Source organism: Pseudoroseicyclus aestuarii, assembly GCF_003217255.1.
Taxonomy (GTDB): domain Bacteria; phylum Pseudomonadota; class Alphaproteobacteria; order Rhodobacterales; family Rhodobacteraceae; genus Pseudoroseicyclus; species Pseudoroseicyclus aestuarii.
The window spans coordinates 890,724-947,046 of the sequence record NZ_QJTE01000001.1; the positions used below are offsets into that span (position 1 = coordinate 890,724).

A 56,323-nucleotide genomic window follows, 5' to 3' on the forward strand; every position below is an offset into this window, starting at 1 on the left:
CCCGAGAGGATCGGATCGTAGAACAGGAGCTGCCCAAGTTGCGCGGCACCCTCGTCGAGGGGCGGCCATGCGCTCTCGTCCAGCGGCTGCGGCAGAGCCTCGCGCAAGGAGTCCGGCATCGCCGGGCGGGCGGTCTGCCCCGCCGCGAGCGCCGTCACCGCCGAGACGGCAAGACCGGCCACCAGTATCCGTTGCATCCTCGCCTCCCTCATCCCCAAGAGAGGTTATCGCCCGCGGGCGCGGCGGCGTCCAGAGTGCCCGGGGATCAGGCCGTGGTGCCGAGCCGGGCCTGCCGCGCCTCGCGCAGGCGCGCGAAATCGTCGCCCGCGTGGTAGGACGACCGCGTGAGCGGCGTCGCCGAGACCATCAGGAAGCCCTTGCCACGCGCCGCGCGCTCGTAATCGGCGAATTCCTCGGGCGTCACGAAGCGGTCGACGGCATGGTGCTTGGGCGTCGGCTGAAGGTACTGGCCCACGGTCAGGAAATCGATGTCCGCGGCGCGCATGTCGTCCATCACCTGGTGGACGGCCTGCTTTTCCTCGCCCAGCCCGACCATGATCCCGGACTTGGTGAACATTGCCGGGTCCATCTCCTTCACCCGCTGCAGAAGCCGCAGGGAGTGAAAGTAGCGCGCGCCGGGGCGGACGCCGGGATAGAGGCCGGGCACCGTCTCGAGGTTGTGGTTGAAGACGTCCGGCTGCGCCTCGACCACGACCTCGAGGCTGCCGGGCTTGGCGCGCAGGAAGTCGGGCGTCAGGATCTCGATCGTGGTGCCGGGGCTGCGGCGGCGGATGGCGCGGATCGTCTGGGCGAAATGCTCGGCGCCGCCATCCTCGACATCGTCGCGGTCGACGGAGGTGATGACGACGTGGTTCAGCCCCAGCTTGGCCACGGCATCCGCGACGCGCCCGGGCTCGAACACGTCGAGCGCGTCTGGGCGGCCGGTGGCGACGTTGCAGAAGGTGCAGCCGCGGGTGCAGATCTCGCCCATGATCATCATGGTGGCGTGGCCCTGGGACCAGCATTCACCGACGTTGGGACAGCCTGCCTCTTCGCAGACCGTGACAAGCCGATGCTCGCGGATGGTCTCGCGGGTCTGGCGGTAGCCTTCGGAGGTCGGCGCCTTGACCCGGATCCAGTCCGGTTTCTTCGGCTGCGGCGCGCTGTCGGGGCGCGCGGCCTTTTCGGGATGGCGGCCGGCGGGGATCTTGAGATCGCGCATGATGCCCTCGGAATATCGTTTCATATCGAACTTAAGGGCGCAGAGCCGCGAAGTCCATCGCCCGGGGGCGGGATGCGGCCATGCATGTCAGGGGAGCTGCGCCCGCGCCTGCGCCACCAGCCCCTCGCCCGCCTGCCGCAGGACGGCACCGATCGCCTTGGACCAGCCATCATCGCTGCTGCCCCGCCGCCGGACGAGGGCGAGCTGGCGCGCGGGCTCCGGCGCGGCGAACCGCATGAGGGCGAGGTCCGGCGCCGCCGCCGTCTCGGCCCGGAGCGCCAGTTCGGGCAGCAGCGTCAGGCCGAAGCCTTCGGAGACCAGCCCCACCAGCGTCGCCAGCGAGGAAGCGCCGAGATCGACCTGCCGCCGCGCCGGAAGACCGCAGACCTCGAGCGCCTGATCGGCGAGGCAATGCCCCTCGTCCAGCAGCAGAAGCTGGTCGGGCGAGACCTCGGCGGGCCGCAGCCGGTCGGGCGCCTCGGCAAAGGGCGCAAGGCGGGCGCGCGATCCGGCGAGGACGAACCGGTCCTCGAAGAGCGGCTCGGCGCTCAGGTCCGGATCGCCCAGCGGCAGCGCGCAGAGCACCGCGTCGAGGCGGCCCTGCCGCAGCCCGTCCAGCAGGTCGCCCGTCTGCGCCTCGCGCACCCGGATATCGAGCGAGAGATCCCGCGCCCTCAGCTGCGTCAGCGCCAGCGGCAGCAGGTAGGGTGCGACGGTCGGGATCACGCCCAGCCGCAGCCGCCCCGACAGGCCCCCTGCCCGCTGCGCCGCCTGCGCCAGATCGCCGACCTCGGTCAGGATGCGGCGGGCGCGGGTCAGCACCTCCTGCCCCGGCCGGGTCAGCTGGATGCCGCGCGGCAGCCGGTCGACCAGCCGCACGCCGAGCTGGCCCTCCAGCTCCTTGATCTGCTGGCTGAGGGCGGGCTGGGTGACATGCACCGTCTCGGCGGCGCGGCCGAAGCCGCCGGCATCCGCCAGCGCCACGAAGTAGCGCAACTGTTTCAATGATGGGCTCATGGCGCCATGATAAGCAAACCTTATGGCAGAGGCCAGCCATTCCGATTGGTCATCGGCGGCGGGGGACGCGATAACGCCGCGCAAGAGACAGCCATCCAGGAGCCATCCATGTCCGACAGACCCCGCCTGACGACATCCTCCGGCGCGCCCATCGCCAGCAACCAGAACTCCAAGACCGTGGGCCGCGACGGCCCGGTCCTGCTCGAGGACTACCAGCTGATCGAGAAGCTGGCCCACCAGAACCGCGAGCGCATCCCCGAGCGGATCGTGCACGCCAAGGGCTGGGGCGCCTACGGCACCCTGCGCGTGACCGAGGACGTCAGCAAGTACACCCGCGCCAAGGTCCTGCAGCCGGGCACCGAGACGCCGCTGCTCGCCCGCTTCTCGACCGTGGCCGGCGAACAGGGTGCGGCGGATGCCGAACGCGACGTTCGCGGCTTCTCGCTGAAGTTCTACACCGAGGAGGGCAACTGGGACCTCGTCGGCAACAACACCCCCGTCTTCTTCGTCGCCGATCCGCTGAAGTTCCCGGACTTCATCCACACGCAGAAGCGTCACCCCAAGACCAACATGCGCTCGGCCACCGCGATGTGGGACTTCTGGTCGCTCTGCCCCGAAAGCCTGCACCAGGTCACCATCCTGATGTCGGATCGCGGGTTGCCGCAGACGCCGATGCACATGAACGGCTACGGCTCCCACACCTTCAGCCTGTGGAACGACGCGGGCGAGCGCTACTGGGTGAAGTTCCACTTCAAGACCCGCCAGGGCCACAAGCACTTCACCAACGACGAGGCCGTCGAGGTCATCGGCAAGAGCCGCGAGACCTATCAGGAGGCGCTTTTCGGCACGATCGAGGCCGGCGGCACCCCCGCCTGGGATATGTTCATCCAGGTGATGCCCGAGATGGAGGCCAAGGACTTCCAGGCCAAGACCGGCTGGTCCGCCTTCGACCTGACCAAGGTCTGGCCGCATGACATGTACCCGCTGATCAAGGTCGGCGAGTTCGAGCTGAACCGCAATGCCGAGAACTACTTCTCGGAGATCGAGCAATCGGCCTTCAACCCGTCCAACGTCGTGCCGGGCATCGGCTTCTCGCCCGACAAGATGCTGCAGGGGCGCCTGTTCAGCTACCCGGACGCGCACCGCTACCGGATCGGCACGCATTACGACAGCCTGCCGGTGAACAAGCCCAAGTCCGAGGTGAACCACTACCACCGCGACGGCACCATGCCCTTCGGCCTGAAGACCAACCCCGACGCCTACTACGAGCCCAACAGCTTCGGCGGGCCGGTCGAGGATCCCAGCGTCGCCGAGCCGCCGCACCGCTACGAGGGCGAGGTCGACCGCTACGAGTATCGCTCCGAGGCCGATCACTTCAGCCAGCCGCGGGCGCTGTTCCAGATGTTCGACGAGGGCGAGAAGAGCCGCCTCTTCGGCAATATCGCGACCGCGATGACCGGCGTGCCCGAGTTCATCGTCGAGCGTCAGCTGGCGCTCTTCGACCAGGTGGACCCGGCCTATGGCGCCGGCGTGCGTGAGGCGCTGACCCACGCCAAGACCGAGAATGCCGGCGTCGACACCAGCCACGCCGCCGAGTGATCCGGCCGGCATGACCAGATCAGGGGGCGTCCGTGCGGCGCCCCCTTTTTCGTGCCCGGCCCCGGCCGCAATTGCCTGACGGGGCCGCTTCGCGCATAAGGCGCGGCCATGGCCCCCGATCTCCTCATTCTCGACTGCGACGGCGTCCTGATCGATTCAGAGGTGCTCTCGGCGCAGGTCCTGCTTGCGCTGCTGGCCGAGCGGGGGCTGACCCTCGATGCCGAGCATGTCCGCAGGCATTTCCTTGGCCGCAGCTTCCCCACCGTCGCCGCCCATATCCGCGAGGCCTTCGGCCTCGACCTGCCCGACAGCTTCGAAGCCGACTATCGTGCCCGGCTGCTCGCGCGCTTCGATGCCGAGCTGCGCCCGATGCCGTATGTGCTCGAGGTGCTGCCCCGGCTGCGCGTGCCCTGGTGCGTCGCCACCTCCTCTTCGCCGCAGCGCACGGCGCGCGCGCTTCAGGTGGCCGGGCTCGACGCCCTGCACCCGCGCGTCTTCACCGCCTCTGAGGTGGCGCGGGGCAAGCCGGCGCCGGATCTCTTCGAGCATGCCGCCCGGGTCATGGGCGCGGCGCCCGCAGGCTGCCTCGTGGTCGAGGACAGCGCCCCGGGGCTGGCCGCCGCACGCGCCGCGGGCATGGCGGCGGTGCATTTCACCGGGGGCGCGCATCTGCAAGGCGCCCGGTTTGACACGCCGCCGGGGGTGCTGTCATTGGACGACTGGCGCGACTTACCTGCGCTGATCGAGGGGGAAACCGGGTGACCGTCGGACGTTTCACGCCAGAGACCACGCGGCTCGACGATGCGGCCCGCGCCGGCTGGCTGTACTACGTCGCCGGCAACACCCAGGACGAGATCGCGCGCAAGCTGGGCGTCTCGCGCCAGTCGGCGCAGCGGCTGGTCAGCCTCGCGGTCTCCGAGCGGCTGGTGAAGGTGCGGCTCGATCATCCGATCGGGCGCTGCATGGACTTGGCCGGTCAGCTGAGCGAGCGCTTCGGCCTGCAGCTGGCCGAGGTCGTCCCCTCCGATCCCGACGCGCCAGAGCTGCTGAGCGGCGTCGCCATCGCTGCCGCGGTCGAGATCGAGCGCCTGCTGAAATCGCCCGAGGAGAAGATCGTCGCCCTTGGCACCGGCCGCGCCCTGCGCGCCGTGGTCGAGCAGCTGCCGCAGATGGACTGCCCGCAGCACCGCATCGTCAGCCGGCTGGGCAACATGATGCTGGACGGATCGGCCACGCCCTACAACGCGGTCATCCGCATGGCCGAACGGGTCGGCGCGCGGCACTACCCCTACCCGCTGCCGGTCGTCGCCCACGACCAGGACGAGCTGCGCGGCATGCTCGAGCAGGAGCCGGTGCGCAATACCATGGCGCTCTGCGCCCGCGCCGACCTCACGCTGGTCGGCATCGGGCAGATGGACGACAGCGCGCCGCTGCATGTCGACGGCTTCCTGACCCGGGCCGAGCTGGAGGCCGTGGCCGCCGCCGGCGCGGCGGGCGAGATCACCAGCTGGATCTTCGACGACCAGGGTCGAATCATCGACTGCGACTTCAATCGCCGCGTCGCCAGCGCGCCGCTGGAGCAGGCGGGCGATCAGCTGGTCATCGGCGTCGCCGTCGGCCCCTCGAAACTGCCCAGCCTGCGCGCGGCGCTGCGCGGGCGGCTGATCAACGGCGTCGTCACCAACGAGGCGACCGCCGAAGGCCTGCTGCAGCAGCGCTGACGCCTTTCGGGTGCACAGGGCGCCCACCCCCCGATTCTCACACCGCCCAAGGGCCCGGCACAAGCCGGAGCCCCCTGCCTTTTGTATGATCGGCATTGACAGCAGCGCATAGCTGGATGAGTATTTGCCCAGTCGCTAGGCAATTGCCCTAGCTTGTCTAAGGGAGGACACCGATGACTTCGATGACCCGTGCTCTGCTCGGCGCCACCGCACTTTGCGCTATTGGCGCGACGGCCGCCTCGGCCCAGACCCTCACGATCGCGACCGTGAACAACGGCGACATGATCCGCATGCAGGGGCTGACCGACGATTTCACCAGCGAGCATCCTGACATCCAGCTTGAGTGGGTGACGCTGGAAGAGAACGTGCTGCGCCAGCGCGTGACCACCGACATCGCCACCAACGGCGGCCAGTACGACGTGATCACCATCGGCAACTACGAAGTGCCGATCTGGGCCAACCAGCAGTGGCTGGCCCCGCTCGAGGACATGCCCGAGGATTACGACGCGGACGACCTGCTGCCCGCCATCGCCGGCGGCCTGTCCGTCGACGGCACGCTCTATGCCGCGCCCTTCTACGGCGAATCGGCGATGGTCATGTACCGCACCGATCTGGCCGAAGAGGCTGGCATCGACATGCCGGACCAGCCCACCTGGACCGACGTGATGGCCGCCGCCGAGGCCTTCAACGATCCCGACAACGGCACCTACGGCATCTGCCTGCGCGGCAAGGCCGGCTGGGGCGAGAACATGGCCTTCATCACCGCCATGTCGAACTCCTACGGCGCGCGCTGGTTCGACATGGACTGGCAGCCGCAATTCGACAGCCCCGAGTGGACCGCCACCCTGTCGGACTACCTCAACATGATGGAGAACTACGGTCCTCCGGGCGCCGCGAACAACGGCTTCAACGAGAACCTGGCGCTGTTCCAGCAGGGCCGCTGCGGCATCTGGATCGACGCCACCGTCGCCGCCTCCTTCGTGACCGACCCCGATGAATCGACCGTCGCGGACAACGTCGGCTTCGCCCAGTTCCCGAACAAGGACGGCGTCGACAACCACGGCAACTGGCTGTGGTCCTGGAACCTGGCGATCCCCTCTAGCTCCGGCAACGTCGAAGCGGCCAAGCAGTTCGTCGCCTGGGCGACCTCCAAGGGCTACACCGATCTCGTCGCCGCTGAAGAGGGCTGGCGTGCCGCGCCTCCGGGCACCCGCACCTCGCTCTATGAGAACGCGGAATACCAGGACGCTGCGCCCTTCGCCGCGATGACGCTGGAATCGATCGACGCGGTCGACACCAACGCGCCCTCCGTGCAGGAAATCCCCTACACCGGCGCCCAGTTCGTCTCGATCCCCGAGTTCCAGGGCATCGGCACGGCGGTTGGCCAGGCCTTCTCGGCCGCGCTTGCCGGGCAGATGGATGCGGAAGCCGCGCTGAGCCAGGCGCAGCAGATCACGACGCAGGAAATGACGGCCTCGGGCTACATCGAGTAACCCAAGCCGCAGCGGCGGGGCCGGATCTCCGGCCCCGCCACCCCCAACGCCCCCACCCGACAGCGACCGGCCCAGCCCGCCTGCCCGCCATGCGGAGCCGCGCCAGTCCCCCCGTGTGACCGAGGACCAGAATGGCCACCCAGCATTCCCGATCCGCCGCGCGCGTCATGATCTCTCCGGCCGTGCTGCTGCTGCTGGCCTGGATGCTGATCCCGCTCGGCATGACGCTCTATTTCTCGTTCCAGCGCTACAACCTGCTGATGCCCGGTGCGCATCCCTGGGTCGGGCTGATGAACTACAAGCTGTTCATCCAGAACCCCGCCTTCTGGACCGCGCTGATCAATACCCTGCTGCTGGTCGGCGGCGTGCTGATCGCGACCGTGGTGCTGGGGGTCCTGCTGGCGATCCTTCTCGATCAGCCGATGTGGGGACAGGGCATCGTGCGCATCCTCGTGATTGCGCCCTTCTTCGTGATGCCCACCGTCTCCGCGCTGGTCTGGAAGAACCTCTTCATGAACCCGGTCAACGGGCTATTCGCCTGGCTCCTGCCAAAGCTCGGCATGGCGCCCTATGACTTCCTGACGCAGGCGCCCCTCGCCTCGATCACCTTCATCGTCTCCTGGCAGTGGCTGCCCTTCGCCACGCTGATCCTGCTGACCGCCATCCAGTCGCTCGATAGCGAGCAGATGGAAGCGGCCGAGATGGACGGCGCCAGCGCCCTGTCGCGCTTCTGGTACATCACCCTGCCGCACCTGAGCCGGGCGATCACCGTCGTGGTGCTGATCCAGACGATCTTCCTGCTCTCGGTCTTCGCCGAGATCCTCGTGACCACGAACGGCGGTCCGGGCAATGCCTCGACCAACCTGACCTACCTCGTCTACGCCCGCTCCTTGCTGAACTTCGACGTCGGCGGCGGCTCTGCCGGGGGCGTGATCGCCATCATCCTCGCCAATATCGTCGCCATCTTCCTGATGCGCGCGATCGGCAAGAACCTGGACGCATAACCATGGCCAGAGCCGTCACACCGCAGCGCAAGGCGATCAACACCATCGCCGCCTGGATCATCGGTCTGCTGATCTTCTTCCCGATCCTGTGGACCATCCTCACCAGCTTCAAGACGGAGGCGGCAGCCGTCGCCTTCCCGCCGCAGTTCCTGAACTTCGACTGGACCTTCGAGAACTACACCACGGTGCAGGAGCGCTCGAGCTACTTCCGGCACTTCTGGAACTCGGTCGTGATCTCGCTGGGCTCCACCGTCATCGGGCTGATCATCGCCGTCCCCGCGGCCTGGGCCATGGCCTTCGTGCCGGGCAAGCAGACCAAGAACGTCCTGATGTGGATGCTCTCGACCAAGATGCTGCCGCCCGTCGGCGTGCTGATCCCGATCTACCTGCTGTTCCGGCAGTTCGGCCTGCTCGACACGCGCACCGGTCTGGTGATCGTGCTGACGCTGATGAACCTGCCGATCATCGTCTGGATGCTCTATACCTACTTCCGCGAGATCCCGGTCGATATCCTCGAGGCGGCGCGGATGGACGGGGCCTCCCTGCGCAAGGAGATCATCTACATCCTCACGCCGATGGCGGTGCCGGGCATCGCCTCGACCCTGCTGCTGAACGTCATCCTCTCCTGGAACGAGGCTTTCTGGACGCTGAACCTGACGGCCGCGAAGGCGGCGCCGCTCACGGCCTTCATCGCCAGCTACTCCTCCCCCGAGGGGCTGTTTTACGCAAAACTCTCTGCCGCCTCGACCATGGCGATCGCGCCCATCCTGATCCTCGGCTGGTTCAGCCAGAAGCAGCTGGTGCGCGGTCTGACCTTCGGCGCGGTGAAATAAGGACGGATCGATGGGACGCATCACACTCGACAAGGTCACCAAACGCTTCGGCGATGCCGAGGTCATCCCGCCGCTGGACCTGACCATCGAAGACGGCGAGTTCGTCGTCTTCGTCGGCCCCTCGGGCTGCGGCAAGTCCACGCTGCTGCGGCTGATCGCCGGGCTTGAGGATGTCTCGGGCGGGGAAATCCGCATCGACGGCACCGCCGCGACCGAGCTGCCGCCCGCCAAGCGCGGCCTCGCCATGGTCTTCCAGTCCTACGCGCTTTACCCGCACATGTCGGTGCGCAAGAACATCGCCTTCCCGATGAAGATGGCCGGCATGCCGAAGGAAGAGCAGGAGCGACGGATCGACAATGCCGCGAAGGTTCTGAACCTGACCGACTACCTCGACCGCCGGCCCGGCCAGCTGTCGGGCGGGCAGCGCCAGCGCGTCGCCATCGGCCGCGCCATCGTGCGCGAGCCGGCCGCCTTCCTCTTCGACGAGCCGCTGTCGAACCTCGACGCCGCGCTGCGCGTCGGCATGCGCCTCGAGATCTCGGAGCTGCACAACCGGCTCGAGACGACGATGATCTACGTCACCCACGACCAGGTCGAAGCCATGACCATGGCCGACAAGATCGTCGTGCTGCGCGCCGGCAAGATCGAGCAGGTCGGCACGCCGCTCGAGCTTTACCGCACCCCGCGCAACAAGTTCGTCGCCGGCTTCATCGGCAGCCCGACGATGAACCTGATCGAGGGGCCCGAGGCGCAGGCGATGGACGCGCATACCATCGGCATCCGCCCCGAGCATCTCGACGTCTCCTCCACCGACGGGCGCTGGCGCGGCACCGTCGGCGTGGCCGAGCACCTTGGTTCGGACACCTTCTTCCACGTCCACGACACCGGGCTGGCCGAGATGATCACCGTCCGCGCCGATGGCGAGGTCCAGCTGCGTCACGGCGACACCGTCTACCTGACGCCGCAGGACGGCAAGCTGCACCGCTTTGACGAGCAGGGCCTGCGCATCGCCTGATCCCTTCCCGCCGGGGCGATCTATCCCGCTCCGGCGACACTCATGAGAAAAGAGGCCGCCATGGCTACACCGCTCAACCAGACCGCGCTGGAGTCCCTGCCGCGCGACGTGACCACCCCTGCCTACGACCGCGACGCGCTGAGCGCGGGCATCGTCCATGTCGGCGTCGGCAACTTCCACCGTGCGCATATGGCGGTCTACCTCGACCGCCTCTTCGGCCAGGGCGAAAGCCACGACTGGGCCATTCTCGGCGCCGGCGTGCGGCAGGGCGACGCGAAGATGCGCGAGGCGCTCAAGGCGCAGGACTGGCTGACCACGGTGGTGGAGCTTGACCCCGCCGGCCTTTCGGCCCGCGTCACCGGCAGCATGATCGATTTCGCCGAAGTCGACCCGGCGCAAACGATCGCGCGCATGACCGATCCCGCGATCCGCATCGTCTCTCTCACCGTGACCGAGGGCGGCTATTTCGTGGATGCCGTCACCGACGGCTTCAACGCCGAGCACCCCGAGATCAAGGCCGATGCCGCCAGCCTGCGCGCGCCCAAGACCGTCTTCGGCATCATCCTCGAGGCGCTGCGCCAGCGGCGCGAGGCGGGCACGCCGCCCTTTACGGTGATGACCTGCGACAACCTTCCGCACAACGGCAAGGTCTGCCGCCGCACCACGGTCGAGCTGGCGCGCCTGTCGGACCCGGATTTCGCCGATTGGGTCGACGGCAATGTCGCCTTCCCGAACTCCATGGTCGATTGCATCACGCCCGCCACCTCCGACCGCGAGCGGCAGATGGTGGCAGAGCGCTTCGGCATCACCGATGCCGTCCCCGTCGCCTGCGAGCCCTTCCGCCAGTGGGTGCTCGAGGACGACTTCCCGCAGGGCCGTCCGGCGCTGGAGAAGGTCGGCGTCGAATTCGTCGAGGATGTCGCCCCCTTCGAGCTGATGAAGCTGCGCATCCTGAACGGCGGCCATGCTGCCATCGCCTACCCCTCTGCGCTGATGGGTCATCACTACGTGCATGACGCCATGGCCGATCCGCGCGTGGCCAGCTGGCTTGAGGCGCTGGAGCTGCGCGAGATCATGCCCACCCTCGCCCCGATTCCCGGCACCGACTACGAGGAGTATCGCCAGACCGTGGCGACCCGCTTCGCCAACCCCGAGGTCGGCGATACCATCCCGCGGCTCTGCCTCGACGGGTCGAACCGGCAACCCAAGTTCATCCTGCCGACGATCCGCGACGCGCTGGCGCAGGACCGTCCGATCGAGGGCCTCGCCCTCGAGGTCGCGCTCTGGTGCCGCTACTGCGCGGGCACGGACGAGGCTGGCAACGCCATCCCGCCGAACGACGACAACCATGCCGAGCTCAAGGATCTGGCCCTGAAGGCCAAGGAGGATCCCGCCGCTTTCCTGTCCAATCGGATGGTTTTCGGCGCATTGGGTCAGGAGCTGCAATTCCTCCGCGCCTTCTCTGACCAATTGCACATGTTGTGGAACGACGGTGTCGCGGCTACTCTGGATAGGTATCTCGCGCAGGGCTAAGCTCGCCGGATCACCCCAGGGCGCGGGCCGCGAGAGCGGGCCGCGCCCTCATGCTGTCCGGGGGGCTGCACCTGCCGGAACAACCGCGTGAGGGTCCCCGCCTGCCCCCTTTTTCCCGCGCCCCGGGCCGGGTACCACGGGCCTTGGGGCGCAGACGAGGACCAGACATGAACAGACGACAGATCCTTCTCTCCGCCCTCGGCCTGCCGCTGCTGGCCCGGACCGCCGCCGCGCAGGATGCCGCCGGACTGGCGCCTGCCCTGATGCCGCAAGAGGTCACGGTCGATCCCGCCGTGCTGCCGGGGCAGATTTTCGTCATTCCGGACGACTTCCACCTCTACCACATCCTCACCCCCGGCCGGGCGATGCGCTACGGCGTTGCCGTCGGCGCCGAGGGGCGCGACTTCAAGGGTGAGGCGATCATCGAGCGCAAGGAGGAGTGGCCAAGCTGGCGCCCCACCGACGAGATGATTGCGCGCGACCCCGAGCGTTACGAGCAATATGCGGATGGCATGCCCGGCGGGCCCGACAATCCGCTGGGGGCGCGGGCGCTCTATCTCTACGAGGACGGCGTCGACACCTACTACCGCATCCACGGGACGAACGATCCCTCCAGCATCGGACGCTCGGTCTCGAATGGCTGCATCCGCATGCGCAACGAGGATGCGATCGAGCTTTTCGACAGGGTCATGCTGGGCACCCCCGTCACCGTCTTCTAGACCGGCCTAGCGCGGATAGGCCGCCCGCACCATCGCCCCGGCGATGACCGTATAGGCGCGCCGCCATGACGCGCGCGTGGTGACGCAGAAGGCGGGGCCAAGCTGCCCCTCGAACATGTCGAGAAGCGCCTCGCCGACGAGATCGTAATGCTCGGCCTTCACGCCGTAGGCCACATGCTGGACGGCCAGCCGTTCGGCCACGGGAAGGATGCCGCGCAGGTCGTGCAGCCCGTCCACCACCGGTGCGAGCGTGCCGATCAGCTTGTCGGCCTGGCTGACCATATCGCCCCGGAACATCGACTGCAGCGAGGGGTCGCGCGCAAAGAGGATCTCGTAGAACCGCACACCCGCCTCTTCGCGCTGCGGAAGGATCCGGGCGAAGGACGTCTGCACCAGCTCGATCTCGCGCGGGGTCATCGACTCTCCTGCTGCTCGGTCCCCGCCAGCATGGAGAGTCATGATTAACAAATCACATCATGCGGTCGTGCAGGTCGAAAAGGATCCAGATCGACCCGCCCACCATCAGCGTCACGATCAGCACGGTAAACAGGACCAGCTGCAGATCGTGCCGGTGCGAGCGGCGCAGGTCCAGGTGCAGGAACCAGCGGAAATGCACCGCGATCTGCAGCACCCCCAGCAGCGCGATCCCCGCAAGCGCGGCCAGCCCGGTCAGCAGGCCCGTCGCGGGGATGGCGAAGGCCGCGCAGGTCAGTATCAGCGCCTGCACGGCGCCGATGGTCAGCGCGCGCCGCTCTCGCCGAAGCTCCTCGTGCTCTTCCTCGTTGCGGGGGCCGGTCATGACTGCACTCCGAACAGGTAGACGACAGTGATGATGGCGATCCAGACGATGTCCAGCATGTGCCAGAACAGCGCGAACCGCATGATCCGCAGCTTGACCTCGTGCACGAGGCCCCAGAGCACGACCTGCGCCGCGATCACCGCGAGCCAGATCATTCCGGCAGCGACGTGCAGCCCATGCGTGCCCAGCAGCAGCCAGTAGCTCGACAGCCAACCCGAGGCCTGCGGCGGGGCGTTCTTCTCGGTCGCGAGCTGGATGAAATCGCGCAGCTCCAGCACAAGGAACCCCGCCCCCAGAAGGAATGTCAGCCCCATCCAGGCCAGCAGCCGCCCGCGGTCGTGCCGCCACTTGAGCGCAAGAGAGGCCTTGCCGCAGGCCAGGCTCGAGGCCAGCAGGATCAGCGTCTCGACGAAGGGGATCTTCAGATCGAACAGGTCCGCCGGCCCCGGTGCCGTGCCCTGCCCGCCGTTCACCATCGCCGCATAGACGCTGAAGAGCACGGCGAAGAGCACGAGGTCCGCCATCAGGAAGACCCAGAAGCCGAAGATGATCGGTGCCGCCTCGTCAGGATCGGGCCCCTCGCCCTCGCGCTGGGTCAGGCCGATATGGGCGCGCTCGTCCGCGCGGGTATGGGCGCTGGCCGTCATGCCGGCTCTCCCTGTTCGGCGCGGCCGCTGTTGGCGGGGGTCAGCCCGGCGCGGCGGGGCGTCTGCGGCAGGCCGCGCACCATCTCCAGCCAGGCCTCGTGCTGCCGCGCGACCTCGGCCGCCGGGATCACGCGCGAGGTCTCGCGCTGGAAGCTGCGCAGGATCACGGCGCCCCAGATGCCGATGAAGGCGAGCAGGGCCAGCCACCAGATGTGCCATGTCAGGCCGAACCCGCAGGCTGCCGCCAGCAGGCCGATGGCCAGCGGGACCATCGTCGCCTTCGGCATCTCGATATCCTCGTAGGTCTCGGGGGCGCTATAGGCGCGCCCCGCCGCCTTCACGGCGGTAAAGGCGTCGCGGCTGTCCACCTGCGGCACGACGGCGAAGTTGTACTCCGGCGGCGGAGAGGACGTGCCCCATTCCAGCGTGCGCCCGTCCCAGGGATCGCCGCCCGGCACCGCCAGCGCGCGGCGGTTGCGCACCGAAACCCAGAACTGCATCAGCAGCGTCGCCAGCCCGCCCAGCAGAAGGAATGCGCCGATCTCGGCGGCCAGCAGCCAGGGCCACCAGTCCGGATCGGCCCAGCTGCGCATCCGCCGCATCGCCCCGCCCAGCCCCATGGCATAGAGCGGCATAAAGGCAAGGTAGAAGCCAGCCGTCCAGAGGAGCGCCGAGATCCGGCCCCAGCGCTCGTCCAGCCGGAAGCCGAAGGCCTTCGGGAACCAGACCTGCACCGCCGCGATCATCCCGAAAAGCAGCCCCGGGATCAGCATGTTATGGAAATGCGCGACCAGAAACAGGGAGTTGTGGACCTGGTAGTCGACATCCGGGTTCGCGAGGATGATGCCCGTCACGCCCCCGACCACGAAGGTCACGAGGAAGACCGACGAGAAGATCAGCGCCGTCGAGGCGACGATCCGCCCGCGCACCATGGTCAGCAGCCAGTCATAGACCTTCACCCCCGTCGGGATGCCGATCAGCATGGTGGCGATGCCGAAGGCGGCGTTGATCTCGGCGCTCTGGCCCATGGTGAAGAAGTGGTGCAGCCAGACCGTGAAGCTGAGCACCGCGATGCACATCGTCGCCAGCACGAGGCTGCGATAACCGTAGAGCGTCTTGCCGGAGAAGGTGGTGAAGACCTCGGAATAGACGCCGAAGGCCGGCAGGATCAGGATGTAGACCTCCGGATGGCCGAAGAGCCAGAAGAGGTTGGCGTAGATCATCATGTTGCCGCCGTCGCCGTTCGTGAAGAACTTGAACTCGGCATAGCGGTCGAGCGCCAGCATCGCCGTCGCCACCGTCAGGGGCGACATCGCGAAGATCATCAGGATCGAGACCGCCAGCGCCGTCCAGCAGAACAGCGGCATGTGGAACAGCGTCATCCCCGGCGCGCGCCGCTTGTAGATCGTCACGGCGATGTTGATGCCGGTCAGGGTCGAGCCGACGGAGGCCAGCGTCACCGCCCAGATCCAGTAATCCACGCCGACGCCGGGGCTGAAGCTGGCGCCTGTATAGGGCGGGTAGGCCGACCAGCCGCCGGTCGAGAAGCTGCCGAAGATCAGGCTCGCCATCATCAGGATCGCCCCGCCCACCGTCAGCCAGAGCGAGACGGCGTTCATCATCGGAAAGCTCATGTCGCGGCTGCCGATCTGCAGCGGCATGACGTAGTTGATCACCCCGGTCAGGAAGGGCATCGCCATGAAGAAGATCATGATCGTGCCATGGGTGGTGAAGAGCTGGTTGTAGTGATCGGCCGACAGGAACCCCGGATCGCCCACGGCGGCGGCCTGCTGCACCCGCATCAGCACGGCTTCGATCAGCGCGCGGGCGATCATCACCAGCGCGAGGACGATGTACATGATGCCAATCTTCTTGTGATCGAGGCTCGTCAGCCAGCCGGTCCAGAGCGTGCGCCAGGCGCCCAGCCAGGTCACCAGCACCGCCGCGCCCAGCGCGCCCAGAACCGCCGCGCCGCCGGCGCCGGCGGCAATCGCCTCGCTGATGCTCGGGTTCTGCCAGGCCTTGACGAAGATGATGTCGGACCAGCCGAGGATGCCCAGAAGGCTCATCGCGCGTCCTCCAGCAGATCACCGGACAGCCCCTCGGGCGCCGTGGGGGGAAGAATACAGGTGCCGCCGCCGCGCCAGCTGGCGACGGTCGAGGCGAAGAGGCCGGGCGGCACGCTGCCGTAGCTGCGCGGCCCCTCGGGCACGCCCGGCTCCTGCAAGGCGTCCAGCGCCTCGGCGTCGAGGGCGGGGGCGCCGGCCAGCGAGGCGGTCCAATCGTCGAAACCCTCTGCCGACAGGGCCTCAACCTCGAAACGCTGGTGCGGGAACCCTTCGCCGTTGAACTGGGTATTGCGTCCCTCGAAACGGCCCGCCCGGCTGGCGCGCAGGTTCATCTCGGTCTCCATTCCCGCCATCGCGTAGATCTGCCCGCCAAGCTGCGGGACCATGAAGGCCTGCATCACCGTGTCGCTGGTCAGGCGGATGCGCAGCGGCCGGTCCACCGGCACCACGAGGCGGTCAAGGCTGGCCACGCCCGCCTCGGGGTAGATGAACAGCCACTTCCAGTCATAGGCCACGGCCTGCACCTCGAGCGGGGTGCCCGGGCCCACCTGCGCATAGGGGTCGAGGTGCGTGGTCCGCTGCCACAGGCCCCAGCCCATGGCCACCACGACGAGGGCGGGCACGCCCCAGATCAGCACCTCCAGCCACCAGCTGAGATCCCAGTTCGGGCGGTAGGCGGCGCGGTCGTTGCCGATCCGGTAGCGCCAGAGCGCCCAGGGCACCGCGATGAAGAGCGGCAGCGTGACGATCGACATCCAGCCGAGCAGCGCGAAGAAGTGGCCGCGCTGCGCCTCGGCCACCGGGCCGGCGGCGTCGAGGAACCCGCCACGCAGCGGGCTGCACCCGCCGGCAAGCAGGAGGATCGGCAGGAGGATCGGAAGACGCGGCACGGGCGAACCTCGAAGAGCGGGTGCTTTCGCTGATAAAGCCGCGGCGGCAGCAAGGTCAACGCCGCCCGCGGGCGCGCCACGCCGCCGCTTGCGCGCCTCTGCCGGCGGCACTAAGGGGTCCGCATGACGCCAGCATCCTCTCACGACCGCCTTCTCATCGTCGACTTCGGCAGCCAGGTGACGCAGCTGATCGCGCGCCGCCTTCGCGAGCTGAACGTCTACTGCGAAATTCACCCCTTTCAGGCCGTCACCGACGCGCTTCTGGACGAGATGGCGCCCAAGGCCGTCATCCTCTCGGGCGGGCCGGCCAGCGTGCCCGATGCCGGAAGCCCGCGGCCGCCGCAGCGGGTCTTCGAGCTGGGCGTGCCGGTGCTTGGCATCTGCTACGGCCAGCAGGTGATGATGCAGATGCTGGGGGGCGAAGTGCTGCGCGGCGACGGCACGGCCGAGTTCGGGCGCGCCTTCGTGTCACCCACCGACACCCCGAGCGAGCTTCTCGCCGGCTGGTTCGACGGCGGGCGCGAGCAGGTCTGGATGAGCCACGGCGATCACGTCAGCCGCCTTGCCCCGGGCTTCGAGGTCTGCGGCACCTCGCCCGGCGCGCCCTTCGCGATCACCGCGGATCTGGCGCGCAATTTCTACGCCGTGCAGTTCCACCCAGAGGTGCATCACACGCCGAACGGCCGCGCCTTCCTTGCGAATTTCCTGCGGGTCGCTGGCTTCACCGGCGACTGGACGATGGAGGCCTATCGCGACGAGGCCGTGCGCCGGATCCGGGAGGAAGTCGGCAAGGCCAAGGTGATCTGCGCGCTCTCGGGCGGTGTCGACAGCTCTGTCACCGCCGCGCTGATCCACGAGGCGATCGGCGATCAGCTGACCTGCGTCTTCGTTGATCACGGGCTCCTGCGCCTGAACGAGGCCGAAGAAGTCGTGGCGATGTTCCGCGACCACATGAACCTGCAGGTGATCCACGCGCAGGAGCAGGACCTCTTTCTCGGCGCGCTCGAGGGCGTCTCGGATCCGGAGGTCAAGCGCAAGACCATCGGCAAGCTCTTCATCGACGTCTTCCAGAAATACGCGGACGAGATCGAGGGCGCGCGCTTCCTCGCCCAGGGCACGCTCTATCCCGACGTGATCGAAAGCGTCAGTTTCGCCGGCGGCCCCTCGGTCACGATCAAGAGCCACCACAACGTCGGCGGGTTGCCTGAGAAGATGGGCCTCAAACTGGTCGAGCCGCTGCGCGAGCTCTTCAAGGACGAGGTCCGCGCGCTCGGACGCGAGCTGGGCCTGCCCGCCAGCTTCATCGGGCGCCACCCCTTCCCCGGCCCCGGCCTCGCGATCCGCTGCCCCGGCGAGATCACCCGCGAGAAGCTGGAGATCCTGCGCAAGGCCGATGCCGTCTACATCGACCAGATCCGCAAGCACGGTCTGTACGACGAGATCTGGCAGGCCTTCGTCGCGATCCTGCCGGTGCGCACCGTCGGCGTGATGGGCGACGGGCGGACCTATGATTTCGCCTGTGCCCTGCGCGCGGTGACATCGGTCGACGGGATGACCGCCGATTACTACCCCTTCACCCACGAATTCCTTGGCGAGACGGCGACGCGCATCATCAACGAAGTGCGCGGCATCAACCGCGTCACCTACGACGTGACCAGCAAGCCGCCGGGAACCATCGAATGGGAATGATGGCAGGCTGACTTCCCGCAGGGGCGCCGCAGGGCCTGCAACAGGCGCGGCGCCCTTTCGCGTCTCCGGCGGCTAGAGCACCAGCTCGCCCTCCTCCTCGCCGTCCCAGTAGTGGATGCGGGTCGCCGTGACCTTGATCAGCACGAGGCCCGGCGTCTCCACGCCCTGCTCGAACCAGCGCTCGAGGTCCGGGACCCAATGCGCCTCGAAGAGGGCCATGTCGCGCAGGATCTCCGCCCGGCCCTGCACCGCGAGGAACAGCGGCGGGCGGCCCAGCAGGCCGGGCTTGCCAGTCATAGTCAGCCCGACCTGACTGTCCTCGGCGATGTCCGAAACGCTGCGCGCCGCGTCATAGCTGAAGAACCACGAATCGCCGTCGTATTCGACGTCGCCATTGTTGCTCATCGGGCGGCTGGCCATGGCCCCGCCCGAGGTGCGCGTCGTCAGCATCGCGAAGTCGATGCCGCTCATGCGCTCCGACAGGTCCTGAAGTGTAAGATCGGCCATTGGCTGGCGCTCCCCTGATCCGCGCGGCGTCCTGCCGCGCCGCTGGTAACGTTCCATGAGCCCGGCAGGTCCGTGCCCCGCGCAGCAGTCATGCCCTTTACTCGGGCGGCAGGCTGGCGCACCAAAGCGGCGGCAAGCCCGCGGCCCGTGTCCCGCACCCGCCGCCGCTGCGCCCTCTGACCCGCCCTGCAAAGGCCCCTGCCGATGACCGACACCCCCAGCCGCGCCTTCCTGTTCCGTCACCGCGAGTTCGGATTGTTCTGGGCCGGCATGGGGCTGGTGAACCTCGCCGTGCAGATCGAGGCGGTGACCATCGGCTGGCAGATCTACGCCATCGCCCGCGAGACGCGCAGCATCGAGCAATCCGCCTTCCTCGTGGGCATGGTCGGCCTTGCGCAGTTCTTGCCTCTCTTCGTGCTGACGCTGATCGCGGGCAGCACCGCGGACCGCACCGACCGGCGGCGGATCGTGCTGATCACCCTCGGTATCGAGGTGCTCTGCGTGCTGGCCCTACTCTACTTCGCGCTCGACCCCGAAGAGCACCTGTCCAAGATCTTCGGCGTCGCGGCAATCTTCGGTGCCGCGCGGGCCTTCCAGCAGCCTGCCGCCTCGGCCATCGTGCCGATGCTGGTGCCGCGCAGCGACATGCCGCAGGCGATCTCGCTGAAGTCGCTGGCCTGGCAGGGCGCGGTCATCATCGGCCCCTGGATCGGCGGACTGCTCGTCGCGGCTTCGACCGCGACGGCCTATGGCGGCGCGGCGGTCTTCTATGCCGCGGGTCTGGTCCTGCTGCTGACCATGCGGGCCGACACACGGCCCGTCATCCAGCCCGGCGGACGGATCGAGCAGATCCGCGAAGGGCTGGTCTATGTCTGGACCAACAAGATCGTCTTCGGCGCCATCTCCCTCGACCTCGTCGCGGTGCTGCTGGGCGGGGCGACGGCCCTGCTGCCGGCCTTTGCGAGCGACGTGCTGGGCGTCGGGCCAGAGGGCTTCGGCATCCTGCGCTCGGGCCCGGCGATCGGCGCGGCGGCGGTGGCCCTCGCGCTCAGCCGCTGGCCGCTGCGGCGCCGCGCGGGGGTGCGGATGTTCTGGTCCGTCGCCGCCTTCGGCCTCGCCACGCTGGTCTTCGCCCTGTCGCGGAACATGGTGCTGTCGGTCGTGGCGCTGGCCGCACTGGGGGCCGCGGACATGGTCTCGGTCTACGTGCGGCAGACGCTGGTGCAGATCGTGACGCCAGACCACCTGCGCGGCCGCGTCTCGGCGGTCTCGGGCCTGTTCGTCTCGGGCAGCAACGAGCTGGGCGAATTCGAGAGCGGCGTGGTCGCCCGCCTGATCGGCCCGGTGGGCGCCGCGGCCTTCGGCGGCATCGGCACCCTCGCGGTCACCGGCCTCTGGGCGCGCATGTTCCCCGACCTGCGCCGCGCGGACCGGCTGGACGGAGAGGATGCCGCTACCGAGACCAGCCCGCCGGTCCTTGCCTCGGCTGCCGCCAGCACGCCCGCCCCCTGAGGCCGGCGCCGGGATCCGGCCGCGCGCCCAAGTTGTGTTTCGCCCGCTACGGTCCTCGGGCCTCGTCCGTTTGGACGTAGCGTCAGGCTTTGCGCGGCGCGGGGTCATGGGACAGGCTGACCCTGCGGCCGCCCGGCCGCATGGGGAGGAGACCATGAAGACATTTGCGACAGCCAGCGGCATCCTGCTGCTTGGCGCCGGGGCCGCCGGGGCCGTGGGCCTTGATCGGTCGAACCAGGACATCACGGCGATCTTCGCCGAGGACAATTACCTCGAGCTGAGTTACGCGCGCACCGAGCCCTCGCTCAGCGGCGCGGACCTCGACATCTTTCCAACGCTGGGGGACTACGGCGACGTGGGCGAGGTCTTCACGACCTACGGCGCGAGCCTGACCTACCACCTGACGCCCCGCATCAGCATGGCGCTGATCGCCGACGAGCCCTTCGGCGTCGACACCTCCTACGAGGGCGATCCGGCCTTGACCATGCTGGGCGGCACCAGCGCCGAGCTGAACAGCCGCGCGCTGACGCTGATGGGCCGCTACCGGATCAACGACGCCTTCAGCATCCACGGCGGCCTGCGCCGCGAAAGGCTGGACGCCGAGATCACCCTTTCGGGGCAGGCCTACGGCGGGCTGAACGGCTACCGCGTCAGCCTCGATGAGGACAGCGCCACCGGCTACGTGATCGGCGCCGCCTACGAGCGCCCCGAGATCGCGCTGCGCGTCGCCCTGACCTACCACAGCTCCATGGAGCATGACTTCGACAGCACCGAGACGCTGGGCGGCGCCCCCATCGGCGCCCTGCCGCCCGCGCTGACCGGCGGGCTCGACGGGGTCGGGACGACGACGGTCGAGACGCCCGAGGCCTGGAACCTCGATTTCCAGACCGGCATCGCGCAGGACACGCTTCTGTTCGCAAACGTCCGCTACGCGACCTATTCGGACGTCATCGTCAGCCCCGAGTTCTTTGCCGCGGCGGGCGGCGGCAGCCTGACCGAAATCGAGGACAACGCCAGCTACCAGATCGGCGTCGGTCGCCGTTTCAACGAGGCTTTCTCGGGGCAGATCGCCGTCGGCTACGAGCCCGAGAAGGACGACTTCGTCTCGCCCCTCGCGCCGACCAACGGGCTGCGCTTCGTCAGCCTGGGCGGGTCCTGGACGCGCGATGCCGTGACCCTTTCGGGCGGCGTGCGCTACAGCTGGATCGGCGATGCCTTCCCCGAGACCGGCACGCCGGACGTCGCGCGGGCCCAGTTCGAGGACAACGACGCGATCTCCTACGGCCTCAGCCTCGGCTACCGCTTCTAGGGGCGGCGTCGAAGGGCCTGCGCCGGGCCGCTTGTGCAGCCCGGCGCGGCCCGTCATGCTTCGGTGACGCGGCGCGAGGAGGCGCCGCGCAACCGGAGGAAAACCCATGAAACGAAGCGCACGTCTTGCGTGCGGCGTGGCACTGGCCGCGCTTGCGCCCGCCTGTGCCGCACAGGCCCAGGCCACCTACGACCGCGTCGACGAGGTTCAGGACTGGGGCTCTGCCACCGTCCGGCTGATCGTCGATCTGGGACAGGAGGTCAGTGCCGGCGACATCGACGCCGCCGCCTTCGAGATCGAGGCCGCGCGCAGCGATCCCCGGCAGGAGGAGCCGGCGCTGCAGGCGGGCAGCCTGCCCGTGGAGGAGGCCTATGTCTCGGACGCAGAGGGCGAACCGGCCGAGACGGGAACCCATGTCACCCTGGTGCCGGACTACGGCCCCGAGCAGCCGCTGAGCGCCGCGCTGAACTACGGCGCCGTCTCGCCCGGGTCCGAGATTAAGTTCAACGACTGGACCGAGACCAGCTATACCATCAGCCTGACGCGGCCCCTCGCCGGGAAGGAGGCCGGGGTGCTGGCCGATACGCTCGGCGACTACAGCCGCGGCGGCATCGACCGCTTCACCTTCGATCAGGCCAGCTACGAGGATGTCGAGGCGGGCGCGATCGACCTGCGCTACGGCTGGTTCGCCCCCGAGGAGGACGAGGGCACCAACCCGCTGATCGTCTGGCTGCACGGCGGCGGCGAAGGCGGGACCGACCCGACCATGCCGCTGGCCGCGAACCGCGCCGACAGCCTCGCCTCGGACGAGACGCAGGCCCATTTCGACGGCGCCTATGTCCTCGTGCCGCAGGCAGCCTCGCGCTGGATGGAAGGACCCGAGGGCAGCATCGCCGGCGTGGCCAAGCCCAATGCCCTGTCGATTTACAGCGGCGCGCTGCAGGAGCTGATCGAGGGCTTCGTCTCGGAGCGCGAGGATATCGATACGGACCGTATCTACCTGACCGGCGCCTCGAACGGCGGCTTCATGACGATGCGGCTGATCCTCGATCACCCGGACTACTACGCCGCTGCCGTCGCCATCGCGCAGGCGATGGATCCGCAGTACATCACCGAAGAGGAGCTGTCGGGCATCACCGATCTGCCGCTCTGGCTGGTGACCGCCGCCACCGATACCACGGTGCCGGCCGATACCTTCGTCGCGCCGCTTTACGACCGGCTGGTGCAGGCCGGGGCGAGCGACGTGCAGCTGAGCTACCTGCCCGGCGTCTTCGACACCAGCGGCCGCTACGAGGCGCCGGAGGGCGGCGCCTTCGAGTACAACGGCCACTGGTCCTGGGTGCCCTTCTACAACAACGATCTCGCGATGATCGAGGGCGGGCACGGCCAGCTCTACGGCCCCTCCGCGAGTGAGGCGGGAGACGTCGGCGGGCACAAGGTGACCTCGGTCATGGAGTGGCTCGCCGCGCAGTCGCGCTAGGCGCAGCGCGCCGCCGCCGCAGGCCATGCGCGGGGGCGGCGCAAGCCGCAGGATCCGGCTTGTGGCGGGCCCCTCCGCGTGTAACGCCACTGTCATGGCCGACCAGAAATCCCTCAGCCCCCTCGCATGGCTCCAGATGGCGGCACTCGCCTCAATCTGGGGCGCGGTCTTCCTCGCGACTTCTGTCGCGCTGCGCGAGACCGGGCCCTTCTGGGTCGTGGCGGTGCGCTGCTGCGGCGGCGCGGCGGTGCTGTGGCTGGTGCTGCTGGCGCGGCGCGGCACCCTGCCCGCCCGCGGCGACTGGGGCAGCCTGCTGGTCATGGGGATCACCAACAACCTGCTGCCCTTCAGCCTGCTCGCCTGGGCACAGACGCAGGTGGAGTCGGGCCTCGTCGCGATCCTGAACGCCAGTACCGCGATCTTCGGCGTGCTTTTCGCCGCGCTCTTCTTCGCCGACGAGCGGCTGGGCGCGCGGCGCGGGATCGGCGTCGCGCTCGGCTTTTCCGGCGTCGTCCTTGCCATCGGGCCCGAGGCGCTGCGCGGCCTCGATCCGCGCGCGCTGGGGCAGATCGCTGTGATCGGCGCCACGCTGGGCTACGCCGTCTCGGGCATCTGGGCGCGCAAGCGGCTGGCGCATCTGCCCCCGCTGACAGTGGCGGCCGGGATGACCGCCTGCGGCGGCGCCATGGCCCTGCCGCTGGCCTTCTGGATCGAAGGGGTGCCCGTCCTGCCCTCGGTCCAAGGCCTGCTGGCCCTGTCCTACGTCGCCTTCGTCGCGACCGGCCTCGCCTTTTTGCTGTTCTACAGGATCATGGCCACGGCGGGCGCGGGCAACACGCTGCTGGTGACGCTGCTGGTCGCGCCCATCGCGCTGGTGCTGGGTGCGCTGATCCTGGGCGAGGCGCTGCCGCCGCAGGATTACCTCGGCTTCGCGCTGCTGGCCTCTGGCCTCGCGGTGATCGACGGGCGGATCCTGCGCCGGGTGCAGATCGCCATGGCGCCCTCCGGAAAGCCGCGCTAGCACTATCGCATGATCTACGAGACCGCCGACGACTGGCTGAACGCCCCCGAGAAACGCGTGCTGCTCTTCGGCATGTCGGGCCTTGGCAAGACCCGCCTCGCCAGCCTGCTGCGCGCCGACGCGGCGAGCGGCGGCTGGTTCCACTACTCGATCGATTACCGCATCGGCACGCGGTACATGGGCGAATACATCGCCGACAACGCCAAGGCAGAGGCGATGAAGGTGCCCTTCCTGCGGGACCTTCTGATGACGGATTCGATCTACATCGGATCGAACATCACCTTCGACAATCTCAAGCCCGTCTCGACCTACCTCGGCAAACCCGGCGACGCGGCGAAGGGCGGCCTGCCCATCGCCCTCTACCGCCAGCGGCAGGAGCAGTTCCGCGAGGCCGAGACCCGCGCCCTGCTGGATACCCCCTACTTCATCGACCGGGCGCAGGCGCTTTATGGCTATCCGAATTTCGTCTGCGATACCGGTGGGTCGATCTGCGAATGGGTAGACCCAGCCGATCCTGGCGATCCGATCCTGACCGCGCTCTCGCGGTCCTCCCTGATGATCTGGATCGAAGGCTCCGAGGCGCATACCGAGGCGCTGGTCCAGCGCTTTGACCGGGCGCCCAAGCCGATGTCCTATTCCCCCGCCTTCCTCACCGGCGCCTGGGAGGGGTACTTGGCCGAGACCGGGCTGGCCGAGACGTCTGTCGATCCCGATGCCTTCATCCGCTGGACCTATGCCCGCGCGCTGGCGCATCGCCAGCCGCTCTATTCGGCGATGGCCGCGCGCTGGGGCGTGACCGTCACGGCAGAAGAGGTCGCGCAGGTCGAGGATGCGAGCGGCTTCGAGGCGCTCGTGGCCGAGGCGCTGCGGCGGCGAAAGACCCTGAACAGTTGAGACCGGCCCCGCACGGGGCTATGTCAGCGGTCTGACCAAGGAGGCCGCCGATGCCGATCAAGATCCCCCATGACCTGCCCGCCTGGAACGTGCTGACGCACGAGGGCGTCATGGTCATGCGCGAGGATCAGGCCGCGCGGCAGGACATCCGCCCGCTGCGCGTCGCGCTGCTGAACCTGATGCCCAAGAAGATCGCGACCGAGACGCAGTTCGCCCGGCTGATCGGCGCGACGCCGCTGCAGATCGAGCTCGACCTGATCCGCATGAGCGAGCATCAGTCGCGCAATACCGCCGCCGAGCATCTCGACACCTTTTACCGCAGCTTCGAGGAGGTCGCGGCCTCGGGCGACCGCTACGACGGGCTGATCGTCACCGGCGCCCCGATCGAGCATCTGCCCTTCGAGGAGGTGACCTACTGGGACGAGCTGCGCCGCGTCTTCGACTGGGCACAGACCAATGTCCATTCGACCTTCGGCGTGTGCTGGGGCGGCATGGCGATGATCTACCACCTGCACGGCGTGGCAAAGCACCTGCTGCCGGAAAAGGCCTTCGGCTGCTACCGGCACCGGAACCTCCTGCCCTCCTCGCCCTACCTGCGCGGGTTCTCGGACGATTGCACCGTGCCCGTCAGCCGCTGGACCGAGATGCGCGCGGAGGAGATCGCGGCCCGCCCCGGCCTCGTGCCGCTGCTGCACTCGGACGAGGTGGGGCCCTGCCTCGTCGAGGATCCGGGGCACCGCGCGCTCTATATCTTCAACCATTTCGAATACGACACGCAGACGCTGAAAGAGGAATACGATCGCGACGCCGCAGCCGGCGGGCCGGTCGAGCTGCCCCGGAACTACTACCCGGAGGACGATCCCACCCGCGCGCCGCTGAACCGCTGGCGCAGCCATGCGCATCTTCTTTACGGCAACTGGATCAACGAGATGTACCAGACCACGCCCTTCGATCTTGCCGATATCGGCAAGGGGGCGGAGTGAAGATCGCGCTCGGCCTCGGGCTGCTGGCCGTCCTGCTGCTGGCCGGCTGCGCCTGGACCGAGCGCCGCGCCGCCCGGCGCGAGGCGCTGGCCCACGAGGCCTACCCGCCGCTGGGCCAGCTGATCGAGGTAGGCGGGCGCCAGGTCCATGCCTTCGTCTCGGGGACCGGCCCTGATCTTGTGCTGATCCACGGCGCCAGCGGCAACCTGCGCGATTTCACCTTCGACCTCGTCGATCTGCTGAACGACCGCTACCGCGTCATCGCCTTCGACCGGCCCGGCTTCGGCTATACCGATCCGCTGGATGCCTCTCATGTCGCGGTCTGGGGCACCGCCGCCGCCACCCCGGCCGAGGAAGCCGCGCTTTTGCAGCAGGCCGCGGCGCAGCTGGGGGCAGACCGGCCCATCGTGCTGGGCCATTCCTACGGCGGGGCCGTCGCCGCCGCCTGGGCGCTGAACCATCCCGATCACATCGCCGCCTTCGTCGACCTCGCCGGCGCGACGATGCCATGGGAGGGCGGGCTCGGCCCGCTCTACAGCCTCAGCGGGACCGGGATCGGCGGCGCGGTGGCGCCGCCGCTGATCGCCGCCTATGTCGAGGAAGACCAGATCGGCGCCGCGATCGAGGGGATCTTCGCCCCCGACCTCGTGCCCGCGGGCTACCGCGAGGCTGTCGGCGCTGAGCTGGCGCTGGTGCGCAGCACCCAGCGCGTCAACGCGCGCGAGATCGGCGCGCTGAACGAGCAAGTGGCGCAGATGGCGCCGCGCTATCCCGCCCTCGCCCTGCCAGTCGAGATCGTGCACGGCGACGCCGATACCATCGTGCCCCTCGACACCCATTCGGAGCCGCTGTCGCGCCTTGTCCCGGGCGCGCATCTTACGGTGCTCGAGGGCGTCGGCCACATGCCCCACCACGTCCGCCCCGAGGCGGTGACGGCGGCCATCGACCGCGCCGCCTCCCGCGCCGGATTGCGCTGATCCACGCCGAGCCCCATACTTTCGCCTCAGCCCCCAGGAGACATGCCATGCCGCTCCCCTTCGATGGCGCGATCAGCGCGTTCCGCGACGACGAAGCCCCCGAGGCGCTGCGCGATGTGCTGGACGAGGCTGGCAAGAAGGACATCCCCAATCCCGACTTTCCCTACGAGGAGCGCTGGGACAAGGACGACTACCACGACGCGATGGAGGCGCTGCAGGTCGAGCTGGTCAAGCTTCAGGCCTGGGTCAAGGAGAGCGGCGCCCGCGTCGCGATCCTCTTCGAGGGTCGCGATGCCGCCGGCAAGGGCGGCACGATCAAGCGCTTTCGCGAGAACCTGAACACCCGCGGCGCCCGCACCGTCGCCCTGCCCAAGCCGACCAAGGAGGAGGCCGGGCAATGGTACTTCCAGCGCTACGTCGCGCAGCTGCCCTCGCCCGGCGAGATCGTGTTCTTCGACCGCTCCTGGTACAACCGCGCCGTGGTCGAGCCGGTCTTCGACTTCGCGACCGAGGCGCAGGTCGCCCGCTTCTACGACCAGGTCGAGCCCTTCGAGCGGATGCTGACCGACGACGGGATCCTGCTGTTCAAGATCTGGCTCAACGTCGGCCGCGCCACGCAGCTGCGCCGCTTCCTCGCGCGCGAGCGCGATCCCCTGAAGCAATGGAAGCTCAGCTGGATCGACGTGGAGGGGCTGCGCCGCTGGGACAGCTACACCAACGCCATCGAGACCATGCTGAACCGCACCGACTTCGGCTTCGCCCCCTGGATCGTCCTGCGCAGCGACGACAAGCGGCGGGCGCGGGTGAACGCGATCCGCAGCGTGCTTGCCCGGATCGACTACGCCGAAAAGGACGGCGGCGCCCTGGGCGAGGTCGATGGCAAGATTGCCGGCGGCGCGGATCTCTGGGCGCGGTAATGACCAAGCGCGGCTATCACCACGGCAACCTGCGCCAGGCGCTGGTCGATGCCTCGCTCGCGCTGATCGAGGCGAAGGGGCCGACCGGCTTCACCCTCTCGGAGGCTGCGCGCGAGGCCGGCGTGACCCCCGCCGCCGTCTACCGCCACTTCGCGGGGCGCGAGGACCTGATCGCCGAGGCCGCGCGGCAGGGCTACGAGATCTTCGGCGATCTTCTGGACTATGCCTATGACGAGGGGCGCCCCTCGACCCTCGCCGCCTTCGAGAAGGTCGGGCGCGCCTACCTGGCCTTCGCCCGGCGCTATCCGGGACACTACGTCGCGATGTTCGAAAGCGGCATCTCGATCCAGCGCGATCCGGGGCTGAACGCCGCGGCGACCCGGACGCTCGGCGTGCTGGAGCAGGCCGCCGCCGGCCTTGCGCAGCGCCTGCCCGAGGGGCGCAGACCGCCGCCGCAGATGGTCTCGGCCCATATCTGGGCGATGAGCCACGGGGTGGTGGAGCTTTTCGCCAGAGGCTCGCCGGGAACGAAGTCGCCCTTCCCGCCCGAGGACCTGCTGGAGACCGGGATCGGCATCTACCTGCGGGGCCTCGGCCTTCTGGGGCCGGACGCCTAGGCGTGCATCGGGGGTGCAGCGGGCCCAGGTCACTGGGAAAACAAGACACTCGGATCGCTCCGGGCCCGCTGGGTTTTCATTTGGAATAAAAGGCAGGCCCGAACAACCTTGCCTTTAAATCAGGCCCGCGCGCCGAAACTTTTGGCGATTAGCGGCGTTCAGGGCGCCAGCGGAACCAGGGACCGCTCGTCCCAGGCCACGCGCGTCGCCGTCCCGACCTCGAGCACGTCGCGCCCGACGAGGTTCTTCATCGCGATGTTCAGGGGCTCGTCCACGCCAGCGATGCGCACGTCGTAATAGGTCATGTCCCCGTAGTAGACGACCTCGTCGACGGTGCCTTCGACGGTGCGGCGCGTCGTCGTCTCGCCCTCGAAGAGAACCGCGAGGCTCTCGGGGCGCAGGCCGATCACCGCCGGGCCGGAGCCGAGGCCGGGGGTCACCCGGTCGGGCGGGATCATGGCGCGGCCAAGGCCGGCGACATCGGCCTCGACCCCCTCGCCCGAGCTGTGCAGCGTGCCCGGAAGGAAGTTCATCTTGCCGATGAAAGCGGCGACCTCGCGGCTGCGCGGGCGGGTGTAGATTGCCTCAGGGTCGTCCATCTGCCGGATCTGCCCGTCGAACATGACCGCCACGCGGTCCGACATCACCAGCGCCTCTTCCTGGTCGTGGGTGACGAGGATGAAGGTGATGCCGACCTGGCGCTGAAGCTTCATCAGCTCCACCTGCATCAGCTCTCGCATCTTGCGGTCGAGCGCGCTGAGCGGCTCGTCCAGAAGCAGCACCTTGGGCTTGAGGATCAGAGCCCGCGCCAGCGCCACGCGCTGCCGCTGCCCGCCCGAGAGGGCGTGGGCCGAGCGGGCGCCGTAGCCGCCGAGGCCCACCATCTCGAGCGCGTCCTTCACGGCCCCCGCCTTCTCGGCCTTGCTGCGCGGATCGCGGCGCAGCCCGAAGCCGACGTTCTCGGCCACGGTCAGATGCGGGAAGATGGCGTAGGACTGGAAGACCATGTTGGTGGGCCGCTTGTTCGCCGGCACCCCCGCCATCGGCCGCCCGTCGATGCTGAGCGTGCCGGCGCTGGGATCCTCGAAGCCCGCGATGGTGCGCAGCAGGGTCGTCTTGCCGCAGCCCGAGGGGCCGAGCAGCGAGAAGAACTCTCCTTGCTTTATCTCGAGGTCGATATCGCGCAGCGCGTGGTAGTCGCCGAAATACTTGTTGATGCCGCGAAGCTGGATCAGCGCCGTCACAGGAAGCCTCCGCTATCCTTGAGGCCGGCGCGGGCAAGGCCGCGGCGGCGGTAGAATTCCGCGATCGCCAGAAGGACGATCGACAGCGCCACGAGGATCGTCCCCAGCGCCATGACGACGGGCAGCTGCTGCGGAAAGCGCAGCAGGCCCCAGATATAGACCGGCATCGTCGGGTTGGAGCCGGTCAGGAAGAAGGCAATGATGAACTCGTCAAGGCTGATCGTGAAGGCGATGAGCAGCGAGCTGACGATGCCCGGCATGACCAGCGGCAGCACGACGCTGCAAAAGGCGCCCCAGCGCGATTCCCCGAGGTCCATCGCGCCCTCCTCGATCGAGGGGTCGAGGTTCTGGAAGGCGCCGTTCAGGATTGCGATGGAAAAGGGCGTGCACAGCAGCGTATGGGCCGCGATCACCGTCCAGTTCGACAGCTGCATGTCCAGCACCTGTCGCAGCACGATCAGCAGCGAGACGGCGATGATGATCTCGGGCAGCACCAGCGGCAGCATGACGAAGCCGAGGATGCCGCTCTTGCCGGGGAAATCCGCCATCGCGCCCGCGCGGGCGGCGCAGATGCCCAGAAGCGTCGAGAGAATGGCCGTCATCGCGGCGATGAAGAGGCTGTTGCCGACCGCATCCCCCAGCGCGGCATTGCCCCAGAGCGCCTCGAACCAGCGGGTCGAGAACCCCGAGAGCGGGAAGGCGATGATCGTCGCATCGTTGAAGGCGAAGATCGGCAGCAGCACGATCGGCGCATAGAGGAAGATCAGGTAAAGCACCGCGTAGATGCCAAGGATGCGCCCGCCGCTCATACCTGCCTCCGAAGCCAGCGCCGGTTCAGCACGATGAAGACCAGCGCGATGGCCGTGACGCAGACCATGGCCACCAGCGCCAGCGCCGCGCCGAGCGGCGCGTTGTTCAGCTGCAGGAACTGGGTCTGGATCATGTTGGCGATCAGCTTGCCGCCCGCGCCGCCCATCAGCTCGGGCGTGACGTAATCGCCGATCGTCGGGATGAAGACGATCAGCACCGCCGCCACCAGCCCCGGCATCGACAGCGGCAGCGTCACTCGGAGGAACGTGCGGATGCGCCCCTCGCCCAGGTCGCGGCTCGCCTCGAGCAGGCTGCGGTCGATCTTTTCCAGCGCGACGAAGATCGGCAGGATCGCGAAGGGCGCGAAGGCATGGGCCAGCGTGATGATCACCGCATTGACGTTGTAGAGAAGAAAGCTCAGCGGCTCGTCGATAATGCCGAGGCCGACGAGGCCGGAGTTCACGACGCCGTTGTAGCCTAAGATCACCTTCCACAGGAAGACGCGGATCAGGTAGCTGGTCCAGAAGGGAATGGTGATCAGGAAGATCCACATCGACTTCTTCGCCGGTGCGACGTTGAACGAGATGTAGTAGGCCACCGGATAGGCCAGCGTGACGGTGACCAGCGTCACCATGCCCGAGACGAAGACCGACCGTTGCAGCAGCAGCAGGTAGACCGGGCTGTCCCAGATCTCGCGGTAGTTCTGCAGGGTGAAGGCGGTATCCACCTCCATGAAGTCCTGCGTCCAGAAGCTGAAGAGCACCACGGCACAAAGCGGCAGCGCCAGCAGCAGCAGCGCATAGACCAGCGGCGGGGCGATCAGCACGGCTGCCCGCCCCCTGTCGCTCCTGGCAAACGCCCTCAATGCCATCGGCAGTCGCCCCCGTCTCGTCGCTAGGGATGCTGCACCGCAACACGCGGCAGGTTCAACAGGTAATCGCGCGTCAGCCGGGGGCGAATGCCCGGCGCCGGCGCCCAAACCTCTGCCATTGCGGGATTTTGCCGGCCATCTGGCCCGCCGGCACGGGTCGGGCCGCGCTGCGATGCAGCAGCCGCCGCCTGTTGCTACCACATGCCGGGCGGGATATAGAAAGGGCCAACAATATCTAGCGAAATTACAGCAGCAGGCCCCGCCTTGACCGACATCCCCGACACGCCAGAGGCGGCAGACGGCCCCGCCGGGCCGGAACGGCCGGTGCACACCGGCCCGACGATCTCCATCACGCAGGAGATGAAGACCTCCTACCTCGACTACGCGATGAGCGTGATCGTCAGCCGGGCGATCCCGGACCTGCGCGACGGCCTCAAGCCCGTGCACCGGCGCATCCTCTTCGCGATGCACGAGTCCGGGAACACGCACGACAAGCCGTACCGCAAGTCCGCCCGCTCCGTCGGCGACACCATGGGCAAGTACCACCCGCATGGCGACAGCGCGATCTACGACGCCCTCGCCCGGATGGCGCAGGACTTTTCCATGTCGCTGCCGCTGCTGGACGGTCAGGGCAACTTCGGCTCCATGGACGGGGACAGCCCCGCCGCCATGCGCTACACCGAGGTCCGCATGGACCGGCCCGCAGCCTTCCTGCTGAACGACATCGACAAGGATACCGTCGATTTCCAGGACAACTACGACGGCAAGGACCGAGAGCCGACGGTGCTGCCGGCGCGGTTCCCGAACATGCTGGTCAATGGCGCGGGCGGCATCGCCGTCGGCATGGCGACCAACATCCCGCCGCACAATCTGGGCGAGGTTGTCGATGCCACCCTCGCGCTGATCGACGATCCCGACATCTCGGCCGAGCGGCTGATGCAGATCGTGCCGGGGCCCGATTTCCCGACCGGCGGGCTGATGCTGGGCCGCTCCGGGGCGCGCAAGGCCTACCTCGAGGGGCGCGGCAGCGTCATCATGCGCGCCCGCACCCATGTCGAGGAGATCCGCAAGGATCGCGAGGCCATCGTCATCGACGAGGTCCCCTATCAGGTGAACAAGGCCTCGATGATCGACCGCATCGCCGAGGCGGCCCGCGACAAGCGGATCGAGGGCATCGCCCACGTCCAGGACGAGAGCGACCGTCACGGCGTGCGCGTCGTGATCGAGCTCAAGCGTGACGCCACCGCCGACGTGGTGCTGAACCAGCTCTTCCGCTTTACGCCGATGCAGACCAGCTTCGGCTGCAACATGCTGGCGCTGAACGGAGGACGGCCCGAGACGCTGACCCTGCAGCGATTCCTGTCGTCCTTCGTCGACTTCCGCGAGGATGTCGTGGCGCGCCGCACCGCCTATCTGCTGCGCAAGGCGCGCGAGCGGGCGCATATCCTCTGCGGCCTCGCCGTCGCCGTCTCGAACGTGGATGAGGTCGTCGCCACGATCCGCAGCTCTGCCGATGCGCCCGAGGCGCGCGAAAAGCTGATGGAGCGGCGCTGGCCGGCGCATGAGATCGCCGAGTACATCCGGCTGATCGACGATCCGACGCACAAGATGAACGATGACGGCACCTACAACCTCTCCGAGACGCAGGTGCGCGCCATCCTCGAGCTGCGGCTGCAGCGCCTGACGCAGCTCGGCGTGCAGGAAGTCACCGACGAGCTGCAGGAGCTGGCCGCCAAGATCCGGGATTACCTCGACATCCTCGGCAGCCGCGAGCGCATCCTCGACATCATCCGCAGCGAGCTGCGCGAGGTGAAGGACCTCTTCGCCGTGCCGCGCCGGACCGAGATCGTGGACTGGGCCGGTGACCTCGGCGACGAGGACCTGATCGAGCGCGAGGACATGGTCGTTACCGTCACGCAGGGCGGCTACATCCGCCGCACCCCGCTGGCCGATTTCCGCGCCCAGCGGCGCGGCGGCAAGGGCCTGTCGGGCGTGTCGATGAAGGACGAGGATGTCGTCACGACGCTCTTCGTCGCCAATACCCATACTGCGCTGCTGTTCTTCACCACCACCGGCATGGTCTACAAGCTGAAGACCTGGCGCCTGCCGCTGGGCAGCCGCAACAGCCGTGGCCGCGCGCTGGCCAATGTGATCGAGGGGCTGGAGCCGGGCACCGGCATCGCCGCGATCATGCCTGTCGACCGCGACGAGGACGAATGGGATCAGCTGCAGATCGTCTTTGCAACCTCTGCCGGAGATGTGCGGCGTAACGCCTTGTCGGACTTCACGAATGTCATGCGCAACGGCAAGATCGCGATGAAGCTGCCGGACGAGGAGACGCGGCTGATCGGGGCGCGCATCTGCTCCGAGGAGGACGACGTGATGATGTGGACCGACGCCGGTCGCGCCATCCGCTTCCGCTCGACCGACGTGCGGGTCTTCCGTGGCCGCGATTCCACCGGCGTGCGCGGCATCCGACTGCTGAACGGCGATCAGGTCGTCTCGATGACCACGATCCGGCACTACGAGGCCGATCCCGCGCAGCGCGCCGCCTATCTCAAGATGCGCCGTGCCCAGGCCGGCGTGACCGAAGAGGAGGCTGCGGACGACGAGGACAACGTCGAGGCGGGCGACTTCTCCGTCGCCGACTTCGCGCAGATGTCCGCCGCCGAGGAGCTGATCCTGACCATCACTTCCGGCGGGCTGGGCAAGACCACCTCGAGCCACGAGTACCCCGTTCGCGGGCGCGGCGGCCAGGGCGTGAACGCGATGGACCTCGGCGATCGTCGCGGGCGCGAGGCCGGCGCCATCGTCAGCGCCTTCCCTGTTGAGGCCAGCGACCAGATCATGCTGGTCACCAGCACCGGCCAGTCGATCCGCGTGCCGATCGAGGGCATTTCCTATCGCTCTCGCGGTGCCGGCGGCGTGCGCGTCTTCAACACCGGACCGGGCGAAGAAGTCGTCTCTGTCGCGCGCATCGCCGAAGCCTCGGACGCCGTCGACGAGGCGATCGAGGACGCGTCCCCCGAGGCGGGCGACGAGGACTGAGGTCACCCGGACCGCCCGGCCGCATCAGGCCGGGCGGACCTGACATTCAAACCAGCGGAGGCATCATGACGAAGCCCCTTCACATCGTCGGCGGTGGCATGGCCGGCTCCGAAGCCGCATGGCAGGCCGCAGAGGCGGGTCTGCCCGTCGTCCTGCACGAGATGCGGCCCAAGGTCGGCACCTTCGCCCATCAAACCGGCAATTTCGGCGAGATGGTCTGCTCGAACTCCTTCCGCTCGGACGACGACGAACAGAACGCCGTCGGCCTGCTGCACTGGGAGATGCGCCAGGCCGGCAGCCTCGTCATGGCCAGCGCCGACAAGCACCGCCTGCCGGCGGGCGGCGCCCTCGCCGTCGATCGCGAGGCTTTCGCGCAGGAGATCACCGACCACCTGCGCGCCCATCCGCTGATCTCCGTCTCGGACGAAGAGGTCACGGAGCTTCCCTCCGAGGGCCAGTGGATCTTCGCCACCGGGCCGCTGACCTCCCCTGCGCTCGCGCAGGCGATCCAGGCCGAAACGGGTGCGGAATCGCTCGCCTTCTTCGATGCCATCGCCCCCATCGTCCACGCCCATAGCATCGACATGGACGTGGCCTGGCGCCAGTCGCGCTACGACAAGGGCGAGACCGAGGACGAGCGCACGGCCTACATCAACTGCCCGATGACCAAGGACCAGTACGAGGCCTTCATCGACGCGCTTCTGGCCGCCGAGACCACACCCTTCCGCGAGGGTGAGGCGGCCGGCTATTTCGACGGCTGCCTGCCGATCGAGGTCATGGCCGAACGCGGGCGCGAGACGCTGCGGTTCGGCCCGATGAAGCCCATCGGCCTGACCAACGCGCATAAGCCTGACGAGAAGGCCTATGCCGTCGTCCAGCTGCGCCGCGACAACGCGCTTGGCACCCTCTACAACATCGTCGGCTTCCAGACGAAGATGAAGTACGGCGCACAGAAGGCTGTTTTCCAAACGATTCCCGGCCTGCAGGAGGCGGAGTTCGCGCGTCTTGGCGGGATCCACCGCAACAGCTTCCTGAACTCGCCCCGCCTGTTGGATGGGGCCCTGCGCCTGCGCAGTCGCCCGAACATCCGCTTCGCCGGACAAGTTACTGGCGTGGAAGGCTATGTCGAAAGCGCCTCGATGGGCCTCTTGGCTGGTCGCCTCGCCGTGGCCGAGGCGCAGGGGCAGGAGCTGCCCGCCGTCCCGGCAGAGACGGCGATCGGCGCGCTGGTCACGCATATCACCGGCGGGGCCGATGCCAAGACCTTCCAGCCGATGAACGTGAATTTCGGCCTCTTCCCCCCGCTCGAAGACGTGCGCGGCGGGCGCCGGGGCCGCAAGGAGCGGTACAAGGGCTACACCGACCGCGCGAAGCAGGCCTGGACCAATTGGCTCGAGCAGAAGGTAAAAGAGCCGGCCTAGGGCCATTGTCCGGGCGCGAAGGGCGCCCACATTAAGCCAAAGCTTTTCTGAACAAGGCTCTCGCATGCTCTATCTTCTCGCCCTCCTCCTGCCGCCGGTCTCGATCATGCTGACGGGCCGGGTCATCCTTGGCCTGGTCGTGCTGATCATCTGGCTTCCCGCCGTCCTGATCTCTGGCGGTCTCGGCCATCCGATCTTCATCATCCTGGCCTGGCTGATCATCCACCAAAGCTCCACCAACCGGAGCAACGACAAGCTTGCCCGCGCCATGAAGGGGCGCCGCGACTGAGGTGATCACCCGCTTCGCGCCCTCGCCGACGGGTCCGCTGCATCTTGGCCATGCCTTTTCGGCCCTGACCGCCTGGGACATGGCGCAGCGGGCCGGGGGCGAGATGCTCCTGCGGATCGAGGACACCGACCGGCAGCGCAGCAAGCCCGAGTGGGAGGCGCTGATCGAGATCGATCTCGCTTGGCTGGGGCTGGAGTGGCCGACGCCCGCCCGTCGTCAGTCCGAGCATGAGGACGACTATGCCGAGGCCTTTGACCAGCTCGTCTCGCTCGGCGTGGTCTATCCCTGCAGCTGCACGCGCGGCGATATTCGGGCCGCCCTGTCTGCGCCGCAGGAGGGAGCGCCAGTTTCCGGCCCCGACGGTATCGTCTATCCCGGCACCTGCCGCGGACGCAGCATGGCCTCGCGGCGCGACGGGGACGCCCTGCGGCTCGACATCCGGCAAGCACTCTCGGTCCTTGATGGAAGTATAGCATTTCTCGAGACTGGAGAAGGACTTGCACCCCGTCATGAATGCGATGCGCAAAGCCTGATCGATGGCACCGGCGACGTCGTGCTGGGCCGAAAGGAGACCGGCGCCACCTCTTACCTGCTGGCCTGCGTCTGGGACGATGCCTTGCAGGGCGTCACCCACGTGGTCCGTGGACGCGACCTCTTCGACGCAACGCCGGTGCAGGTGCTGCTCCAAGGCCTTCTGCGCCTGCCGACGCCGATCTATCACCATCACCGCCTGATCCGTGACGAGACGGGTCGGCGGCTGGCGAAGCGGGACGATGCACGCGCCATCGCCCGCTACCGGGACGAGGGCGTACAGCCCGCGGATATCCGGCGCATGGTCGGGCTTCAGCCCTCCGGCGCCATGAGCTCTACCTCCGCCCCGTCCCGCAAGGCCTTGTAGAAGCAGGTTCTTTTTCCCGTATGGCAGGCGGGGCCGGTCTGATCCACGAGCACCAGGATGGCGTCGCTGTCGCAATCGATCCGCATCTCGACAAGCCGCTGCACATGGCCCGAGGTCTCGCCCTTGATCCAGAAGGACTGGCGCGAGCGGGACCAGTAGGTCACGCGGCCGGTCTCCAGCGTCATCGTCACCGCCTCGGCGTTCATCCAGGCCAGCATCAGCACCTCGCCGCTGGCGTGATCCTGGGCGATCACAGGCAGCAGGCCGCGGTCATCAAAGCGAAGTGAAGCGGGATCGAATGACATTCCGCACCTTTTGTTCCTGGGCATCTGCGCCCTAGGTATGGTGCAGCAAAGGAAAGGGCAAACCATGGCCGCCGAGACCGACATGATAAAGCTGTACTCCGCCCGCATCCTCGGCCTCGCCGCCGAGATGCCCCTGACGGAGCGGCTCGAGGCGCCCGATGCGACGGTGCGGCGGCGCTCGCCGCTCTGCGGCTCGACCGTGACGGTCGACGTGGTGGTCGAGGATGGGCGCGTCGCGGCATACGGTCAGGACGTGAAGGCCTGCGCCCTGGGCCAGGCCTCCGCCTCGGTCGTCGGCGCCGCTGTCATCGGGCGGACGGAGGCGGAACTCGTCGCGGCCCGCGATGCGCTGCGCGCCATGCTCAAGGACGGCGGGCCGGTGCCCGCCGCCCCCTTCGAGGGGTTCGAGGTCCTTACCCCTGCGCGCGAGCATCGCAATCGCCACCCCTCGATCCTTCTGGCGATCGAGGCGGTGGCCGAGGCCGTCGCCAAAGCGCGCGAGACCAGCAGGCAAGAGGCCTGATCGACATGAAAAAACCGCCGCGCACCCTATGGGTGGCGGCGGCAGGTGCAGGCATCGGCCCGGGTGCGGATCAGGCAGTCCGCCGCTGCGCCGGGACAGGCGCATGGGCCGAAAGGTCAGTCAGACAGCGTCACATGACCAGTCGAGGCAGGGACAGTGCCCCGACGAACAGAAGCGCGAGAGCGGCCCCCCCCAGGGCATCGGACAGCAAGGTCTCGCGAGAGCGCATCACCGCTGCTTTCAAATCCTGCGCCATGGCTTCCTCCGTTTCGACGCTTCCGTTGCACCTTTGTTCTCACAATCTTCACCACTTGTAAAGAACCCAATGAGAACATCGGAGAACATCTTGCCAACAGGAGGTTAGCCCACGGAAATCAGACGGATCGCCTGATCCTGTTCCATCAGCCACAGAAGCATCCGCACCGCCCGCCCCCTGTCGCTGCTCAGCGTCGGATCGCGCTCCAGCAGGGCACGGGCATCGCTTTGCGCCAGCGCCATCAGCCCCGGCTGGCGCTCCAGGTCGGCAATGCGAAAGCGCGGCAAGCCGGATTGCGCCGTGCCGATCATGTCGCCCGCGCCGCGCATGGCGAGGTCCTCTTCCGAGATGCGGAAGCCGTCCTCCGTCTCGCGCAGGACCTCGAGCCGCCGACGCCCCGTCTCGCCCAGCGGGGCCTGGTAGAGCAGGAGGCAGGTCGACTTCTTGCTGCCGCGCCCGACCCGCCCGCGCAGCTGGTGCAGCTGCGCAAGGCCAAAGGTCTCGGCCCGCTCGATCACCATGATCGAGGCGGCCGGCACGTTGACGCCGACCTCGATCACGGTCGTGGCCACGAGAACCTGCGTCTCGCCGGCGACGAAGCGGGCCATGGCGGCGTCCTTCTCGGCCGGGGTCATCTGGCCGTGGACCAGCCCGACGGCCTGCTCCCCCAGGGCCTGCCGCAGGGTCCTGAACCTCGCCTCGGCCGATATCAGGTCGCTGGTCTCGCTGTCCTCGACCAGCGGGCAGACCCAATAGGCCTGCCCCCCCTCCTGCAGCGCGCGCCGCAGGTTGGCGAGCACCTCGTCCAGCCGCTCGGTCGAGGCGAGCGCGGTGTGGATCGGCTGCCGTCCGGGCGGTTTCTCGTCCAGCAGGCTGACATCCATATCGCCATATTGCGTAAGCGAGAGGCTCCGCGGGATCGGCGTGGCGGTCATCACCAGCACGTCGGCCGCCGCCCCCTTGGCCCCCAGCTCCATCCGCTGGGCCACGCCGAAGCGATGCTGCTCGTCGATGATCGCAAGGCGCAGGTCCTGAAACACCACGTCCTTCTGGAACACCGCGTGGGTGCCGATCAGGATGCCGATCTCGCCCGAGGCCAGGGCCGCCAGGGTCGCCGCCCGGTCGGCTCCGCTGTCGCGCCCCGTCAACCCGGCGATGCGGACCCCCGTCGCCTCGGCCAGGGGGCGCAGGCCCTCCAGGTGCTGGCGGACCAGGATCTCGGTCGGGGCCATCAGCACGCCCTGCCCGCCCGCCTCCACCGCGGTCAGCAGCGCGGCCATGGCCACCAGCGTCTTGCCGGCCCCGACATCGCCCTGGAGCAGCCGGTTCATGCGCTGGTCCGAGGCCATGTCGGCGCCGATCTCCGCGATTGCCCGGTCCTGCGCGCCGGTGGGGGCATAGGGCAGTGCCTCCAGCATCCGCCGCACCAGCCGTCCATCGCCAGGACTGGCGCGCCCCCGCGCGCGGCGCCGCGTCGCGCGGGCCAGGGCAAGGGTGATCTGGTGCGCGAGAAGCTCGTCATAGGCCAGCCGCAGCCGCGCCGGCGCCGAGGGCGAGAGATCCGCCGCCCCCTCGGGCGCATGGGCCGCTGTCACGGCCTCCTTCCAGCCGGGCCAGCCTTCGCGCTCGCGCAGGGGTAGGTCGATCCATTCGGCCATGTCCGGCGCCAGATCGATGGCCCCGCGGGCGCCGCGCGCGATCATCCGGGGCGGAACGCCGCCGATCTGGGGATAGACCGGCTCGAAGAGCGGGATCGCCTCGGCGCGTTCCGGTGGCTGCACGTGATCGGGATGCACCATCTGCCCGATCCCGTCGAAAAGCTCGACGCGGCCCGAGACGAGGCGGCGCTGCCCTGTCGGCAGGATCTTCTGCAGCTGATCGGCGCCAGCCCGAAAGTAGACAAGCGTGAAGGAGGTCTCGGCATCCTCGACGAGGATGCGCCAGGGCTTGCCCTTGGCGCGCGGCGGCTGATGGGGGCCCACGCGCACCTCGACGGTGACCGTGCAGGGCGGCACCACCTCGCGGATGCTCCGGCGCCGGGTCCTGTCCACGCCGCTGCCGGGCAGGGTCAACAGCAGGTCGCGCGGCCGGCCCAGCCCCGCCGCCTCGAGTTGGCGCGACAGCTTCGGGCCGATCCCGGGCAGCGCCGTGACCGAGCCGAAAAGCGGGAACAGCGCCTCGGGGCGCCCCTTCGCGGGCGGCGGCGCCGTGCTCATGCCTCGCCGGCGAGGGCGAGCCAGGCCTGCTCGTCTATCGTCTCGATCCCCAGCTCGGCGGCCTTCGCGCCCTTGGAGCCCGCGCCGGGGCCCAGCACCACGAGGTCGGTGCGCTTGCTGACGGAGCCGGACACCTTGGCCCCCAGCGCCTCGGCCCGGGCCTTGGCCTCGGCCCGGCTCATGTGCTCGAGCGTGCCGGTGAAGACGAGGGTCTTGCCCGCAATCGCGCTGTCCGAGGCCGGCGCCTCGGCCTCCTCGACCTCGAGCTGGGCGACGAGGGCGTCGATGGAGTGCCGCTCCGCCTCCTGGTGGAAGGTCGCGACAAGCTCGGTCGCCATGACGCTGCCGACGCCGTCGATGCCGGTCAGCTCCTCCCAGGCCTCGCCCTGCCCCGGCTCGGCCTTGTCCAGCGCCGCGGCCAGATGCTCCCAGCTGCGGTAATGCCGCGCCAGAAGCTGCGCCGCGCTTTCTCCGACATGCCGGATCCCCAGCGCGAAGATCAGCCGCGCGAGCGGGATCCGGCGCCGCGCCTCGATGGAGTCGAAGAGCTTCTCGGCGCTTTTGGCGCCATAGCCCATGCGGTTCCGCAGCTTCGCAAGCTGGTCCTCGTCGCGCGCGCGAAGGGTGAAGATATCCGCCGGTTCGCGGATCGGCAGCACCTCGTCGGCGTAGAACATCTCGATCTGGCGGGCGCCCAGCCCCTCGATGTCGAAGGCCCCGCGCGAGACGAAATGCTTCAGCTTTTCGACCGCCTGCGCCGGGCAGATGAGGCCGCCGGTGCAGCGCCGGACGGAATCGCCGGGCTCTCGGATCGCGTCGGATCCGCATTCCGGGCAGGCCTGGGGGAAGCTGTAGGGGAGAGAGCCCGCGCCGCGCTTGGCCGGGTCGACATCGGCGATCTTGGGGATCACGTCGCCGGCGCGGTAGACCTGTACCCAGTCGCCTTCGCGGATGTCGCGGCCGCCCCGGATCTCCACGCCCTTGGAATCGCGCCCGGCGATGTAATCCTCGTTGTGCAGCGTCGCGTTCGAGACGACGACGCCGCCCACCGTCACCGGCTGCAGGCGCGCCACCGGGGAGAGCGCGCCGGTGCGCCCGACCTGGATGTCGATGCCGGTCAGCCAGGTCCAGGCCAATTCCGCCGGAAACTTGTGCGCCATGGCCCAGCGGGGCGTGGTGGAGCGGAAGCCCAGCCGCTCCTGGTAGGCCAGGTCGTCCGCCTTGTAGACCACGCCGTCGATATCGTAGCCCAGCGTCGCACGCTGCGCCTCGATGCCGGCATAGACCTCGACCAGCGCCTCTGGCCCGTCGCACAGCCGGGTCAGCGGATTGACCGAGAATCCCAGGGCCTGCAGCCTGTCGAGCGCGGCTTTCTGCGTCTGCGCCAGCGGCTCCGACAGGTTGCCCCAGCCATAGGCAAAGAACCGCAGCGGCCGGCCCCGCGTCACCTCGGGGTCCAGTTGGCGAAGGGACCCGGCGGCGGCGTTGCGCGGATTGGCAAAGGTCTTGGCGCCGGCTTCAGTCTGGCGTTGGTTCAGCGCCTCGAAATCCCGGTGGGTCATGTAGACCTCGCCGCGCACCTCGAGCAGATCCGGGGCCCCGCTGAGCCTGGTCGGGATATCCGCGATGGTGCGCGTGTTGCGCGTCACATCCTCGCCGGTGCTGCCATCTCCTCGTGTCGCGGCCTGGACGAGCTCCCCCTTCTCGTAGCGGAGCGAAAGCGACAGGCCGTCGATCTTCGGCTCCGCGGTATAGGCAAGAGGCGCCTCATCGGAGAGGCCGAGAAAGCGGCGAATTCGCTTGTCGAATTCGGTGATCTCTTCGGCGGAGAAGGCATTGCCGAGAGACATCATGCGCCGGCTATGCGTGACCTTGCCGAAACCGGCTGCCGGCGCATGGCCGACCCGCTGGGTGGGGCTGTCCTCGGCGCTGAGGGCCGGAAAGGCCGCCTCTATCGCGGCGTAGCGGCGCTTGACCCGGTCGTAGTCCGCATCGGACAGGATCGGCTCGTCCTGCGCATGATAGGCTTCATCGGCCTGCGCCAGGATCGGGGCCAGATCTGCGAGTTCCGCCCGCGCCACCTCCTCCTCGAGCGTCTCGGCGTCCGGACGCCGAGCAAGGGCCTTTATCAGCCCCGCAACATCCGTCTCATAAGGGAGAGGCGCGGCCGGCTGGTCGCTTTGGTCCGCTGCCTTTGCTGCCTGCTGCTTGCCTGTTGCCTCAGTCCTCGGCCGAGTCGACTTCTCTGCCACGTCGCGGCCCCGCGCTAACCCTTAATCCGGCCCGTTAGGTAGGCCTGACGGGCCGCCGCGTCCAGCGCGGCGCGGCGGCAGGCGCGGATCATGCGGGCGCCCGCCCCGCGGGGTGGATCAGGCGCCGATGGCCAGCTTCTGATGCGGCGGCGCGGCATTCTCGTCGGGATCGCGCAGCACGTATCCCCGGCCCCAGACCGTCTCGATATAGCTGTTGCCGCCGCTGGCCTGGCTCAGCTTCTTGCGCAGCTTGCAGATGAAGACGTCGATGATCTTCAGCTCCGGCTCGTCCATGCCGCCATAGAGGTGATTGAGGAACATCTCCTTGGTCAGCGTCGTCCCCTTGCGCAGGCTCAACAGCTCGAGCATCTGGTATTCCTTGCCGGTCAGATGCACCGACTGGTTCGCCACCTCGACCGTCTTGGCGTCGAGGTTCACCGCGATCTCCCCGGTGCGGATGATCGACTGCGAATGCCCCTTGGAGCGGCGGATGATCGCATGAATGCGGGCGACAAGCTCGTCCCGGTGGAAGGGCTTGGTCATGTAGTCGTCCGCGCCGAAGCCGAAGCCCTTGATCTTGCTTTCCGTGCCGTCCTCGCCCGAGAGGATCAGGATCGGCGTCTCGATCCGCGCCAGGCGCAGCTGGCGCAGCACCTCGTGGCCGGTCATGTCCGGCAGGTTCAGGTCGAGCAGGATCAGGTCGTAATCGTAAAGCTTGGCCAGATCGATCCCCTCCTCCCCCAGGTCCGTGGCATAGACGTTGAGGTTGGCATGGGTCAGCATCAGCTCGATGCTCTTAGAGGTCGTCGGATCGTCTTCCACGAGCAGGACGCGCATCTCGGCAACTCCACATTACGGCGACAGCTGGCCCCCTTTTACGGGCTGGAAAGTTAATCACACGTTACCGTTTCAATTCTGTTACCGCGTTATCCCTCAGGTTGTCTATACCGGCGCAGCGCCGTGGCCCGCAGCGCGCCGACGCCATGCAGCGTCACCGCCCGCTCCCAGCTTTCCAATTCCTCCTCGCTCAGGTCGTAGGCCTCGAGCACCCAGCGCCGGGACACCAGGCCCGAGGCCATGCCCCGCAGCACCGCCGCCTTGCGCGAGGCGACCCAGCGCCGTGTCGTCGGCGGCGGCATATCCGCGCGCGTCATCACCGTGCCGTCGGGAAGCTTGACGGCACGCGGTCCTTCGATCCGCTTGAGATACATCACAAACCCCTTCTCAGACCCCCGCAGGCTGCATAGCCGCTGCCACTTAAAATGCGGTGAAACGGCGCGGCCCCGGGGTTGGAGCCGGCGCCGCAGAGGCCTATAGTCGCCGCCACTTCGGACCCCGTCCCTTTCTCGAAAGGCCAGCCCATGCCGCTCGATCCCGCGATCAACTCCCTCGGCTTCGCCAAGCCGAAGGCCGAGACCCGCGTCGTCGTCGCCATGTCCGGCGGCGTCGACAGCTCGGTCGTGGCCGCGATGCTGGCCGAAGAGGGCTACGACGTCGTCGGTGTCACGCTGCAGCTTTACGATCACGGCGCGGCGCTGGCCAAGAAGGGCGCCTGCTGCGCCGGGCGCGACATCCACGACGCCCGCCGCGTGGCCGAGACCATGGGCTTTCCGCATTACGTCCTCGACTACGAGAACGTCTTCAAGGAAGCGGTGATCGACGAGTTCGCCGACAGCTACCTTGCCGGGGCGACGCCCGTGCCCTGCATCCGCTGCAACGAGCGGGTGAAGTTCAAGGACCTGCTCGCGACGGCCAAGGATCTGGACGCCGATTGCATGGCGACCGGCCACTACATCCGGCGCGAGATGGGCGATGCGCGCGCAGAGCTGCACCGCGCTGCCGATGCCGCCCGCGACCAGAGCTATTTCCTGTTCTCGACCACCGGCCCGCAGCTCGATTACCTGCGCTTCCCGCTTGGCGGTCTCGCCTCCAAGGCCGAGACGCGGGCCCTGGCGGCGCGCTACGGGCTGTCGATCGCCGACAAGCCCGACAGCCAGGACATCTGCTTCGTCCCGCAGGGCAACTACGCCAGCGTGATCGAGAAGCTGCGTCCCGGCGCCGCCGATGCCGGGCAGATCGTCCATGCCGACGGCCGCGTGCTGGGCGAGCATCGGGGCGTCATCCACTACACCGTCGGCCAGCGCCGCGGCCTTGGCATCGGCGGGCTGGACGAGCCGCTTTACGTCGTGCGCCTCGACGTCGAGGCGCGGCAGGTGATCGTCGGACCCAAGGAGCTGCTCGCCACTCGCACCATCCGCCTCAAGGAGGTGAACTGGCTGGGCGACGATGCCTTCGGCGATCAGCCCGAGCGCGAGCTGCTGGTCCGCGTCCGCTCCACAAAGGCGCCGCAGGAGGCCGTGCTGCGCCCCACTGCGGATGGCGCCGAGGTCGAGTTGCTGACCCCCGAGGAAGGCGTCGCGCCGGGCCAGGCCTGCGTCTTCTACGCGCCCGAGGGCACGCGGGTGCTGGGCGGCGGCTGGATCACCGGCGCCGCCTGATCCGTCCCTTCCGGGGAAATCCCGGCGCTTTTCGCTGTCGCTCAGCTCTCGTCGCCCTAGACTGGGCGGCGAGACACTTGTGGAAGGCTCCGCCCTTCCTGGACCCGAGCGGAGGCATCCCATGACACCGACCGTCCCCGGCCTGCACCATGTGACCGCGATCAGCGGGCCGCCGCAGGCGAACCTCGACTTTTATGTGCGGCACCTCGGCCAGCGGCTGGTCAAACGCACGGTGAACTTCGACGATCCGGGTACCTATCACCTGTACTACGGCGACGAGGACGCGGCGCCGGGCTCGATCCTGACCTTCTTTCCCTTCGTGCAGGCGGGGCCGGGCCGCGCCGGCCCGGGCGCGGCGAGTGCCGTGGCCTATGCCGTCTCGGACCTCGACGGCTGGATCGAGCGCCTCACCGCCGAGGGGATCGACCTAGAGGGGCCCTGGTCCCGGCTGGGAGAGCGCGGCATCGCGCTGAGCGATCCCGACGGGCTGCGCATCGAGCTGATCGAGGGCGGGCTGCGGGACGGCGGCTTTCACTCCGTGACGCTCTGGCTGAAGAAAGTCGAGCCGACGGCCCGCGTCCTCGAGGCGATGGGCTACGCGCAGGTCGAGGAAGACGATGCCGCGACCGGCGGCACCGGCGGGCAGGAGCGGCGCATCCGCTTCCGTGTCGCCGGCGGGGGCCGGGCCGAACTCGTGGATATCGTCACCTCCGACGCGCCCTCGATGCGCCGATCTGGCGCCGGCACGATCCACCACGTCGCCTTCCGCGCCCCGACGCCAGAGGATCAGGCCGCCTGGCGCAAGCGGCTGGCCGAGATCGGGATGGAGGTGACCCCGGTGATCGACCGGCAGTATTTCGACGCGATCTACTTCCGCACGCCGGGCGGCGTGCTCTTCGAGATCGCGACCGATCCGCCGGGCTTCGCCACCGACGAAGAGGCCGCGAACCTGGGCGAAGCTCTGAAGCTGCCGCCGCAATACGAGGCGCACAGGGCGCAGATCGAGGCCGTCCTGCCGAAGCTGACCCTGCCCGAGCGGCGCAGGACAGCGCCGTGAGCGCGGAGGCAAGCCTGCCCGCCCTGACGCGCGGAGAAGGTCCCCATGCCGGGCAGCCGCTGGCGCTGGCCGGCCCGGCGCCGGGGGACGCGCGTCTGGCGCTGGTGATGCTGCACGGCCGCGGCGCAGGGCCGGAGGACATGCTGGGCCTTCACGACCACCTCGGCCTGCCGGATGTGCTGGCCATCGCCCCCGCGGCGGCGGGCCGGTCCTGGTGGCCCGGCAGCTTCCTCGCGCCCCTTGCCCAGAACGAGCCGGCGCTCTCGAGCGCGCTCTCGGTGGTCGCGGCGCTGCTGGCGGATCTGGACCGCGCGGGCATCGGGCCCGAGCGGGTCGTCCTCGCCGGCTTCAGCCAAGGCGCCTGCCTCACGCTCGAGGCCGCGGCCCGACTCTCGCCGCCGCTGCGGGCGGTGGCGGCGCTTTCGGGGGCGCTCGTCGGGATGGGCGAGGCGGAGGGCCCGGTGCAGGCCGCGCTCTACGGCCATGCCGACAAGCGGTTCGACTACGACGGATCGCTCGCCGGGGTGCCGCTGCTGATCGGATGCCACGAGCGCGATCCTCATATCCCGCTGGCGCGGGTGCGCACCTCGGCCGAGGTGCTGGAAGGCATGGGCGCAGAGGCGAAGACCCTGGTGATCCCCGGCTCAGGCCATAGCCTCGTCGAGGAAGAGATCGCCTGGCTCCGGGGGCAGCTGAAGGACGGCTGAGGCAGAAAGCCCCGGCGCGTCACCCTGCCCCGCGCAGCCCCTCGAGCAGGGCGCGCGCCGCGCGCAGCCCCGGCGGCGGCCCGTCGCGGCCCAGCCGCTCCATCGTCAGCGACAGGGCGGCACGCTGCGGCGCGGGATCCGCGATCTGCTGCAGAAGCGCCTCGGCCATGGCCTCGGGGCGGCAGGCCGCGCCGATGAACTCGGGCACCGCGCGGGTCTCGCTGACGAGGTTGACCAGCGTCACGGTGTCGATCCGCATCATCCGCCCGATGATCTGCCGCGTCAGCCATGCCGCGTCGTAGCCGATCACCATCGGCGTATCCGCCGCCGCCAGCTCCAGCGAGACGGTCCCCGAGGCCGCGAGCGCGACATCGGCGGCGGCGAAGGCGGCGCGCTTGACCTCCTCCGCATCCGGCGCCGCCGGGTCGAGGAGGTGCACCTGCGGCCAATCCTGCGCCATCTCGCGCACGAGGCCCGCAACGGGGGCGGCCATGGGCAGCACCACCCGCGCGCCGGGCCGCTGCGCCAGCACCCGGGCCAGCGTGGCGCCGAAGCGCGGCATGAGCCGCGTGACCTCGCCCCGGCGCGATCCGGGCAGCGCCAAAATCAGCGGGCCATCCCCGGCATAGGTCTCGCGAAAGGCGCGGACGGCAGCCGGGCTGGCGACGGGCTCCGCGACGACCGGATGGCCGACGAAGGTGCAATCCATGCCGGCGGCCTGCATGTAGGGCGGCTCGAAGGGCAGCAGCGCCAGCACCTCATCGATGTGGCGCGCCATCTTCACCGCCCGCTTCGGCCGCCATGCCCAGACCGAGGGGGCGACGTAATGCACCGTCCTGATCCCGGGCGCGGCGGCGCGCACGCGGGCGGCGACGCGCAGGCAGAAGTCGGGGCTGTCGATGGTCAGAAGGACATCGGGACGCTCGGCGATGGCGGCCTGCGCCGTCTCCTCGATCCGGCGCAGCAGCGGGCGCAGGCGGGGCAGCACCTCGGCCAGCCCCATGACCGACAGCTCTTCCATGTCGAAGCGGCTCTGCAGCCCCTGCGCGGCCATCTGCGGCCCGCCCACGCCGGAAAAGGTTATTTCCGGCTCGAGCTGGCGCAGGCCTGCCATCGCGGCGCCGCCCAGCCGGTCGCCCGACGGCTCGCCCGCGATGACGAAGACCCGCGTCAAGCGGGGCGCACCCAGAGCGCGATGCCGGCCGCATCCGCCGCGGCGATCACCGCCTCACGCTCCAGCACCATGACGCCGCCGGCCTCGATCACGATGGAGGTCAGGCCGGCGGCGGCGGCACGGGCCACGGTGCCCGGCCCGATCACCGGCAGGTCCACGCGCCGGTCCTGCCCCGGTTTCGGCCCCTTGCAGAGCATCCCCCCGGCGGCGAGATCGCCCAAATGGTCCAGCATCCAGTCGGTGCCCGGCAGCGCCTCGACGGCCAGGCAAAGGCCGCCGCGCACGACGCAGGCCTGCCCGACATCGGCGGCGCCCATCGCGGCAAGGATCGCGGCGCCGCGCTTGGCATCGGGGTCCGCGCCCTTGGGCAGCGGGACGGCGCCCAGCACCCCCTCGGGCGGCAGCAGAGCGGGCGCGACTTCATGCGGGGCGCGGACGGCGAAGCCCTCGCCCTCGAAGACGGCGATCACCGCGCGCAGGGTGGCATCGTCGCCCTGCCCCAGCGCGCCCATCAGCCGCGGCACCAGCGGCATGGTCGCGGCGTCGATCCGCGAAGGATCGATCGCGGGCCGGCTGAGGCCGCCGGCGAAGACCACCTCGGCCACGCCGCGGGCCTTGAGATCCTGCAACAGAGTGCCGAGCGTCTCGACCCGGTAGGACAGACGCTCGTACCCATCGGGGATCTCCGTGGGCATCCCCTCCATCTCGCAGATCAGCGGCGCCTCGAGCCGCTGGGCCAGCGCCGCCGGAAGGCCGCCGGCGAAGGCAAAGAGCGCCTGCCGGCTCATCGCGGCACGAGAAAGTGCCGGTCGCTTCCGGCGAGGATGAAATCGGCGATCTCCTCGACCATGCTCGTGCCGCCGCCGCGCAGCGCCTCGGCTCGCTCGGCGAAGGAGCCGTCGCCGCTACGCAGCGTCTCGAGCGCGGCGCGCAGGGCCGAGACGTCCTCGCGCGGGGTGCCCTTGCGGCGCAGGCCGACGAGGTTCAGCCCCTCGAGCGCGGCATCCTCGCCGTTGACGAGGGCGAAGGGGATGACGTCGCGCGTCACCTTGGACAGCCCGCCGATGATCGCGCCGCGGCCGATCCGCACCCATTGATGCACGCCGGAAATCCCGCCGAGGATCACGTCGTCGCCGATCTGCGCATGGCCCGCGACACCCGAGTTGTTGACCATGATCACGCGGTCGCCCAGCTGGACGTCATGCGCGACATGCACGCCCGCCATCAGCAGGCAATCGTCGCCGATGCGCGTCACGCCGCCGCCGCCCTCGGTGCCGATGTTCACCGTCACATGCTCGCGGATGCGGTTGCGCGCGCCGATGCGAAGCTGCGTCGCCTCGCCGCCGTATTTCAGATCCTGCGGCACCTCCCCCAGCACCGCGAAGGAGAAGACCTCCGTGCCCGCGCCGATCCGGGTGTCGCCGGTCACCACGACATGGCTGCGCAGAACGACGCCCTCGCCCAGGACCACCTTGGGGCCGACATGGCAGAAGGGGCCGATGCTCACGCCATCGGCAAGCTCTGCGCCGGGCTCGACCAGCGCCGTGGGATGGATCATCGCCGTCACCGGGCCGACCCGGGATCGATCATGGCGGCGAACTCCGCCTCCGCCGCGACCTCGCCGTCGACATAGCCGGTGCCGCGGAACCGCCAGACGCGCCCGCCCGGACGGCCGCGCATCACCTCGACATGCATCTCGAGCTGGTCGCCGGGGACGACCTTGCGCCGGAACTTGCAGTTGTCGATGTTCATGAAGTAGATCATCAGATCGCCGTCGATCTTGTTCATCGCGCAGGCGCACATGACGCCGGCGGTCTGGGCCATGGCCTCGATGATCGTCACGCCCGGCATGATCGGCTGGCCAGGGAAGTGGCCCTGGAAATGCGGCTCGTTCATCGTGACGTTCTTGATCCCGACCGCGGACTTCAGCCCGTCGATCTTCGTCACGCGGTCGACCAGCAGGAAGGGGTAGCGATGCGGCAGGATCCGCTGGATCAGCTGGATGTCGGCCTCGGTGATCGAGGCGGCATCGGCGGTGTCGGTATCGGTCATGGCGGTCCCTTCAGGATGTGGCGCTGCTGTTAGCAACTGTCCCGCGGCACGGCAAGCTGGGCGCCCCTCAGGGCTGGGACTGGGGCTGCGGCTGGGCGGGCGCATCGCCGTCGCTGCGCTGGCCGGCCAGATCGGCGCCGTCGCCGATGCTCCGGTCCAGCGCCTCGATGGCGGCATCGGTGATATCGGCCGCGGCGGCGCTGAGAAAGACGCTGCGGCGGTCGAGGATCACGCTGGCGCCGCGGTCGAGCATGAGCTGCCCCAGCGTCGGCCCGGCCGCATCGAGAAAGGCGCCGCGCTCGGCCGAGACCGATTGCTGCAGCGCCCGCTCCTTGGCGTCCTGCTCCTGTCGGATGGCCTGGACGCGGGTGTCGAAGGCCTCTGCCTCTTCGCGGAAGGCGGCCGGATCCATAGTGGCGCGGCGCTCGGTCAGGCTGCGCTCTTCCTCGGTCAGCTGCGCCTCGATGCGGCGGTTCTCCTCGATCAACGCATCGGTGCGGGCGCCGACCTCTTCGCTGACGCGCTGGCCGAAAGCCGTCTCGGCAAAGAGCCGGTCGGTGTCGAGGACAAGGACCGAGGGCGGAACCGCGGGGCCGGTGGCGGGGCCCGCCTCCTCCACGCGCTGCGCGGCGGCGGGTCCCGCCCCAAGCGCCAGCGCGAGGCCGAGGCTCAGCAGGACCCCTCGCCAGCCCATCAGAACTGCGACTGGATCGTCAGGTCGAAGCCGCGCGTCTCGTCCTTGTCCTCGGACATCAGGGCCTCGGTGAAGTTGAAGCGCAGCGGGCCCAGCGGCGTGGTCCAGAACAGCGAGACACCGACCACGGCGCGGGGCGTGTAGTCGTTGTAGAGCACGTCGGCGTCATAGGTCTCGCCCACGTCCCAGACCGAGCCGTAGTCGAGGAAGGCGCCGCCGGAGATCTGGTACTGCTCGGGCAGGCCCAGCGGGAACTCGGATTCCAGCCGCGCGACGGCATAGGTGTTACCGCCAAGGGCGTCGTCGGTATCGGCGTCGCGCGGGCCGATGCCGCCCGACTGGAAGCCGCGCATGATGCGGCTGCCCAGGAAGTAGCGGTCCGTGACGCGAGAGCTGCCCTCGTTATAGTAGAGATGCGCCCCCTCGACCGTGGCGCGCAGCGTCACCTCCTCGCCCAGGACACGGCGCTCGGCGCTGGCCAGGGCCGAGGTCTGGACGAACTGCCGATCCCCGATGCCGAACTCCTGCCCGAAGCGCAGCAGCACGCCCGAGGTCGGGTTGATGCCGGTGCGGCGGGTGTCGAAGGTATAGGTATAGCCGATGGACTGGGTCCATTCGCCGGCATCCTCGGCCTCGTTCTTGATGACCTGGCTGGCGTCATCGTCGACATCGGTGATGTTGTTGTACTCGGTCGCGACATAGAGGCTGAGCCGCCCGTTCTCGCTGACCGGGAAGGCGAACGAGGGCGAGATGCGGAAGGTGTCGGTGTCGTAAAGCCGGCTGCGATCCTCGTCCGACTTGGTCGACCGGTAATCCAGCGAGAAGCCGGCCCTGAGGTCACGCCCGAGGAAGTTCGGCTCGGCGAAATCGAAGCTGAAGATGCGGTTCGACCGGCTGGTCGAGATGTCGAAACCCAGCGTCTGCCCGCGCCCGAGGAAGTTCCGCTCCTGCAGGCCGGCGACCAGCGCCACACCGTCGTCCGAGGAAAAGTTCGCCCCGAAGCTGAGCGAGCCTGTCGGCGCCTCTTCGACGTCGACGTCGATGACCACGGTATCGGGCTGCGATCCGGGCTGCGTGTTGACCGAGGCGTCGCCGAAGTATCCCAGCGCTCGCACCCGCTCCGCGCTCTCGCGGATGGCGCGGGGGTTGAAGGGGTCGCCCTCGACGGTGCGGAACTGGTTGCGGATCACCCGGTCGAGCGTGGTGTTGTTGCCCTCGATGTCGATCCGTTCGACGAAGACACGCTCGCCGCGGCGCAGGTGATAAGTCACATCCAGCGTCAGGTCGCGCGGGTTGCGGGTGATCTCGGGATCGACGCGCAGGAAGTCCACGCCCTCGCGGATCGCCAGCCGCTCCATCCGGGCGATGTCGTCGTCGATGTTGCTGGGCGAATAGTACCGCCCGCCACGCAGCTGCGCGGCCCCGGCGAAGGTATTGGGATCGACGCCGGCATAATCGCTGACGACCGAGACATTGCCGATGCGGTAGCGCGGCCCCTCGGTCACGTTGAAGGTGATGAGGTAGGCGTCCCGCTCGCGCGTGAGGGAGGCATCGACGCTGTCGACGCGGGCATCGGGGAAGCCGCGCGAGTTGTAGAAATCGACCAGCAGCTGGCGGTCGAAGGTCAGCCGGTCCTCGACGAGGGTATCGCTCTGGATGATCTGGCGCAGCAACCCGGCCTGGCGGGTCGCGAGGACGGCGCGCAGCCGCCGCTCGCCGAAGCTGCGGTTGCCGACGAAGCTGATGCGCTCGATCTCGGTGACGCCGCCCTCGGCGATGTCGAAGACCAGATCGACGCGGTTGTCGGCGCGCCGGATGATCGAGGGCATGACCACGGTGTCGATGCGCCCGCGCTCGGCATAGGCCTGCACGATGGCGGCAGTGTCGATCTCGGCCTGCTCGGGGCTGTAGACGCGGCGCTCGATGCTGCCGGTGACCTCGGCCAGCTCCTCGTCGTCGATCCGGGAATTGCCCTCGAAGCTGATGCGGTTGATCGTCGGCCATTCGGTGACGTCGATGGTCAGCGTATTGCCCTGCGGCACCACGTCGACGCTTTCGAAAAGGCCGGTCTGGCGCAGCTGCTGGGCGGCATCGTTCAGCGCCCCGGCGCTGACCGCCTCACCGCGGGTGATGCCGGCATAGCTGAGGATGGTCGCAGGCTCGATCCGCTGGTTGCCGGTGACCTGCACCGTGTCGAAGCGGAAGGACTGGGCCCAGGCCGGCGCCACCAGGGTTGCCGCCGCAAGCGCGCCCGCCATGGCCATTGCGGCCCCGCCGCTGCGCAGCTTTCGACGCGCCGAAGCGCCCGCACCCTTTAGCATCATTCTCGCTGCCCCCGCCTACGGCTTTTGTTGCTCAGGGGCGTACCCATTCGGCCCCGTCTTGTCAAAACCTTGCCGCCTTCGGCGCGAGGGGCGCAAGCGGTTGTGCGCCCTCCCCCGGCCCTGAACCCGGTCAGGGGCAGAGGAAGAGGTCGTTCATCACCGCGAAGACGGTCATCGTCAGGATCAGCGCAAGGCCGACGCTCATCAGCACCTGCAGGGCCTTTTCGCTGGGCGGATGGCCGGTCACGGCCTCCCAGGCGTGAAAGACGAGGTGCCCGCCGTCGAGCACCGGCACCGGGAAGAGGTTCAGCAGGCCCACGGCGGTCGAGAGGACGGCGACGAACCAGATGAAGCTCGACGCGCCCTGGCTGGCCATCGCGCCAGAGGTTTCGGCGATGCCCACAGGCCCCGAGAGATTGCAGGAGGAAATCGCCCCGGTCAGCATGTGCCCCAGCCCCGAGATCGAGGAGCTGACGATCATCCAGAGCTGCGAGACGGCGAGGCTCAGCGCCTCGAGCGGCGGCAGGGGCTCGCTCGCCGCCTCGAAGAAGCTGCCGCTGCCGATGCCCAGCAGCCAGCGCGTCTCGAAACCGCCGCCGGCGCGGGGCATGTCGGTGCTGCGGGCGGCGAGGTCGACCGAGAAGCTCTCTCCGTCGCGCCAGATGCCCAGCTGCATCGGTGCCCCTTCCGAGGCGGTGACGGCCTCGACGATCTGCTCGAAGGCATGGATCGGCTCTCCGTCGAGGCTTTGGATCACGTCGCCGCTGCGCAGCCCGGCGGCATAGGCCGGAGAGCCCGGAGAGATGGAGCCGGCCAGCGGCAGCGCGGGATAGGGCCCGGTCACGACCTGCTCGGCGCCGGCGCGGCGGATAGTATAGTCCACGACCGGGCTGTCGGGATAATCGCCGGTGAAGACGAGCCCCTCCTCGGCCACGGGCTGCCCCGCAACCGCCAGGATCTCGTCGCCCGGCTCCAGCTCGACGTCGTAGGTCTGGGGCAGCGGCTTGAGCGCGGCGATGGTCAGCGGCGTCGCCGGCTGGCCCTGCGACATCATGATGCCGGTGAAGATCAGGATGCTGAGGATGAAGTTGAAGACCGGCCCGGCAGCGACCGTGGCGGCCCGCGCCCAGAGCGGCGCGCCGAGCATGGTCTCGCGCCGATGCCCGCCCTCGATATCCGACAGCTCGATCCCGCCGACCGAGGCGACATTGCTGTCGCCGCTGAACTTCACGTAGCCCCCGAAAGGCAGCGCCGCCAGCTGCCAGCGCGTGCCGCGCCGGTCCATGCGCGAGGCGATGACGGGGCCGAAGCCGAGGCTGAAGACCTCGGCCCGGATGCCGCACCAGCGGCCGACGATGTAATGCCCGAATTCATGCACGGCAACGATCACCGACAGCGCGACGATGAAGGCCACCAGCGTGAAGGCGAGGTTGCCGAACTGAGGGAGCAGCTGCGAGAAATCCAAGGGCTCTCCTAACGCATCGTTAAGGCACAATCGCCGGCAAGGGAGCGTGCCTCCCGGTCCGCTTGAAGAACATCATCGAGGGAGGGGCTGTCAACGCCGCCACTTCGACTAAAGATCAGTCTATCAAGAACTTGTGCAACGACGGGTGCCATCTGGGCAAAGCCGATCTGCCTGTCCAGAAAAGCATCGAGGGCGCGTTCCTTCGCGGCGTTGAAGACGGCGCCCGCAAGGCCGCCCGCCTCCATCACCTGCCGCGCCAGACCCAGCGCCGGGTAGCGCGCCGGATCGGGGGCCGCGAAGTCCAGCCGCCCGGCCTGCACCAGATCGAGCGGCGCCACCGGCAGCGGCGCCCGCTCGGGGAAGTTCAGGGCAAAACCGATGGCATGGCGCATGTCGTGGCTGCCCATATGAGCCAGAAGCGCGCCGTCGGCATGGCCCACCAGCGCATGCACGAGGCTCTGCGGATGGATCACCGCCTCGACCTGCTCCGGGCGCAGGCCGAAAAGCTCTTTCGCTTCAATAAGTTCAAGCGCCTTGTTGAACATCGAGGCGCTGTCGATGGTGATGCGCTGGCCCATGTCCCATGTCGGGTGGGTGCTGGCCTCTTCGGGCGTGGCTTCCTTCAGCCGCTCCAGCGGCCAGTCGCGGAAGGCGCCGCCGCTGGCGGTCAGCACCACGCGGGTCACGCTGCGCATCTCCTCGCCGCGCAGGAGCTGGAATACGGCGGAATGCTCGCTATCGACGGGAAGGATGGTGGCGCCATGCGCCCGCGCGGTCTGCAGGACCAGCGGCCCGGCGGCGACCATCGTCTCCTTGTTGGCCAGCGCCAGCGTGGCGCCCTGGCGCAGCGCGGCGAGGCCCGGCCGCAGCCCGGCGGCGCCGACGATGGCCGACATCACCCAGTCGGCAGGGCGCGAGGCGGCCTCTTCCAGCGCCGCTTCGCCGGCGGCGGTCTCGATCCCGGTGCCGGCCAGCAGCGACGCCAGTTCCGCGTGGCACTCGTCCCAGGCGGTCACGGCCAGCCGCGCGTTCAAGCGCACCGCCTCCTGCGCGAGGCGCGCGACATTGCGACCGCCGGTCAGGGCGACCACTTCGAACCGCTCTGGCTCGCACGCGATCAGGTCCGTGGTGCTTTGCCCGATGGAGCCGGTGACACCGAGGATCGAGACCCTCAAAGGCTTATCCCCGGCAGCAGGCCGATGGCCGAGAAGGCCAGCATGAAGATCGATGCGCCGAGCAGCCCGTCGAAGCGGTCGAAAAGGCCGCCGTGACCGGGGATCAGGGTCGAGCTGTCCTTGACCCGCATCCGCCGTTTGAGCGCGCTCTCGCCGATATCGCCCATCTGGCTGGCAAAGCTCAGCAGCATCGAGATCCAGACGAGGTGCCATCCCGCGTCGTGCCAGATGGCGAAGGCGGCGCCCACGAGGCCGGCGCAGATCCAGCCGGCGCTGGTGCCGGACCATGTCTTCTTCGGGCTGACCTTGGGCCAGAACTTCGGCCCGCCGATCAGCCGCCCGGCGAGGTAGCCGAAGACATCCGTGACCACCACCACGAGGATCAGCCACATCAGCCAGGCCACGCCGAAGTCGTGCCGGAAACTGACAAGGCCCCAGCCCGCGACCTCGATCGCGGCGGCGAAGCACAGGAATGTCAGCCGCTCAGAGCGCAGGACCGCCGCCCCGGCGAGCGGAACGATCAGGAAGAGCAGCAGCATCCAGAGGCCCGGCTCGGCGAGCTGCCCCGACAGCACGC

General features: G+C 68.7%; 54 protein-coding genes (2 of these 54 only partly in view). 27 read left to right on the forward strand and 27 right to left on the reverse strand.

Translation table 11 applies throughout. The annotated features are described in order from the left end of the window. From DFP88_RS04170 to DFP88_RS04180, 3 genes are all read right to left on the reverse strand, one after another. Window positions 1–197, reverse strand: the start of a protein-coding gene (locus DFP88_RS04170) for a cytochrome-c peroxidase (protein WP_425450803.1). Its footprint begins 1,159 nt before the window's first position; 197 of the gene's 1,356 nt are visible here — the first part of the coding sequence; its start codon is at window positions 195–197; its stop codon lies beyond the left edge, outside the window. 68 nt (window positions 198–265) lie between these two features. Further along, window positions 266–1,222 (reverse strand): lipoyl synthase, encoded by a 957-nt coding sequence (gene lipA, locus DFP88_RS04175; RefSeq protein ID WP_110813317.1) that lies wholly within the window; start codon window positions 1,220–1,222, stop codon window positions 266–268. An 87-nt stretch (window positions 1,223–1,309) separates the two neighbouring features. Then, the gene (locus DFP88_RS04180) at window positions 1,310–2,239 is read right to left on the reverse strand and encodes a hydrogen peroxide-inducible genes activator (RefSeq protein WP_110813157.1); all 930 of its coding nucleotides are present in this window, start codon (window positions 2,237–2,239) and stop codon (window positions 1,310–1,312) included. A gap of 108 nt (window positions 2,240–2,347) precedes the next feature. Here DFP88_RS04180 and DFP88_RS04185 point away from each other — a divergent pair, with 108 nt between their 5' ends. The 9 genes from DFP88_RS04185 (at window position 2,348) to DFP88_RS04225 (ending at window position 12,156) form a co-directional block, all read left to right on the forward strand. Further along, the gene (locus DFP88_RS04185; protein WP_110813158.1) at window positions 2,348–3,838 is read left to right on the forward strand and encodes a catalase; all 1,491 of its coding nucleotides are present in this window, start codon (window positions 2,348–2,350) and stop codon (window positions 3,836–3,838) included. Between the two features lie 108 nt (window positions 3,839–3,946). Then, window positions 3,947–4,600 (forward strand): HAD family hydrolase, encoded by a 654-nt coding sequence (locus DFP88_RS04190; protein WP_110813159.1) that lies wholly within the window; start codon window positions 3,947–3,949, stop codon window positions 4,598–4,600. Then, entirely contained in the window at window positions 4,597–5,559 is a 963-nt protein-coding gene (locus DFP88_RS04195; protein ID WP_110813160.1) for a sugar-binding transcriptional regulator, read from the forward strand. The genes DFP88_RS04190 and DFP88_RS04195 overlap by 4 nt, the downstream gene beginning before the upstream one ends. Before the next feature lie 173 nt (window positions 5,560–5,732). Further along, a complete protein-coding gene (locus tag DFP88_RS04200) occupies window positions 5,733–7,052 on the forward strand; it encodes an ABC transporter substrate-binding protein (RefSeq protein ID WP_110813161.1) in 1,320 nt (439 codons plus the stop codon). Between the two features lie 131 nt (window positions 7,053–7,183). Continuing rightward, complete coding sequence (locus DFP88_RS04205) at window positions 7,184–8,056, forward strand: carbohydrate ABC transporter permease (RefSeq protein ID WP_110813162.1); 873 nt, start codon at window positions 7,184–7,186, stop codon at window positions 8,054–8,056. Window positions 8,057–8,058: 2 nt separating this feature from the next. Next, the gene (locus DFP88_RS04210) at window positions 8,059–8,889 is read left to right on the forward strand and encodes a carbohydrate ABC transporter permease (protein WP_110813163.1); all 831 of its coding nucleotides are present in this window, start codon (window positions 8,059–8,061) and stop codon (window positions 8,887–8,889) included. Between the two features lie 10 nt (window positions 8,890–8,899). Then, the gene (locus tag DFP88_RS04215) at window positions 8,900–9,904 is read left to right on the forward strand and encodes an ABC transporter ATP-binding protein (RefSeq protein ID WP_110813164.1); all 1,005 of its coding nucleotides are present in this window, start codon (window positions 8,900–8,902) and stop codon (window positions 9,902–9,904) included. Window positions 9,905–9,964: 60 nt separating this feature from the next. After that, window positions 9,965–11,437 (forward strand): mannitol dehydrogenase family protein, encoded by a 1,473-nt coding sequence (locus DFP88_RS04220; protein WP_110813165.1) that lies wholly within the window; start codon window positions 9,965–9,967, stop codon window positions 11,435–11,437. Window positions 11,438–11,604: 167 nt separating this feature from the next. Next, entirely contained in the window at window positions 11,605–12,156 is a 552-nt protein-coding gene (locus DFP88_RS04225) for a L,D-transpeptidase (RefSeq protein ID WP_181418552.1), read from the forward strand. Window positions 12,157–12,162: 6 nt separating this feature from the next. Here the strand turns inward: DFP88_RS04225 and DFP88_RS04230 are convergent, their stop codons facing one another. The 5 genes from DFP88_RS04230 to DFP88_RS17205 are packed head-to-tail and all read right to left on the reverse strand — an operon-like array spanning window position 12,163 to window position 16,561. Beyond that, the gene (locus tag DFP88_RS04230) at window positions 12,163–12,573 is read right to left on the reverse strand and encodes a globin domain-containing protein (protein WP_110813166.1); all 411 of its coding nucleotides are present in this window, start codon (window positions 12,571–12,573) and stop codon (window positions 12,163–12,165) included. Between the two features lie 52 nt (window positions 12,574–12,625). Continuing rightward, window positions 12,626–12,955, reverse strand: a complete 330-nt coding sequence (locus tag DFP88_RS04235) for a cytochrome o ubiquinol oxidase subunit IV (RefSeq protein WP_110813167.1) — start codon at window positions 12,953–12,955, stop codon at window positions 12,626–12,628. Beyond that, a complete protein-coding gene (locus DFP88_RS04240) occupies window positions 12,952–13,602 on the reverse strand; it encodes a cytochrome c oxidase subunit 3 (RefSeq protein WP_110813168.1) in 651 nt (216 codons plus the stop codon). The genes DFP88_RS04235 and DFP88_RS04240 overlap by 4 nt, the downstream gene beginning before the upstream one ends. Continuing rightward, window positions 13,599–15,671, reverse strand: a complete 2,073-nt coding sequence (locus DFP88_RS04245; protein ID WP_110813169.1) for a cbb3-type cytochrome c oxidase subunit I — start codon at window positions 15,669–15,671, stop codon at window positions 13,599–13,601. Before DFP88_RS04245 ends, DFP88_RS04240 begins: the two co-directional genes overlap by 4 nt. Beyond that, window positions 15,668–16,561, reverse strand: a complete 894-nt coding sequence (locus tag DFP88_RS17205) for a ubiquinol oxidase subunit II (RefSeq protein WP_220032278.1) — start codon at window positions 16,559–16,561, stop codon at window positions 15,668–15,670. Before DFP88_RS17205 ends, DFP88_RS04245 begins: the two co-directional genes overlap by 4 nt. A 123-nt stretch (window positions 16,562–16,684) precedes the next feature. Here DFP88_RS17205 and guaA point away from each other — a divergent pair, with 123 nt between their 5' ends. After that, window positions 16,685–18,250: a glutamine-hydrolyzing GMP synthase gene (gene guaA / locus DFP88_RS04255; protein WP_110813170.1), complete on the forward strand. Its 1,566-nt coding sequence runs from the start codon at window positions 16,685–16,687 to the stop codon at window positions 18,248–18,250. 72 nt (window positions 18,251–18,322) lie between these two features. On the opposite strand, the gene DFP88_RS04260 is transcribed toward guaA, so the two are convergent. Further along, entirely contained in the window at window positions 18,323–18,757 is a 435-nt protein-coding gene (locus tag DFP88_RS04260; protein WP_110813171.1) for a pyridoxamine 5'-phosphate oxidase family protein, read from the reverse strand. Between the two features lie 204 nt (window positions 18,758–18,961). Between DFP88_RS04260 and DFP88_RS04265 the strand changes: the two genes are divergently transcribed. The 9 genes from DFP88_RS04265 to DFP88_RS04305 all read left to right on the forward strand — a co-directional run bounded on the left by DFP88_RS04265 (window position 18,962) and on the right by DFP88_RS04305 (window position 28,467). Next, window positions 18,962–20,269: an MFS transporter gene (locus DFP88_RS04265; protein WP_110813172.1), complete on the forward strand. Its 1,308-nt coding sequence runs from the start codon at window positions 18,962–18,964 to the stop codon at window positions 20,267–20,269. Window positions 20,270–20,423: 154 nt separating this feature from the next. Beyond that, window positions 20,424–21,578, forward strand: a complete 1,155-nt coding sequence (locus DFP88_RS04270; RefSeq protein ID WP_110813173.1) for an OmpP1/FadL family transporter — start codon at window positions 20,424–20,426, stop codon at window positions 21,576–21,578. 106 nt (window positions 21,579–21,684) lie between these two features. Then, window positions 21,685–23,058, forward strand: coding sequence for a carboxylesterase family protein (locus tag DFP88_RS04275; protein WP_146227411.1), 1,374 nt, complete (start codon window positions 21,685–21,687; stop codon window positions 23,056–23,058). Between the two features lie 94 nt (window positions 23,059–23,152). After that, window positions 23,153–24,079 (forward strand): DMT family transporter, encoded by a 927-nt coding sequence (locus DFP88_RS04280; RefSeq protein ID WP_110813175.1) that lies wholly within the window; start codon window positions 23,153–23,155, stop codon window positions 24,077–24,079. A gap of 9 nt (window positions 24,080–24,088) precedes the next feature. After that, window positions 24,089–24,973: an ATPase gene (locus DFP88_RS04285; RefSeq protein WP_110813176.1), complete on the forward strand. Its 885-nt coding sequence runs from the start codon at window positions 24,089–24,091 to the stop codon at window positions 24,971–24,973. A gap of 50 nt (window positions 24,974–25,023) precedes the next feature. Further along, window positions 25,024–25,956 (forward strand): homoserine O-succinyltransferase, encoded by a 933-nt coding sequence (locus tag DFP88_RS04290; RefSeq protein WP_110813177.1) that lies wholly within the window; start codon window positions 25,024–25,026, stop codon window positions 25,954–25,956. A gap of 2 nt (window positions 25,957–25,958) precedes the next feature. Next, the gene (locus DFP88_RS04295; protein ID WP_425450810.1) at window positions 25,959–26,933 is read left to right on the forward strand and encodes an alpha/beta fold hydrolase; all 975 of its coding nucleotides are present in this window, start codon (window positions 25,959–25,961) and stop codon (window positions 26,931–26,933) included. A gap of 47 nt (window positions 26,934–26,980) precedes the next feature. Then, entirely contained in the window at window positions 26,981–27,850 is an 870-nt protein-coding gene (gene ppk2 / locus DFP88_RS04300) for a polyphosphate kinase 2 (protein WP_110813179.1), read from the forward strand. Further along, on the forward strand, window positions 27,850–28,467 hold the full coding sequence (locus DFP88_RS04305; protein ID WP_110813180.1) for a TetR/AcrR family transcriptional regulator: 618 nt from the start codon (window positions 27,850–27,852) through the stop codon (window positions 28,465–28,467). Before ppk2 ends, DFP88_RS04305 begins: the two co-directional genes overlap by 1 nt. A gap of 158 nt (window positions 28,468–28,625) precedes the next feature. Here DFP88_RS04305 and DFP88_RS04310 read toward each other — a convergent pair whose 3' ends face one another. The 3 genes from DFP88_RS04310 to DFP88_RS04320 are packed head-to-tail and all read right to left on the reverse strand — an operon-like array spanning window position 28,626 to window position 31,392. Next, window positions 28,626–29,711 carry an ABC transporter ATP-binding protein gene (locus tag DFP88_RS04310; RefSeq protein ID WP_110813181.1) on the reverse strand — a complete coding sequence of 362 codons (1,086 nt, stop codon included), beginning with the start codon at window positions 29,709–29,711 and terminating at the stop codon, window positions 28,626–28,628. Further along, complete coding sequence (locus DFP88_RS04315; RefSeq protein ID WP_110813182.1) at window positions 29,708–30,520, reverse strand: ABC transporter permease; 813 nt, start codon at window positions 30,518–30,520, stop codon at window positions 29,708–29,710. The genes DFP88_RS04310 and DFP88_RS04315 overlap by 4 nt, the downstream gene beginning before the upstream one ends. Continuing rightward, window positions 30,517–31,392: an ABC transporter permease gene (locus tag DFP88_RS04320; RefSeq protein WP_110813183.1), complete on the reverse strand. Its 876-nt coding sequence runs from the start codon at window positions 31,390–31,392 to the stop codon at window positions 30,517–30,519. The genes DFP88_RS04315 and DFP88_RS04320 overlap by 4 nt, the downstream gene beginning before the upstream one ends. 264 nt (window positions 31,393–31,656) lie before the next feature. Between DFP88_RS04320 and gyrA the strand changes: the two genes are divergently transcribed. The 4 genes from gyrA to gluQRS all read left to right on the forward strand — a co-directional run bounded on the left by gyrA (window position 31,657) and on the right by gluQRS (window position 37,048). Then, window positions 31,657–34,440 carry a DNA gyrase subunit A gene (gene gyrA, locus DFP88_RS04325; RefSeq protein WP_110813184.1) on the forward strand — a complete coding sequence of 928 codons (2,784 nt, stop codon included), beginning with the start codon at window positions 31,657–31,659 and terminating at the stop codon, window positions 34,438–34,440. Window positions 34,441–34,505: 65 nt separating this feature from the next. Beyond that, complete coding sequence (gene trmFO / locus DFP88_RS04330; protein ID WP_110813185.1) at window positions 34,506–35,861, forward strand: methylenetetrahydrofolate--tRNA-(uracil(54)-C(5))-methyltransferase (FADH(2)-oxidizing) TrmFO; 1,356 nt, start codon at window positions 34,506–34,508, stop codon at window positions 35,859–35,861. 64 nt (window positions 35,862–35,925) lie between these two features. Further along, on the forward strand, window positions 35,926–36,150 hold the full coding sequence (locus tag DFP88_RS04335) for a hypothetical protein (protein WP_110813186.1): 225 nt from the start codon (window positions 35,926–35,928) through the stop codon (window positions 36,148–36,150). A 1-nt stretch (window position 36,151) separates the two neighbouring features. Continuing rightward, on the forward strand, window positions 36,152–37,048 hold the full coding sequence (gluQRS, locus tag DFP88_RS04340; RefSeq protein ID WP_110813187.1) for a tRNA glutamyl-Q(34) synthetase GluQRS: 897 nt from the start codon (window positions 36,152–36,154) through the stop codon (window positions 37,046–37,048). Here the strand turns inward: gluQRS and hisI are convergent. Further along, entirely contained in the window at window positions 36,994–37,353 is a 360-nt protein-coding gene (gene hisI, locus DFP88_RS04345) for a phosphoribosyl-AMP cyclohydrolase (protein WP_110813188.1), read from the reverse strand. The two genes, gluQRS and hisI, sit on opposite strands and share 55 nt — an antisense overlap. Before the next feature lie 64 nt (window positions 37,354–37,417). On the opposite strand from hisI, the gene DFP88_RS04350 reads away from it, so the two are divergent. Then, window positions 37,418–37,876, forward strand: a complete 459-nt coding sequence (locus DFP88_RS04350) for an iron-sulfur cluster assembly scaffold protein (protein WP_110813189.1) — start codon at window positions 37,418–37,420, stop codon at window positions 37,874–37,876. Between the two features lie 130 nt (window positions 37,877–38,006). Here DFP88_RS04350 and DFP88_RS17450 read toward each other — a convergent pair whose 3' ends face one another. The 5 genes from DFP88_RS17450 to sciP all read right to left on the reverse strand — a co-directional run bounded on the left by DFP88_RS17450 (window position 38,007) and on the right by sciP (window position 43,811). Continuing rightward, window positions 38,007–38,132, reverse strand: a complete 126-nt coding sequence (locus DFP88_RS17450; protein WP_281268145.1) for a hypothetical protein — start codon at window positions 38,130–38,132, stop codon at window positions 38,007–38,009. Window positions 38,133–38,236: 104 nt separating this feature from the next. Further along, complete coding sequence (gene recG / locus DFP88_RS04355; protein WP_110813190.1) at window positions 38,237–40,348, reverse strand: ATP-dependent DNA helicase RecG; 2,112 nt, start codon at window positions 40,346–40,348, stop codon at window positions 38,237–38,239. Beyond that, window positions 40,345–42,429 (reverse strand): NAD-dependent DNA ligase LigA, encoded by a 2,085-nt coding sequence (gene ligA / locus DFP88_RS04360; RefSeq protein WP_245904674.1) that lies wholly within the window; start codon window positions 42,427–42,429, stop codon window positions 40,345–40,347. The genes recG and ligA overlap by 4 nt, the downstream gene beginning before the upstream one ends. Window positions 42,430–42,717: 288 nt before the next feature. Then, window positions 42,718–43,437: a response regulator transcription factor CtrA gene (ctrA, locus tag DFP88_RS04365; protein WP_110813191.1), complete on the reverse strand. Its 720-nt coding sequence runs from the start codon at window positions 43,435–43,437 to the stop codon at window positions 42,718–42,720. Between the two features lie 89 nt (window positions 43,438–43,526). Beyond that, a complete protein-coding gene (gene sciP, locus DFP88_RS04370; RefSeq protein WP_110813192.1) occupies window positions 43,527–43,811 on the reverse strand; it encodes a CtrA inhibitor SciP in 285 nt (94 codons plus the stop codon). 150 nt (window positions 43,812–43,961) lie between these two features. Between sciP and mnmA the strand changes: the two genes are divergently transcribed. The 3 genes from mnmA to DFP88_RS04385 all read left to right on the forward strand — a co-directional run bounded on the left by mnmA (window position 43,962) and on the right by DFP88_RS04385 (window position 46,862). Further along, window positions 43,962–45,098, forward strand: coding sequence for a tRNA 2-thiouridine(34) synthase MnmA (gene mnmA / locus DFP88_RS04375; RefSeq protein ID WP_110813193.1), 1,137 nt, complete (start codon window positions 43,962–43,964; stop codon window positions 45,096–45,098). 121 nt (window positions 45,099–45,219) lie between these two features. Continuing rightward, entirely contained in the window at window positions 45,220–46,155 is a 936-nt protein-coding gene (locus tag DFP88_RS04380; protein WP_110813194.1) for a ring-cleaving dioxygenase, read from the forward strand. Continuing rightward, the gene (locus tag DFP88_RS04385) at window positions 46,152–46,862 is read left to right on the forward strand and encodes an alpha/beta hydrolase (RefSeq protein WP_220032279.1); all 711 of its coding nucleotides are present in this window, start codon (window positions 46,152–46,154) and stop codon (window positions 46,860–46,862) included. The genes DFP88_RS04380 and DFP88_RS04385 overlap by 4 nt, the downstream gene beginning before the upstream one ends. Before the next feature lie 19 nt (window positions 46,863–46,881). Here the strand turns inward: DFP88_RS04385 and lpxB are convergent, their stop codons facing one another. From lpxB to DFP88_RS17210, 9 genes are all read right to left on the reverse strand, one after another. After that, complete coding sequence (gene lpxB, locus DFP88_RS04390; protein ID WP_281268146.1) at window positions 46,882–48,036, reverse strand: lipid-A-disaccharide synthase; 1,155 nt, start codon at window positions 48,034–48,036, stop codon at window positions 46,882–46,884. Continuing rightward, a complete protein-coding gene (locus DFP88_RS04395; RefSeq protein ID WP_110813196.1) occupies window positions 48,033–48,824 on the reverse strand; it encodes an LpxI family protein in 792 nt (263 codons plus the stop codon). Before DFP88_RS04395 ends, lpxB begins: the two co-directional genes overlap by 4 nt. Further along, complete coding sequence (gene lpxA, locus DFP88_RS04400) at window positions 48,821–49,594, reverse strand: acyl-ACP--UDP-N-acetylglucosamine O-acyltransferase (RefSeq protein ID WP_110813197.1); 774 nt, start codon at window positions 49,592–49,594, stop codon at window positions 48,821–48,823. The genes DFP88_RS04395 and lpxA overlap by 4 nt, the downstream gene beginning before the upstream one ends. A gap of 5 nt (window positions 49,595–49,599) precedes the next feature. After that, complete coding sequence (fabZ, locus tag DFP88_RS04405) at window positions 49,600–50,088, reverse strand: 3-hydroxyacyl-ACP dehydratase FabZ (protein WP_110813198.1); 489 nt, start codon at window positions 50,086–50,088, stop codon at window positions 49,600–49,602. A gap of 67 nt (window positions 50,089–50,155) precedes the next feature. After that, the gene (locus tag DFP88_RS04410; RefSeq protein WP_110813199.1) at window positions 50,156–50,782 is read right to left on the reverse strand and encodes an OmpH/Skp family outer membrane protein; all 627 of its coding nucleotides are present in this window, start codon (window positions 50,780–50,782) and stop codon (window positions 50,156–50,158) included. Continuing rightward, entirely contained in the window at window positions 50,782–53,106 is a 2,325-nt protein-coding gene (gene bamA, locus DFP88_RS04415) for an outer membrane protein assembly factor BamA (RefSeq protein ID WP_245904675.1), read from the reverse strand. Before bamA ends, DFP88_RS04410 begins: the two co-directional genes overlap by 1 nt. 130 nt (window positions 53,107–53,236) lie before the next feature. Next, window positions 53,237–54,571, reverse strand: a complete 1,335-nt coding sequence (gene rseP / locus DFP88_RS04420; protein WP_110813200.1) for an RIP metalloprotease RseP — start codon at window positions 54,569–54,571, stop codon at window positions 53,237–53,239. Window positions 54,572–54,579: 8 nt separating this feature from the next. Then, the gene (gene dxr, locus DFP88_RS04425) at window positions 54,580–55,746 is read right to left on the reverse strand and encodes a 1-deoxy-D-xylulose-5-phosphate reductoisomerase (protein WP_220032280.1); all 1,167 of its coding nucleotides are present in this window, start codon (window positions 55,744–55,746) and stop codon (window positions 54,580–54,582) included. Continuing rightward, window positions 55,743–56,323: the 3' portion of a phosphatidate cytidylyltransferase gene (locus DFP88_RS17210; protein ID WP_425450804.1), read on the reverse strand. It continues 262 nt past the right edge of the window; the window shows 581 of its 843 coding nt (coding positions 263–843); its start codon lies beyond the right edge, outside the window; the stop codon is at window positions 55,743–55,745. The genes dxr and DFP88_RS17210 overlap by 4 nt, the downstream gene beginning before the upstream one ends.

Coding starts and splice junctions, on each gene's coding strand:
- DFP88_RS04245 (WP_110813169.1), bottom strand. CDS start 15,671: ATGAGCCTTCTGGGCATCCTCGGCTGGTCCGACATCATCTTCGTCAAG.
- DFP88_RS04235 (WP_110813167.1), bottom strand. CDS start 12,955: ATGACCGGCCCCCGCAACGAGGAAGAGCACGAGGAGCTTCGGCGAGAG.
- recG (WP_110813190.1), bottom strand. CDS start 40,348: ATGAGCACGGCGCCGCCGCCCGCGAAGGGGCGCCCCGAGGCGCTGTTC.
- DFP88_RS04315 (WP_110813182.1), bottom strand. CDS start 30,520: ATGAGCGGCGGGCGCATCCTTGGCATCTACGCGGTGCTTTACCTGATC.
- DFP88_RS17450 (WP_281268145.1), bottom strand. CDS start 38,132: ATGGCGCAGGATTTGAAAGCAGCGGTGATGCGCTCTCGCGAGACCTTG.
- fabZ (WP_110813198.1), bottom strand. CDS start 50,088: ATGACCGATACCGACACCGCCGATGCCGCCTCGATCACCGAGGCCGAC.
- DFP88_RS04260 (WP_110813171.1), bottom strand. CDS start 18,757: ATGGCCGATCTTACACTTCAGGACCTGTCGGAGCGCATGAGCGGCATC.
- DFP88_RS04320 (WP_110813183.1), bottom strand. CDS start 31,392: ATGGCATTGAGGGCGTTTGCCAGGAGCGACAGGGGGCGGGCAGCCGTG.
- DFP88_RS04205 (WP_110813162.1), top strand. CDS start 7,184: ATGGCCACCCAGCATTCCCGATCCGCCGCGCGCGTCATGATCTCTCCG.
- DFP88_RS04200 (WP_110813161.1), top strand. CDS start 5,733: ATGACTTCGATGACCCGTGCTCTGCTCGGCGCCACCGCACTTTGCGCT.
- bamA (WP_245904675.1), bottom strand. CDS start 53,106: ATGATGCTAAAGGGTGCGGGCGCTTCGGCGCGTCGAAAGCTGCGCAGC.
- mnmA (WP_110813193.1), top strand. CDS start 43,962: ATGCCGCTCGATCCCGCGATCAACTCCCTCGGCTTCGCCAAGCCGAAG.
- DFP88_RS04290 (WP_110813177.1), top strand. CDS start 25,024: ATGCCGATCAAGATCCCCCATGACCTGCCCGCCTGGAACGTGCTGACG.
- DFP88_RS04220 (WP_110813165.1), top strand. CDS start 9,965: ATGGCTACACCGCTCAACCAGACCGCGCTGGAGTCCCTGCCGCGCGAC.
- trmFO (WP_110813185.1), top strand. CDS start 34,506: ATGACGAAGCCCCTTCACATCGTCGGCGGTGGCATGGCCGGCTCCGAA.
- DFP88_RS04335 (WP_110813186.1), top strand. CDS start 35,926: ATGCTCTATCTTCTCGCCCTCCTCCTGCCGCCGGTCTCGATCATGCTG.
- ppk2 (WP_110813179.1), top strand. CDS start 26,981: ATGCCGCTCCCCTTCGATGGCGCGATCAGCGCGTTCCGCGACGACGAA.
- sciP (WP_110813192.1), bottom strand. CDS start 43,811: ATGTATCTCAAGCGGATCGAAGGACCGCGTGCCGTCAAGCTTCCCGAC.
- DFP88_RS04180 (WP_110813157.1), bottom strand. CDS start 2,239: ATGAGCCCATCATTGAAACAGTTGCGCTACTTCGTGGCGCTGGCGGAT.
- DFP88_RS04185 (WP_110813158.1), top strand. CDS start 2,348: ATGTCCGACAGACCCCGCCTGACGACATCCTCCGGCGCGCCCATCGCC.
- DFP88_RS04305 (WP_110813180.1), top strand. CDS start 27,850: ATGACCAAGCGCGGCTATCACCACGGCAACCTGCGCCAGGCGCTGGTC.
- DFP88_RS04275 (WP_146227411.1), top strand. CDS start 21,685: ATGAAACGAAGCGCACGTCTTGCGTGCGGCGTGGCACTGGCCGCGCTT.
- DFP88_RS04410 (WP_110813199.1), bottom strand. CDS start 50,782: ATGGGCTGGCGAGGGGTCCTGCTGAGCCTCGGCCTCGCGCTGGCGCTT.
- DFP88_RS04380 (WP_110813194.1), top strand. CDS start 45,220: ATGACACCGACCGTCCCCGGCCTGCACCATGTGACCGCGATCAGCGGG.
- lpxA (WP_110813197.1), bottom strand. CDS start 49,594: ATGATCCATCCCACGGCGCTGGTCGAGCCCGGCGCAGAGCTTGCCGAT.
- DFP88_RS04240 (WP_110813168.1), bottom strand. CDS start 13,602: ATGACGGCCAGCGCCCATACCCGCGCGGACGAGCGCGCCCATATCGGC.
- DFP88_RS04225 (WP_181418552.1), top strand. CDS start 11,605: ATGAACAGACGACAGATCCTTCTCTCCGCCCTCGGCCTGCCGCTGCTG.
- DFP88_RS04230 (WP_110813166.1), bottom strand. CDS start 12,573: ATGACCCCGCGCGAGATCGAGCTGGTGCAGACGTCCTTCGCCCGGATC.
- hisI (WP_110813188.1), bottom strand. CDS start 37,353: ATGTCATTCGATCCCGCTTCACTTCGCTTTGATGACCGCGGCCTGCTG.
- DFP88_RS04190 (WP_110813159.1), top strand. CDS start 3,947: ATGGCCCCCGATCTCCTCATTCTCGACTGCGACGGCGTCCTGATCGAT.
- guaA (WP_110813170.1), top strand. CDS start 16,685: ATGACGCCAGCATCCTCTCACGACCGCCTTCTCATCGTCGACTTCGGC.
- DFP88_RS04395 (WP_110813196.1), bottom strand. CDS start 48,824: ATGAGCCGGCAGGCGCTCTTTGCCTTCGCCGGCGGCCTTCCGGCGGCG.
- DFP88_RS04350 (WP_110813189.1), top strand. CDS start 37,418: ATGGCCGCCGAGACCGACATGATAAAGCTGTACTCCGCCCGCATCCTC.
- lipA (WP_110813317.1), bottom strand. CDS start 1,222: ATGCGCGATCTCAAGATCCCCGCCGGCCGCCATCCCGAAAAGGCCGCG.
- DFP88_RS04215 (WP_110813164.1), top strand. CDS start 8,900: ATGGGACGCATCACACTCGACAAGGTCACCAAACGCTTCGGCGATGCC.
- DFP88_RS04280 (WP_110813175.1), top strand. CDS start 23,153: ATGGCCGACCAGAAATCCCTCAGCCCCCTCGCATGGCTCCAGATGGCG.
- DFP88_RS04270 (WP_110813173.1), top strand. CDS start 20,424: ATGAAGACATTTGCGACAGCCAGCGGCATCCTGCTGCTTGGCGCCGGG.
- DFP88_RS04265 (WP_110813172.1), top strand. CDS start 18,962: ATGACCGACACCCCCAGCCGCGCCTTCCTGTTCCGTCACCGCGAGTTC.
- DFP88_RS04210 (WP_110813163.1), top strand. CDS start 8,059: ATGGCCAGAGCCGTCACACCGCAGCGCAAGGCGATCAACACCATCGCC.
- DFP88_RS04285 (WP_110813176.1), top strand. CDS start 24,089: ATGATCTACGAGACCGCCGACGACTGGCTGAACGCCCCCGAGAAACGC.
- ctrA (WP_110813191.1), bottom strand. CDS start 43,437: ATGCGCGTCCTGCTCGTGGAAGACGATCCGACGACCTCTAAGAGCATC.